Annotated in this window: 40 protein-coding genes; 23 read left to right on the top strand and 17 right to left on the bottom strand. The window is 39.5% G+C overall.

From position 1 onward, the window contains the following. Positions 1–84: 84 nt before the first annotated feature. Positions 85–432, bottom strand: a complete 348-nt coding sequence (locus DS2_RS15140; RefSeq protein WP_035015676.1) for a hypothetical protein — start codon at positions 430–432, stop codon at positions 85–87. A gap of 212 nt (positions 433–644) precedes the next feature. Between DS2_RS15140 and dsbC the strand changes: the two genes are divergently transcribed. The 4 genes from dsbC to tadA all read left to right on the top strand — a co-directional run bounded on the left by dsbC (position 645) and on the right by tadA (position 4,728). Then, positions 645–1,367, top strand: coding sequence for a bifunctional protein-disulfide isomerase/oxidoreductase DsbC (gene dsbC, locus DS2_RS15145; protein WP_051479923.1), 723 nt, complete (start codon positions 645–647; stop codon positions 1,365–1,367). Next, the gene (recJ, locus tag DS2_RS15150; protein ID WP_035015677.1) at positions 1,368–3,077 is read left to right on the top strand and encodes a single-stranded-DNA-specific exonuclease RecJ; all 1,710 of its coding nucleotides are present in this window, start codon (positions 1,368–1,370) and stop codon (positions 3,075–3,077) included. It abuts the gene before it with no gap. A gap of 117 nt (positions 3,078–3,194) precedes the next feature. Continuing rightward, positions 3,195–4,220, top strand: coding sequence for a LacI family DNA-binding transcriptional regulator (locus tag DS2_RS15155; protein WP_035015678.1), 1,026 nt, complete (start codon positions 3,195–3,197; stop codon positions 4,218–4,220). A 16-nt stretch (positions 4,221–4,236) separates the two neighbouring features. Continuing rightward, positions 4,237–4,728 (top strand): tRNA adenosine(34) deaminase TadA, encoded by a 492-nt coding sequence (gene tadA / locus DS2_RS15160; protein WP_035015716.1) that lies wholly within the window; start codon positions 4,237–4,239, stop codon positions 4,726–4,728. A 272-nt stretch (positions 4,729–5,000) separates the two neighbouring features. Here the strand turns inward: tadA and DS2_RS15165 are convergent, their stop codons facing one another. After that, positions 5,001–5,438 carry an RrF2 family transcriptional regulator gene (locus tag DS2_RS15165; RefSeq protein ID WP_035015679.1) on the bottom strand — a complete coding sequence of 146 codons (438 nt, stop codon included), beginning with the start codon at positions 5,436–5,438 and terminating at the stop codon, positions 5,001–5,003. Positions 5,439–5,489: 51 nt separating this feature from the next. Next, on the bottom strand, positions 5,490–6,212 hold the full coding sequence (gene cysZ, locus DS2_RS15170) for a sulfate transporter CysZ (protein WP_035015680.1): 723 nt from the start codon (positions 6,210–6,212) through the stop codon (positions 5,490–5,492). A gap of 96 nt (positions 6,213–6,308) precedes the next feature. Between cysZ and smc the strand changes: the two genes are divergently transcribed. From smc to DS2_RS15185, 3 genes are all read left to right on the top strand, one after another. Further along, positions 6,309–9,779 carry a chromosome segregation protein SMC gene (gene smc, locus DS2_RS15175; protein ID WP_035015682.1) on the top strand — a complete coding sequence of 1,157 codons (3,471 nt, stop codon included), beginning with the start codon at positions 6,309–6,311 and terminating at the stop codon, positions 9,777–9,779. Positions 9,780–9,794: 15 nt separating this feature from the next. After that, positions 9,795–10,772 (top strand): cell division protein ZipA, encoded by a 978-nt coding sequence (zipA, locus tag DS2_RS15180; RefSeq protein ID WP_035015683.1) that lies wholly within the window; start codon positions 9,795–9,797, stop codon positions 10,770–10,772. Between the two features lie 82 nt (positions 10,773–10,854). Next, complete coding sequence (locus DS2_RS15185; protein ID WP_035015684.1) at positions 10,855–11,451, top strand: Uma2 family endonuclease; 597 nt, start codon at positions 10,855–10,857, stop codon at positions 11,449–11,451. Positions 11,452–11,477: 26 nt separating this feature from the next. Here DS2_RS15185 and DS2_RS15190 read toward each other — a convergent pair whose 3' ends face one another. The 3 genes from DS2_RS15190 to DS2_RS15200 are packed head-to-tail and all read right to left on the bottom strand — an operon-like array spanning position 11,478 to position 13,427. Next, positions 11,478–11,750: a YfcL family protein gene (locus DS2_RS15190; protein ID WP_081754298.1), complete on the bottom strand. Its 273-nt coding sequence runs from the start codon at positions 11,748–11,750 to the stop codon at positions 11,478–11,480. Positions 11,751–11,752: 2 nt separating this feature from the next. After that, positions 11,753–12,904, bottom strand: coding sequence for an ATP-NAD kinase family protein (locus tag DS2_RS15195; RefSeq protein WP_035015686.1), 1,152 nt, complete (start codon positions 12,902–12,904; stop codon positions 11,753–11,755). After that, a complete protein-coding gene (locus DS2_RS15200) occupies positions 12,897–13,427 on the bottom strand; it encodes an elongation factor P hydroxylase (protein WP_035015687.1) in 531 nt (176 codons plus the stop codon). Before DS2_RS15200 ends, DS2_RS15195 begins: the two co-directional genes overlap by 8 nt. 180 nt (positions 13,428–13,607) lie before the next feature. Between DS2_RS15200 and DS2_RS15205 the strand changes: the two genes are divergently transcribed. Together DS2_RS15205 and DS2_RS15210 are read left to right on the top strand one after the other, a co-directional pair. Beyond that, entirely contained in the window at positions 13,608–14,531 is a 924-nt protein-coding gene (locus DS2_RS15205) for a rhodanese-related sulfurtransferase (protein ID WP_035015688.1), read from the top strand. 308 nt (positions 14,532–14,839) lie between these two features. Next, complete coding sequence (locus DS2_RS15210) at positions 14,840–15,685, top strand: HDOD domain-containing protein (RefSeq protein ID WP_035015689.1); 846 nt, start codon at positions 14,840–14,842, stop codon at positions 15,683–15,685. Positions 15,686–15,745: 60 nt separating this feature from the next. Here the strand turns inward: DS2_RS15210 and rdgC are convergent, their stop codons facing one another. The 6 genes from rdgC to ubiG form a co-directional block, all read right to left on the bottom strand. Then, positions 15,746–16,651 (bottom strand): recombination-associated protein RdgC, encoded by a 906-nt coding sequence (rdgC, locus tag DS2_RS15215; RefSeq protein WP_035015690.1) that lies wholly within the window; start codon positions 16,649–16,651, stop codon positions 15,746–15,748. A gap of 13 nt (positions 16,652–16,664) precedes the next feature. Continuing rightward, complete coding sequence (gene yfaE / locus DS2_RS15220; protein WP_035015691.1) at positions 16,665–16,928, bottom strand: class I ribonucleotide reductase maintenance protein YfaE; 264 nt, start codon at positions 16,926–16,928, stop codon at positions 16,665–16,667. Positions 16,929–16,949: 21 nt separating this feature from the next. Beyond that, the gene (nrdB, locus tag DS2_RS15225) at positions 16,950–18,080 is read right to left on the bottom strand and encodes a class Ia ribonucleoside-diphosphate reductase subunit beta (RefSeq protein WP_035015692.1); all 1,131 of its coding nucleotides are present in this window, start codon (positions 18,078–18,080) and stop codon (positions 16,950–16,952) included. An 80-nt stretch (positions 18,081–18,160) separates the two neighbouring features. Further along, positions 18,161–20,440: a class 1a ribonucleoside-diphosphate reductase subunit alpha gene (gene nrdA / locus DS2_RS15230; protein WP_035015693.1), complete on the bottom strand. Its 2,280-nt coding sequence runs from the start codon at positions 20,438–20,440 to the stop codon at positions 18,161–18,163. 412 nt (positions 20,441–20,852) lie between these two features. Further along, positions 20,853–21,524: an HAD family hydrolase gene (locus DS2_RS15235; protein ID WP_035015695.1), complete on the bottom strand. Its 672-nt coding sequence runs from the start codon at positions 21,522–21,524 to the stop codon at positions 20,853–20,855. Beyond that, entirely contained in the window at positions 21,506–22,204 is a 699-nt protein-coding gene (ubiG, locus tag DS2_RS15240; RefSeq protein ID WP_035015697.1) for a bifunctional 2-polyprenyl-6-hydroxyphenol methylase/3-demethylubiquinol 3-O-methyltransferase UbiG, read from the bottom strand. The genes DS2_RS15235 and ubiG overlap by 19 nt, the downstream gene beginning before the upstream one ends. A 184-nt stretch (positions 22,205–22,388) precedes the next feature. Between ubiG and gyrA the strand changes: the two genes are divergently transcribed. The 8 genes from gyrA to pyrF all read left to right on the top strand — a co-directional run bounded on the left by gyrA (position 22,389) and on the right by pyrF (position 31,163). Next, on the top strand, positions 22,389–25,019 hold the full coding sequence (gene gyrA, locus DS2_RS15245; RefSeq protein WP_035015698.1) for a DNA topoisomerase (ATP-hydrolyzing) subunit A: 2,631 nt from the start codon (positions 22,389–22,391) through the stop codon (positions 25,017–25,019). A gap of 20 nt (positions 25,020–25,039) precedes the next feature. Beyond that, a complete protein-coding gene (serC, locus tag DS2_RS15250; protein WP_035015699.1) occupies positions 25,040–26,128 on the top strand; it encodes a 3-phosphoserine/phosphohydroxythreonine transaminase in 1,089 nt (362 codons plus the stop codon). A gap of 19 nt (positions 26,129–26,147) precedes the next feature. Beyond that, entirely contained in the window at positions 26,148–26,834 is a 687-nt protein-coding gene (cmk, locus tag DS2_RS15255) for a (d)CMP kinase (RefSeq protein ID WP_035015700.1), read from the top strand. A gap of 106 nt (positions 26,835–26,940) precedes the next feature. Continuing rightward, positions 26,941–28,617 carry a 30S ribosomal protein S1 gene (rpsA, locus tag DS2_RS15260; RefSeq protein WP_035015701.1) on the top strand — a complete coding sequence of 559 codons (1,677 nt, stop codon included), beginning with the start codon at positions 26,941–26,943 and terminating at the stop codon, positions 28,615–28,617. A gap of 92 nt (positions 28,618–28,709) precedes the next feature. Further along, entirely contained in the window at positions 28,710–29,000 is a 291-nt protein-coding gene (gene ihfB / locus DS2_RS15265; protein WP_035015702.1) for an integration host factor subunit beta, read from the top strand. 16 nt (positions 29,001–29,016) lie between these two features. Further along, the gene (locus DS2_RS15270) at positions 29,017–29,304 is read left to right on the top strand and encodes a lipopolysaccharide assembly protein LapA domain-containing protein (RefSeq protein ID WP_035015703.1); all 288 of its coding nucleotides are present in this window, start codon (positions 29,017–29,019) and stop codon (positions 29,302–29,304) included. After that, a complete protein-coding gene (locus DS2_RS15275; RefSeq protein WP_035015704.1) occupies positions 29,305–30,453 on the top strand; it encodes a hypothetical protein in 1,149 nt (382 codons plus the stop codon). A 5-nt stretch (positions 30,454–30,458) separates the two neighbouring features. Beyond that, positions 30,459–31,163, top strand: a complete 705-nt coding sequence (gene pyrF / locus DS2_RS15280) for an orotidine-5'-phosphate decarboxylase (protein ID WP_035015705.1) — start codon at positions 30,459–30,461, stop codon at positions 31,161–31,163. A 16-nt stretch (positions 31,164–31,179) separates the two neighbouring features. On the opposite strand, the gene DS2_RS15285 is transcribed toward pyrF, so the two are convergent. The 4 genes from DS2_RS15285 to sbcB form a co-directional block, all read right to left on the bottom strand. Next, positions 31,180–32,190, bottom strand: a complete 1,011-nt coding sequence (locus DS2_RS15285; protein ID WP_235188626.1) for a 2-hydroxyacid dehydrogenase — start codon at positions 32,188–32,190, stop codon at positions 31,180–31,182. Beyond that, the gene (locus DS2_RS15290) at positions 32,150–32,644 is read right to left on the bottom strand and encodes a glutathione peroxidase (RefSeq protein WP_035015707.1); all 495 of its coding nucleotides are present in this window, start codon (positions 32,642–32,644) and stop codon (positions 32,150–32,152) included. Before DS2_RS15290 ends, DS2_RS15285 begins: the two co-directional genes overlap by 41 nt. Before the next feature lie 76 nt (positions 32,645–32,720). Further along, the gene (locus DS2_RS15295; protein WP_051479924.1) at positions 32,721–33,212 is read right to left on the bottom strand and encodes a hypothetical protein; all 492 of its coding nucleotides are present in this window, start codon (positions 33,210–33,212) and stop codon (positions 32,721–32,723) included. 267 nt (positions 33,213–33,479) lie between these two features. Further along, complete coding sequence (sbcB, locus tag DS2_RS15300) at positions 33,480–34,916, bottom strand: exodeoxyribonuclease I (protein ID WP_035015708.1); 1,437 nt, start codon at positions 34,914–34,916, stop codon at positions 33,480–33,482. A gap of 302 nt (positions 34,917–35,218) precedes the next feature. On the opposite strand from sbcB, the gene DS2_RS15305 reads away from it, so the two are divergent. The 6 genes from DS2_RS15305 (at position 35,219) to DS2_RS20010 (ending at position 47,666) form a co-directional block, all read left to right on the top strand. After that, on the top strand, positions 35,219–36,751 hold the full coding sequence (locus tag DS2_RS15305) for a DUF262 domain-containing protein (RefSeq protein WP_081754299.1): 1,533 nt from the start codon (positions 35,219–35,221) through the stop codon (positions 36,749–36,751). Beyond that, the gene (locus tag DS2_RS15310; protein ID WP_035015709.1) at positions 36,748–38,778 is read left to right on the top strand and encodes a DUF262 domain-containing protein; all 2,031 of its coding nucleotides are present in this window, start codon (positions 36,748–36,750) and stop codon (positions 38,776–38,778) included. Before DS2_RS15305 ends, DS2_RS15310 begins: the two co-directional genes overlap by 4 nt. Before the next feature lie 132 nt (positions 38,779–38,910). Next, positions 38,911–39,618, top strand: coding sequence for a hypothetical protein (locus tag DS2_RS15315; RefSeq protein ID WP_035015710.1), 708 nt, complete (start codon positions 38,911–38,913; stop codon positions 39,616–39,618). 16 nt (positions 39,619–39,634) lie between these two features. Beyond that, complete coding sequence (locus DS2_RS15320) at positions 39,635–41,068, top strand: Y-family DNA polymerase (protein ID WP_035015711.1); 1,434 nt, start codon at positions 39,635–39,637, stop codon at positions 41,066–41,068. Continuing rightward, positions 41,068–44,139, top strand: a complete 3,072-nt coding sequence (locus DS2_RS15325) for an error-prone DNA polymerase (RefSeq protein WP_035015712.1) — start codon at positions 41,068–41,070, stop codon at positions 44,137–44,139. The genes DS2_RS15320 and DS2_RS15325 overlap by 1 nt, the downstream gene beginning before the upstream one ends. An 89-nt stretch (positions 44,140–44,228) precedes the next feature. Continuing rightward, positions 44,229–47,666, top strand: coding sequence for a response regulator (locus DS2_RS20010; protein WP_051479926.1), 3,438 nt, complete (start codon positions 44,229–44,231; stop codon positions 47,664–47,666). Between the two features lie 73 nt (positions 47,667–47,739). On the opposite strand, the gene DS2_RS20895 is transcribed toward DS2_RS20010, so the two are convergent. Then, positions 47,740–47,933 (bottom strand): hypothetical protein (locus tag DS2_RS20895; protein WP_235188627.1); only part of this gene is annotated, 194 nt, incomplete at its 5' end.

Here is a 47,933-nt window from a genome sequence, read left to right on the forward strand (position 1 = left end):
CTAGGCTGACACAGATTTTCGAACGCCCTCGCTAAAAAGACTTACTTCTATACCGCATACCCTCAAAGTTTCGAATAACAGGCCCTAGTCTTCTTGTAATTCATCAACTTTTTCTTTGGTTTTTTCCCAGAGGTTACTGCCAGTTTTTTTACTCTTTTCCCAAAGCTCAGCACCAGCTTCTTTGCCATCTTCGTAGACTTTTTTGCTTGCATCTACAGTTTTATCAGCAACGTCTTCACCGATCTCAGCGGCTTTGTCGGCGATATCTGCAGACTTGTCAGCAACTTTTTCACGTTCGTCTTCAGTATCATTCCACCAATCACTTACATAAGATGTTACATCATCCCACCAACTATGACCTTCTTCGTGAGCGTGCGCGGGGGCAATGCCTATACTTAATAATACTAAAGCAGCTAAAGGTGTTTTTTTCATAACTGTTCTCCAATTTAAACTGCTTTTAGTATAAGGGCTAAGCATGCAATGTCATTAACAAAAAGCGAGAAATTGGTGAGTAAAGCGATATGTTTAGCGCTAGCGGTTAATTAACCATTGCAAAAAGTTGCGAAGATATGTAACTTTTTACCTTAAACTTCGGTCTTATCGACAAATGCTTTAGATCGAACTCGTGGTAAAAAGAGAGCTTTATGTTTAATACAAAAATATCGAAATTCCTTACAGCAATAGCTGTGGTTGCATGCACTTCAAATATCGCTCATGCGGTCGAAAAAACTTATCCAGAAATAGATACCGCTGTTGCAAAACTTGGTCTGCAGGTTCAAGACATTGTTGATGTGCCTTTAGAAGGTATGAAAGGGGTGTTAACTGACAAAGGCTTATTTTATGTTAGTGAAGACGGTACTATGTTATTGCACGGTACCTTATTCAATTTAAAAGAAGGTATGCGCAACGAAAGTGAAGCTATTTTATCGAAAGTTCGCATTAGCCAGCTAGGTAAATTTAAAGGCGATTTGATTGAATATAAAGCGAAAAATGAAAAATACGCGATTAATGTATTTACGGATATCACCTGTGGTTACTGCCGCAAGTTACATCAACAAATCGAAGAGTACAACGACTTAGGGATTACGGTTCGCTACTTAGCTTTCCCTCGCGGTGGTGTTGCTAGTCAATCGTATCGTGATATGGTCAGTGTTTGGTGTGCCAAAGATCCAGCACAAGCAATGAACGATGCAAAACTTAAAGGCCAAGTAGCAGCAAAATCCTGTTCAAATCCAGTAGTTGACCATTACAATTTTGGTGCACAAATTGGCGTATCAGGTACACCAGCCATCATTCTAGAAGATGGCACGCTTGTACCTGGTTATCGTCCGCCTCAAGACATGTTACAGGTACTTCAAGGCTCATAAATGAAAATTGTCAGACGCCCAGCGCCTGACACCTCAAGTTTACCCGCTAGTTTAAACCCAGTTTTACAGCGCATTTTAGCCAATAGAGATATTTCAGCCAGTGAGTTGGAACTCTCTTTGTCGCGCTTGCATAAACCCGAGTTAAAAGGTGTAGAACAAGCTGTAGAGGTGTTGTATCAGGCCATTGTAAATGATCTTTCTATTTTTATTATCGGTGACTTTGACGCTGATGGCGCGACCAGTACAGCTCTAAGCGTGAGTGCATTAAAACAACTAGGTGCAAACAAAGTAGACTTTTTAGTCCCAAACCGTTTTGATTTCGGCTATGGCTTGTCCGAACCAATTGTTGAAATTGCCCACCAAATGGGTGCCCAGGTTTTAATGACTGTTGATAATGGCATCTCGTGCATTGCAGGTGTAAGCAAAGCAAAAACTTTGGGCATGCAAGTTGTTGTTACCGATCACCATTTGCCTGGCCATCAATTGCCAAACGCTGATGCGATAGTAAACCCAAACCAACCAGACTGCCCATTTCCGTCTAAAAACATTGCGGGTGTTGGTGTTGCGTTTTATTTGATGTTGGCGCTGCGAGCCCATTTACGCAAACAGAACTATTTTACTGCAAACCAACTAAAGGAACCCAATTTAGCAACACTATTAGACCTCGTCGCGCTCGGCACAGTTGCCGATGTTGTACCGTTGGACGATGTGAATAGAATTTTGGTTCAACAGGGGATTAATCGAATTAAAAAAGGTCATGCTCGACCAGGAATCAAAGCGTTACTTGATATCGCCAAGCGAGATTATAGACAATTGGTTTCTAGCGATTTTGGATTTGCTGTCGGCCCAAGGTTGAATGCTGCAGGGCGTTTGGATGATATGACTTTGGGTATAAGCTGCTTATTAGCACCTGACTATACACAAGCAATGCATATTGCAAGTCGACTCGACGAATTAAATCAAGAGCGCCGAGCAATTGAGTCGAGCATGCAAATAGAGGCCATCAATACCTTAAGTAAAATTCAACTAGATGATTTACCGTACGGCATTTGTTTATATCAAAATGATTGGCACCAAGGTGTTATTGGTATTCTAGCGGGTCGAATTAAAGAACGTTATCACAGGCCGGTCATCATCTTTGCAGAAGACAATGATGAGGTATTAAAAGGCTCGTGCCGTTCAATCCCAGGATTGCACATTCGCGACGTTTTAGAGCGCATACATACATTGCACCCAAATTTAATAATTAAGTTTGGTGGCCATGCTATGGCGGCAGGGTTGAGTATAAATAAAGCAAATTTTGACCAATTTAAACAGGTATTTAATCAAACCGTACAAGAATTGGTTAACCCAGATATCTTAACGAATATCTGTTTAACTGACGGTGCGTTAGCTGATCATGAGTTAACCATAGAGGTTGCTCAATTATTAAGAGAAGCTTTGCCTTGGGGGCAATGTTTTGAGCCACCTGTATTTGATGATGAATTTACCATAGTGCAAGAGCGACTATTGCAAGATAAGCACATTAAGTTTGTTTTACAACATCAAAGCGGCATAGCGCTTGATGCAATTTGGTTTAATTACAACCCAGCACTCTGGTCCGTTAACACTCAACAAAAAGTGCGCTTGGCTTTTAGTTTAGATATCAATGAATTTAGGGGGCAAAAAAACATTCAATTGATGGTTAAAACGGCCTGTTTAGTCGGGTAATTCGACGTTATTGCATAAAATTTAGAAATTATGCAAAGAAAATAACGCATTTTTTCAATCTTAGGATAAACTCTTGAATATATGCAAAATGTTGCTTGCCCATAACAAAGAGGTTGTATGAAGCACAAAGCTACATCTTTTGATATTGCTTACAAAGCCGGAGTGTCACAATCAACTGTGTCGAGGGCTTTGCGCAATAGTCCGTTAGTCAATGAAGAAACTCGCAAAAAAGTTCAAGCTATTGCTAAAGAGTTAAATTATAAAGTTGATAAAAACGCCAGTAACCTGCGCTCTCAGCATACAGGGACACTAGCACTGTTATTGTTTGAAGATCCAACGATGGATGATTCACTGATAAACCCGTTCTTCTTGTCTATGCTTGGTAGTATTACCCGAGCAGCTGCGAGAAAGGGCTATGATTTGTTGGTTTCCTTTCAGCAGTTAAGTGAAGATTGGCATGCAGACTATGAAGATGCGTCTAAAGCCGATGGGATTATTTTGTTAGGTTATGGTGATTACACCGACTATGAAGAAAAACTTATAAAACTGCATGAGCAAGGTACGCACTTTGTTCGTTATGGTGCCGTTGCTGAAGGTCAACCAGGCGTATCATTCGGCTGCGATAACTTTCATGGTGGTTATTTAGCGACTAAACATTTAATTGAACTTGGGCGGACAAAATTTGCATTCTTGGGAGGCGCAGATGATTCATGTCCTGAGTTTTGGTCCCGTTATCAAGGTCATTGCAAAGCACTTGAAGAAGCAGGGCTCGAAATTAGAAAAGATTGCCAGGTCAACGCAATTTCAACCGAAGAGTCTGGTTTTAATGCTGCTAAACAACTGATGGAGTTAGATTGTGAATTTGATGCTGTCATGGGCGCATCAGATATGATTGCGATAGGTGGCATGCGTGCCTTTCAAGAACACGGCTTAAAAATACCTGAGCAAGTTGCTGTGGTTGGTTTTGATGATATTCCGATTTCTCATTTTACCAATCCGCCACTGACTACCATTCAACAAAATACCAAACTTGCTGGTGAAATGTTAGTTGAAGCACTAGTCAACTTAATTCACGACATTGAAGTTAAAGCAAGTTTAACACCCGCTAAACTCGTTGTAAGAAAGTCTTGTGGTTGTGCCTGATTACGATGAATATTGGATGATGCGAGCTTTAGAGCTCGCTGACCAAGCCAAAAGTATTAATGAAATTCCTGTAGGTGCAGTGATCGTAAAAGATAACCAACTGATAGCCTCTGGGTTCAATCAGTCTATCCTGACCAATGACCCATCTGCACATGCTGAGATGTTAGCTGTACGCGAAGCTGGCAAGGTACTCAACAATTATCGCTTAGTTGGATGTAAGCTGTATGTAACGCTTGAACCCTGTCCTATGTGTGCAGGTTTGTTGGTGCATAGTCGCTTAGATGAAGTTATATTCGGAGCGGCAGACCTAAAAACTGGAGCCTGTGGTTCAGTAATGAATTTAGTTCAACATGAGCAACTAAACCACAAATTAAATGTCCGAGGTGGTGTTCTGGCAGATTTATGTGGTAAAAAACTGTCAGATTTCTTTAAAAAGCGCAGAGCAGAAATAAAAAAGCAAAAACAACAAAAGCGTCTTCAGTTAGACTTGGCTGGTAAAGCTAACTAAGCAATTAAATTAAAGGATGAGAAGCGAATAAACAGTCAGGTTGGCTGGGCGGGGGAAGAGACTAAACTAAAAGTTAGTTTCTTCCATATGCATCGATGCGAAACTCTTACGGCGAGATACGACTTTTGTATGTATTTTCTTTAACATGGTTTTACGTCTTGTTGACGGTGATAATTTTCTTTTCTTCATCATTTTTCCTATTTGTTTATAATTAAATTCATTCCATTGAAGCAAAACAAGATGACAGAAATATTAAAGGTAAAAAGCTTTGATTAAATAGGCTCCATTAATAATAAATCGTCAAACTTGCCAGGTCCTTTATAAGCTACATCTGCAAGCGTTTTTGCTTCTAACTCAGCCATAAACGCATTCATTGCTGAACCAAAAACACCGCGTAGGTTGCAAGATGTTCTAATTGGACACTCAGTGCCTTCACAATCAACCGCAAATAACTCAGGTTCAATATTTCGCACTACCTCAGCTATGGTTATTTGGTGGCTATCAATAGCTAAAGAAATGCCACCTTGTTTACCACGTGATGATTCTATATAACCTAGTTGAACCAATTTTTGACTCACTTTTTGTAAGTGATTTAAATTCATATCGAAAAAGTTGGCCAATTGTCCTAATGACATTTTGAAGCCTGCTGGCTTTTCCGCTAAAAAAATCAATGTACGCAGTGCGTAATCAGTAAAACGAGTTAATTGCATTTTTTTATGTACAACTATTAATTTTTAATGACAGACTACCACAGGTCGGACCTAATCTAAATCATTAAAATATCTTTCTACCCAAAGCTTTGTTGCACCACAAACAGCTGCTGGCATGATAATTAAGTTAACAAGTGGCAACATTGACAATAAGCTAACAAATCCACCAAAACTAAAGGTTACAAATTTACTTTTACTTAAGGTTGTGCGCATTCGGTGAAAGTCAATTTGATGATTATCAAAACAAAAATCACAGTATTGAATGGCCATCATCCAGGCAATAAACAGAAACCAAACTAATTGTCCAACTATGGGAATAAGCATAAACAAGATAAAAAAGCCGATTGCTCGTGGAATAAAATATAATTGCTTGGTCCACTCACGTTTTAGTGTTCGTGAAATTTCACTTGAAAGTTTAAACTCACTAGGCGCTTGGTTGGCAATTTGGGGGTTCAACTTATGTTCTACTTTTGCAGCTAATAACCCATGAAAGGGAGCGGCAATGAAATTAGATATTGCAGTAAATAAAAAGATAAACAGTGCAAAAAAACAAACCAGCATAAATGGAATAACTAAAAAGTTAAGCCAGGCTAACCAATCTGGAACCCAGCCGACAATAAACTGACTTATTTTGTCGATTTGTTGCCACATCCAATAAAATGCACCACCAAACAAAAATAAGTTTAAAAGAATAGGTAAATAGACGAAGCGTCGAATGCCTTTTTGATTAATTAATCTAAACCCATCTATCAGTGCATTAAATCCTAAATTCATATGTAACCTTAAAGATAAAAATTTGTTTCTGCTTGCAGCTTTTGATATGTTGCTGCCCTTATTATTTTCAACCTGTTTTGTCTGAAATAGCCGTAAATGAGACTGAAACAAATAAAACTTGCGGGTTTTAAGTCATTTGTTGACCCCACAACTGTGCCATTTCCAGCGCAGATGTCGGCTATTGTAGGTCCAAACGGTTGTGGTAAGTCAAATATTATCGATGCCGTCCGTTGGGTTTTAGGTGAAAGCTCAGCAAAAAACTTACGCGGCGACAATATGACAGATGTTATATTCAATGGTTCCAGTGCACGTAAGCCAGTTTCTCAGGCGAGCATTGAGCTTGTATTCGACAATAGTGAAGGTCGATTGCAAGGCGAGTATGCCAAATATAATGAAATATCGGTTAAGCGTTCAGTTAATCGAGATCCAACCTCAAGTTACTTCCTAAATGGCACCAAGTGTCGAAAAAAAGATATTACCGATTTATTTTTAGGAACAGGATTAGGCCCAAGATCGTATGCCATTATTGAGCAGGGCATGATTTCACGACTGATTGAGTCGAAGCCGCAAGATCTCAGACTATTTATTGAAGAGGCTGCTGGTATTTCTAAATATAAAGAACGCCGGCGTGAAACAGAAACGCGTATTCGTCATACTCGCGATAATTTGGAACGTTTAGAAGATGTGCTGTCAGAACTGCAAGCACAATTAGAAAAACTACAAAGACAAGCAAGCGCCGCCAAGCGCTATAAAGAATTGAAAGCCAAAGAGCGAAAGCTTAAAGCTGAACTTGCTGTATTGAAATGGATGCGATTAAATGGCCAAGCAGATGTATTGCAGCAAGACATTCAACAAAAGCAATTAGAGCTCGATTCGTTAACTACAGAGCAGCGTGGTGATGAAGCGCAACTGGTTGAGTTAAAGCAAGCGCAGTTTTTAATGAGGCAAAAACTAGAGCATATTACCAATGATATGTTTAAGATCGCGCAAAACATTAGCAAGAATGAACAGAGCATTGTTCATTTAAAAGAAAAGAAACAGCACTTCGAATTAGAAAAGCGCCAATTGCAAGATGATGTTATTCGTATTGAAGAACGGATAGAGTCAGAGCAAGAACATGTCGCCAACAGTTCATTTACCATTAGTGAACTAGAACCCGAGCTAGAAATACTGAGTGAGCAAGTATACGAAGCGGAAATCGAACTAGAAGAAAAAAGTACCGAATATGAAAGATTTTCGAACGAATGGGCAGAAAAATCTAAAGCTTATTTTAAATTAGAAAGCGAAATTGCTGCGAAAAAATCGCAGTGCGACACAATAAGACATATAATTAACACGTCATCGCAGCGCTTGCAGCAATTGTCGCAAGCTCTGTCCGAACTAACTCAACCGCAAGATATTAACCTTGAACAAATTACCGAAGAAGCGCATATCACGGAAGCTCGCCTCGAAACGTTACAGGAACAGAATTCACAGACGCAAGATCAACTTCAGGCTGATCGTCAGCAATGTAAAGACACCCAGCGAAGAATCACTCAATACCACACAGATATCAACCAAATTAGAGGAAGAATTGCCTCTTTAGAAACGTTAATTAATCATCAAAAGAAGATTAATAACAAAACGGTTGAACATTGGTTAAAACAGCATGGCCTAGATGGACAAGCCACAGAACTAAGCTCGCACATTAAAGTAGCCTCTGGATGGGAAAAGGCGGTTGAGTTAGTGTTAAGCCAATGGCAAAAAGCTTTACTGATTGAACAAGCTTTGCCAGAAATGTCAGCAGACTATCCCGCTGGGTTTATGCTTGCCACAACCGACACACCACATACAATTGATAAAAATTCACTTACCAATTCATTAGCAAGCCAAGTGACAGCACCTGACTTTGTGTTGAATATTCTAGCGAACGTTAAAATTGACCTAAGTGAACCAACGACCAATTATTCTGTGATAAATCAGCAAGGCGATTGGCGTGGTTTGTGCTGGCAATTTCGGTTTGACGACAGCAAACAAAGTGTTTTTGAGTTAGATAATCAACTAGAGCAAAGCAATCAACAATTGGCATCCAAGCAACTTGAAATTGAACAAGCACAAGCTAGGCTCGAACAGCAAGAAACTGAGGTTTATCAGTTACAAGAAAAGTCTCAAAACCAATTAAATACCATAGCTGAAACAAAGCAGCAATTACATCAATATTCAGTAGATATCAAGCAAGCTCAGTCGCAATTAGCTTTTTACAAACAGCAGCAAAGTAAACTGGAAAACGAACAAAGTGCACTGACCGAGCAAATTGAACTTGAGCAAATGCGCCTTGAAGAAGTATTGATGGGTATAGAAGAACTTTCAGAAAATTTACAAGACAATGAAAGTGCCAATGAAGGTGCAGAGCAACAAAAGCACCAATTACAGCAAAGTGTGGTTGATGCACGCAGTAAAAAAGATAATTTAAATAATCAAAAACACCAGTTACAGTTGAAGTTAGAACAAGCAAAAAGTGCGGAGAAAAATGGCCAACAAATGTTGGCCAGTAGCCAAACGGCACTAGAGCAGGTCAAACAAAAATTGGCACTGATTCAAGAGCAAGCAATAGAAAGTGCTGAGCCAATTGAAGAAATGGCAGCAGAGCTGCAAATGCTGCTGGAAGAAAAAGCTCAACAAACTGAACTAAAACAGCAAACACAACTAGAGCTGGATGAAGTGGATAGTAAACTTGCTGAGTTAGAAAAAGGCCAGCACGGCATAATGGACAAAGCCAATAAGCTCAAAGAAGATATTAGCCAATTAAAAATTGAACAAGAAGGTTATCGAGTCCGAGCAAGATCAGTTATTGAGGTACTGGCAGAATTAGAGGTCTCTTTTAAACAAATTTCGCAAGAAATGCCAACAGATGCTGAAGAAAACGAGTGGGAACGAGAACTAGAAAAAACCACTGGTTCAATCAACCGCTTGGGGGCGATTAACCTAGCGGCAATTGAAGAATATGAACACCAAGCTGAGCGCAAAACTTATTTAGATGCACAACATCATGATTTAATATCTGCGTTAGAAACTTTAGAAGATGCCATTCGCAAAATTGATCGCGAAACAAAATCTCGTTTTAGAGACACGTTTGAAAACGTCAACGCTGATTTAAGAATGTTATTTCCTAAAGTTTTTGGTGGTGGTGCGGCATGGCTTGAACTTACAGATGATGATTTACTAGAAACGGGCGTTACCATAATGGCAAGACCTCCGGGTAAACGAAATAGTACAATTCATCTATTATCCGGTGGCGAAAAAGCTTTAACCGCTTTATCATTGGTATTTGCAATATTTAGGCTTAATCCAGCACCGTTTTGTATGCTGGATGAGGTAGATGCACCATTAGATGATGCAAACGTTGGCCGTTTTTGTCGTTTAGTTGAAGAAATGTCTTCGACAGTACAGTTTATCTATATTTCGCATAATAAAATCGCAATGGAGATGGCGTCTCACTTGGTTGGTGTTACCATGCAAGAACCTGGTGTATCCAGAATGGTCGCAGTCGACATTGAAAAAGCGATAGAATTGGCAGAATTACAATAATATTACGGGTTTATAATGGAATCAGAATTAAGAATCGTACTGATAGTTTTAGGTGTTTTAGCAATACTAGCTTTGGTTGTACATGGCTTATACACGACTCGAAAAAACAAACAAATCCGCAACGAGCAATATGCACCAGACCAACATGGCGGTGATGAGAATGACGATAATACGTTAGATGACGGTGTTGTATCGCCAGCTCGTGTTGTTTCGTCGAATAATCCAACACAAAATACACAGTCAAGCGCAAGCGTTAAACCACAACCTAAACAGCCTGCAGAAAAACCTGCTCCTAAGACTTTCAGTGAAAAGTTGCAAAGCATTCGTACTGTTGAAAAACCAAAAGAAAAAGCAGAGCGAATTGAACCAGATTTAGGTGGTGAACAGTTGCAGATGTCGCTTACACAAGATGTTGAAGATGATAACCACGACTTTGGCGACGATTTGTTTGACCAAATTAGTGCAAGAGAATCCGCTGATAGCAATGAAACGCTTCAGCCAGAGGAAAATGGTCAGCCAAACGCTTCAAAAGAACAAGCGGCTCAAGCTCAAAAACAAGCCGAACCAGAAGAAGTTCTAATTTTAAACGTGGTTGCACCAGAAGGACAAAGCATGTCTGGTGCAGTGCTTTTACCAAGTTTATTAACGCTAGGATTCAAATTTGGTGAATTTAATATCTTTCATCGCCATGAAGAAGCATCCGGTACTGGTGAGGTATTGTTTAGTTTGGCCAATATGTTTAACCCAGGCACATTCGATATCGACAATATCGAACAGTTTACCACTCAAGGTGTGAGCTTGTTTTTGAGCTTGCCAGTAAAAGGTGATGCCCAACAAGCCTTTAATATGATGCACAATGCGGCGAAAAAAATAGCCGCTGAATTCTCAGGCCAGGTGTTAGACGGGCAACGCAGTGTACTGACCCGTCAAACAGTGCAACATTATGTTGAACGTATTCGCGAGTTTGAAAGAAGGCAGTTGTTGAAGTCTTAATATTTCACTAGGGTATTGCAATTCGCTTGGGTGGCTGATCATGTTACACTCAGTACAAGAACCAAGTAGGGTGAGGTTATAAATGTCACTAGCAAAAAATGGTGAATTGTTAACTGCTGCTGAATACCTAGAAGGTGAATCAGCAGCAGATGTAAAACATGAACTGATTGAAGGGCATGTGTATGCAATGGCCGGAGCTAGTGCCAACCATGAAAGGATTAGTGGGAATTTTTACAGCGAATTGCGACAACATTTGAAGTCATCACCTTGTGAGCCTTTTGGCTCTGATATGAAAGTTCGCGTTCGGGATAATTTTTATTACCCTGACGTAATGGTTGATTGCAATTTTGATGAGTCTCAACCTTACTTTACACAAACACCAGTTATTATTGTCGAAGTAATTTCACGCTCTACGCGTAAAATGGATGAAAAAATAAAACTGGTGGATTATTTGAATATAGACACATTGCAAGAATATGTAGTGGTAGAGCAAGATGTTGCTGATGTGTGTGTATATCGTAAAAGTGATGATTGGCGTTCAACCCATTACTTTTTAGGTGAAAGCATCTATTTTGAGTCTATCGATTTTACCATTGAAGTTGCTGAGATTTATCGTCGTGTACAAAACGAAGATGTCACTGAATACCTAGAATCTTTAGCAGATAATGCTACCGAGTAGTAATTCTAGTTAAATCTAACGCAGCTTTATAGCTGCGTTAATTCTGCCCACAAATCCCAGACGTATTTCTGGTCTTGTTCTTCCAATTCACCCGCTTCAATTGCTTTGTTGAGAGATGCTTCTGTTGCTTGGTTAATCGCCTCAATTTCAAATTGACCATCCATTTCTAAATAACCAGCTGAGAGCATAATGTGGCCGCGCAAATAACCAATTACAAATAACATATCATCACTACATGTTTCATTTAGTTGGTCTAGTTTGCTTTCAATTTTGTCTAAATAAGCTTGAGCGTCAGCCATAATTATTCCATAAAGTTAGTTATTGGATACAACACAGTGTCTTTGTAACCTGTGGTAATTTTAATTAAACCAGACAACTGTTTGCCAAGTTCAATAGATAAATTGTCGATGATCAGTGGTCGGTGGTTAAGTGTATTGATCTTATTTTTAGTCGCAACCACTAAGATATTGTTTTTGCCTATCTTAGCTATAACTTCAGTGGTTAGTTGTTGATTGCCTCGGCCAAATAAATGCCCTTGGCCACCAATAGGGGTGATAACCAATTTGCACGCTTGGTATTCTTGTAACAGCTCTAGTATTTGTTTGGCGTTTAAATCAGCCGCAATTAGCTGATGGTTAACCACCGCGTCAACACCCAGTAGTGTGCCGTCTAAACCGAGTTCAGCCAATATCCCTTGAGTTGTGCTACCTGAACCAAATAAATACAGCACATCATCTTCCATATTGGCTTCAATGTCTGCAGCTATGTCAGTTATTACCAACTCATCTACCTCTTTACCACCTTGTTTAACCGCTTGAATATAACGTAAATCATGTGGGATTTTTAGCTCACCATAGCGTTTAGCTTTTACTTGGCCTTGTCTAAATAAACTTTCGTCTATGTCCATTACATCAGCTTCAACAAAGGTCATCATATTGCCGTTTACTAGGTCGGCAACCAATTTACCCGCAGCTGTAGGGGTAACAGAGTAAACGCCTGAATGAATTTTACAGCCCGCAGGTATACCGATAACAGGCACTCTGTTTTCATCGTCACCAATATTATCAATTAAAGCTTGGCAGATATTTCTAGCTGTACCGTCACCGCCTGCGAATAAAATTAAGTCAACGCCCGATTGGGCAATTTTTATTGCAGCATTTATTGTGTCATCTGCGGTTGATTCACCTTGATATTGATATTCAACCTGGTAGTTAAAATCGAGCAGGTTGCAAACTAACTCACCCATTAAATTGTTACAGGTAACAAGTTTAATCTGGTTTTTATATGGTTTAAGTGCTAGTAGTGCTTGTGTGGTTTTGTCTTGCGCAAATGATTGAAAGCCCATTTCAGCAGCTTTTTGCTGTATATCTTTGCCATCACTTCCTTTAAACCCAGCTGCGCCGCCAATTCCGGCAACAGGATTAATAATGAGTCCAATGGTTAGTTTATTCATGGGGATTAAATCTCTTTAAACTAAATGGCTGGTCAATTTGGTAAAATTTACTTAGCTGCTCGGCAAAATGCTTTGCTCGCTCTGGTATACCTTGATGCAGATAGATAGTCACTTGCTGATGAATCTTGTGTCTAAATTCATGTCTATTTGGTTCATAACTACCGTTTAAGTTATCGCAGCTCACTTTAAAGTTGAAACCTGCAGCAACCGACAAAATCCACTCAATAGCTTGTGGTTTTATTTCAACTTGTTCGAAAGCTTTCTGTTGTTGTTCATTGCGGCCATCTGGATTATACCAATAACCATAATCTACTTGTTTACGACGCTCAATTCCGGCTAAACACCAATGGGCGATTTCGTGCAGCGCACTGGCATAATAACCATGCGCAAATACCACTTGTGCAGGTTGCTTGTTGTTAGCTGGATAATATATGGGTTCATCTTCACCTTTTACCAAAACCGTATTGTGGGAGTGAACAAAGGTTGTATTAAATAGCTGTATTAAATCTTGAATGTCGTGCATTAAACAGTAAGCAAATGTGCTTTAAAAACCATGCATTTTACCAGCTAGCGTGTTATTTGTCTTGATTTGAACCAACACAAGGTTTGGAAATTTGGATCTTGCGCTAGGTTAGGTATATAATTCGCGCCCATTTTATTTTTGTACTCAATTTACGTTTGAGACCAAACAAAAGGTAACAATATGCAATACGTAGTAGCCGCTTTATATAAATTTGTTCGTTTAGAAAATTTTGAAGAATTACGTGAACCATTACATCAAGTGATGGTAGATAATCAAGTCAAAGGGACTTTGTTATTAGCTAATGAAGGTATTAATGGTACGGTTAGCGGCCCACGCGAAGGGATAGACGCAGTATTAGCTTGGTTAAAATCAGATCCTCGTTTAAAAGATATTGAACATAAAGAGTCTTTAGCTGACGAACAAGCTTTTTATCGCACCAAGGTTAAATTGAAAAAGGAAATTGTAACTATGGGCGTTGAAGGGATAGATCCGAATAAAGTCGTAGGCACCTACGTTGAGCCAAAAGATTGGAATGAGTTAATTTCAGATCCTGAAGTTGTATTGGTCGATACTCGCAACGATTATGAAGTAGCGATTGGCACTTTTGAAAATGCGCTTGACCCAAACACCAAAACTTTCCGCGAGTTTCCTGAGTATGTTGCGAAAAACCTAGATAAAAACAAACATAAAAAAGTCGCGATGTTCTGCACTGGTGGTATTCGCTGCGAAAAATCAACCGCATATTTAAAAGAGCAAGGGTTTGAAGAGGTTTATCACTTAAAAGGCGGTATTTTAAAATATTTGGAAGAAGTACCTAAAGAGCAAACCAAATGGAAAGGGGATTGTTTTGTATTTGACCAACGCGTAACCGTTAATCATGACTTAGAGCAGGGCGAGTACGACCAATGTTACGCCTGCCGTATGCCGATTACAGAAGAAGAAAAGCAATCAGAGCATTATCAAAAAGGTGTTAGTTGCCCGCATTGTTTTGATAAGACGTCAGACGAAGACAAAGCACGTTTTGCCGAGCGTGAAAAACAGTTACAGTTAGCTGAGCAACGTGGCACAGCGCACATTGGTGACAAAGAAACGGTTGGTTTATAACAACACGCTTAGCGATTCATATACTACTTTTCAAAATTGACCTGAACTTTAGCTCAATAGAGTTTAGGTTCAATTTTATCCTGCAAATGAAAATTTCATCTAATTATCTTTCGCGATAACCTTTATACGCGATATACTCTCAAACACTCACGGATTTAGCTCTATGTTTTGTTGTGATGGATCATAAATAGGATAAAAAATATCCAGTTAGCTGATTTTATTGTTAATTTACCTTGCCAAATTCTCAGAGCAGACTAAATTTGAAAGTAGATAGCCACCAAAAACTCGAAACGGATGTAAGGAAGATTATGTCTACAGAAAATGCATTACTCACCATACTTGCCGAAAAAATTAGAAACGACTCATTGGTTTTACCAACTTTGCCAGAAATAGCGATTAGAGTACGTGAAGCCGCCGATGATCCTGATGTGAACCTACATCAGATGGCCGATGTTATTTCTAACGATCCCGCTTTATCAGCGCGTATGCTTAAAATTGCCAATAGTGCTTATATGGGACGTTCGGTTAAGGTAACAACAATTAACCAAGCGGTTACTCGTATTGGCTTACGTCAAATTAAAAATATTGCGACCGCTTTAGCAATGGAGCAGTTGTTTGTTTCTAAAAATGATGTGGTAAAAGCCGCATTAGATAAAATTTGGTCATTAACAGTATCGGTATCTGCGGTCGCTATGGCGCTTTTAAAGCACTACATCAGTCGCAATAAACACACTTCGTTAAACTTAGATACCATTACGCTAGCAGCTATGGTGCACAATATCGGGGTATTACCGATATTAACTGAAGCTGAACGCCATCCAGATGTTTTTGCAAATCCAGAGTTTTTGGAAGGTGCAATTTCTCGCTTAGCCGGTCGAGTAGGTGGTTCGATTATGCGCGCTTGGGAATTCGGTCCTGAATTTGTCAATGTAGCAGAGCGTTGGAACGATAAACGCTACGAGCCTGAAGAAATTAGTTATATTGATTTTGTTCGTCTTGCTGCGGTTTATGCAGATGTATTGCCTGCTGATGGTGATAAAACTGCATGTTATCAAAAGTATGTTGAAAAGGGGCTTATGATAGATCTTCAGTATATTGAATCTGATGAGTTCAAAGAACAAGTTGCTATCGCCAAAGCAATTTTTGCTGATTAATCCTAATCTGCAGCCAATAAAAGTGATGCGACGTTAACAAACGTCGCATACTTAATGGAGTTATTCCTCTGAAGTAAATTCCAATACCTCTGCTAAACGAGCAACAAATTTATCCAGCTCTCCACACATTAGTGCAAAATCGGCATCTAGACGCGCCAACTTGTCTTCATCGGTCACATCTTCGTTTTGTTCCTTGACCACATCACTAAATTTAATGCGTTTAATCGCCATGTCATCACATAGAATGCAAGACAAGGTTTCTTGCCAATCCACTGCAATTTTAGTTACATGTTTGCCATTGTTTAAGTGATTGAGTAAGTCTTCTGAATCTAGTGCAAGGTTTTTACAGCGCAATACACCTTCATCTTCGGCAAAATCTTTTAGTTCAACTTCTGTGCCTAGGGTAAAATCGCTCGGGTGATTGCCTTTCATCCACTCATCAAACGTTAGCATAGTTGCGCCATCTGTCTCAGGTGGCACAACAGGTAATGTACCTAAGCACTTACGTAAATACGCTAAAAATTCTTCCGCTTTTCCTGCACTGCCAGCTTCAACTAAAATCCAGCCGGATTCTGCAAAAATTGCGGCTCTTACGCAACTAGACTTAGAAAACGCTTGAGGTAACAGTGTATGAATTAGCTCTTCTTTTAGGTTTTGTTTTTCTTTTCCTTTAACTTTACGTCCTTCTGCTTGTTCAATCTGTTCAAGCTTTTCTTCAAGCAACTCTTTTACCACAGAAGCTGGCAATACTTTTTCTTGCTTTTTTAAGCTCAACAAATGATAAGCACCCGCGCTGTGAACTAAAGTATGCGCTTTGGGGTGAAGAGCTTTAGTCCAACCAATTGAGCTCATCTCACTTTTTAAACAAGGCGTAAATTCAAATTCTTTTAGTTTCTCTTCTAATTGTTCTGCAGAAAATTCGAAAGGTGAGGTGAAACGATATAGTAGGGCATTTTTAAACCACATAATTAGTTCCTGATTAAATTTTTTCAGCTTCGATAAGCAAATCTGACTTAGGCTCACTACAGCAAGGTAAAAATTCACCTCGACGAACAAAGGCTAACGGTTCTTTTGGATAGTTTACTTGACCTTCAAGGAGCACTGTACGACATGCACCACAGTATCCGTCTCGACAATGGTAGTGAACTTCGATATCTTGATTTTCAATATATTCAAGTAGTGATTGGCAGCCGGATGATTTGTACTGCGTATAATCCACCCGGCATTGTATTTTTTCAGACATAATGTGAGAGTAGGCTTAATATTAAAGCTCAAACTCTCCAAAATCGTCAGTATTCAATTCGCTGTCAATTTGGCCGACTAAATAAGAGCTGATTTCAGCTTCCTGAGGGGCAACTTGAACATTATCACTGACTAACCAAGCATTAATCCATGGGATTGGATTTTGCGTTTGAGAGAAAATAGCTGGTAAACCAATCGCTGTCATACGAGTATTGGTAATGTACTCTACGTATTGGCACAAAATTTCTTTGTTTAGACCAATCATAGAGCCATCTTTAAATAGGTATTCAGCCCATTCTTTTTCTTGCTCTGCAGCTGCTCTAAAGATGCCAATGACCTCTTCACGGCATTCTAACGCTATTTCTGCCATGTCGCTGTCATCTTGGCCATCGGCCATAATGTTTAACATGTGCTGAGTGCCGGTTAAGTGCAAGGCTTCATCACGCGCAATTAGTTTGATTATTTTAGCGTTGCCTTCCATTAACTCACGTTCAGCAAATGCAAAGCTACACGCAAAACTTACATAAAATCGAATTGCCTCAAGTACATTAACTGCAGCAATACACAGGTAAGTTAGTTTTTTTAGTTCGCGGATAGATACATTAACAATCTGATCTTCGACTTCGTACTGGCCTTCACCACGAGTGTGGTACAGCTGGCAGCATAAAATAAGTTGATCGTAATAAACCGAAATATCTTTAGCGCGTTTCAAAATATGTTCATTCACAACAATGTCATCAAACACTAAGCTAGGCTCATTAACAATATTGCGGATGATATGTGTGTATGAACGGCTGTGAATAGTTTCACTAAACGCCCAAGTTTCAATCCAAGTTTCTAGCTCTGGCAATGAAACAATTGGCAACAAAGCTACGTTAGGAGAGCGACCTTGAATACTATCTAATAAGGTTTGGTATTTTAGATTGCTTAGAAAAACGTGCCTTTCATGCTCGGACAATTTTTGAAAATCTGAACGGTCACGGCTGACATCAACTTCTTCTGGACGCCAGAAAAAGCTAAGTTGTTTTTCAATTAAACGCTCGAAGATTGGGTGCTTCTGTTTGTCGTAGCGTGCAACATTCACTAAATTACCAAAAAACATTGGTTCATTTAGGTAATCAGTATTGTTTTTATTAAATGTTGTGTAACTCATAGGCCGATACAAATTCTCTTTTAAAGACAAAAAGGCCGTCGCTCATACGCACGGCCTTTGCGGTTAACTACAAAAGTGTTTTAAATCTTACAAGCGCCGCCTGCACAGTCATCATCTTGTGCTTTAGCTTCTTTTTGTGGATCTTCTGCACCATCACGGGTGTTGTGATAGTACAAAGTTTTCACACCTAATTTATATGCATATAGCAAGTCTTTCAACAATTGCTGCATAGGCACTTTGCCACTCGGGAACTTAGTTGGGTCATAGTTAGTGTTTGCAGAAATGGTTTGGTCGATAAACTTCTGCATGATCGCCACTAGACCCAAGTAACCTTGGTTGTTTGGTATAGACCATAACAACTCATATTGGTTTTTAAGTTTTTCATATTCAGGTACAACTTGGCGCAAAATACCGTCTTTACTAGCTTTTATACTGACAAAACCACGTGGTGGTTCAATACCATTTGTTGCATTTGAAATTTGCGACGAAGTTTCAGAAGGCATTAACGCTGATAACGTAGAATTGCGCAGACCATGTTCTTGTATACTAGCACGCAATGTTTCCCAATCTAAATGTAGTGGCTCGTCACAAATGCTATCTACGTCTTTTTTGTAGGTATCAATAGGTAAAATACCTTGAGCATAGGTCGTTTCGTTAAACTTAGGACACTTGCCTTTTTCTTTTGCTAATTCATTTGATGCTTTTAACAAGTAGTATTGAATCGCTTCAAAGGTTTTATGTGTTAAGCCGTTGGCACTGCCGTCTGAGTATTTAACCCCATTTTTTGCAAGATAATAGGCGTAGTTAATTACACCAATACCTAAAGTTCGGCGGTTGATACTTGAGTTGTGCGCAGCCGGTACTGGATAATCTTGATAATCTAATAAACAATCTAGTGCTCTTACCGCTAATTCAGCTAAACCATCAAGTTCATCTAAATTTTCAATTGCACCTAAATTGAACGCAGATAAAGTACACAGCGCAATTTCAGCTTCTTCGTCATTTATATCTTGTAATGGTTTAGTCGGTAACGCAATTTCTAAACACAAATTACTTTGTTTGATTGGCGCGACTTGCGGATCAAATGGGCTATGTGTATTGCAGTGGTCAACATTCTGTAAATAGATACGGCCTGTGCTCGCACGCTCTTGCGCAAACAAACCAAATAGCTCTGTTGCTTTAATTGATTTTTTACGGATAGAGGGGTCGTTTTCGTACTGAACATATAAAGCTTCAAATTTAGCTTGGTCAGCAAAAAATGCATCGTATAAACCAGGAACATCACTTGGACTAAATAAAGTAATGTTCTCGTTTTTAATTAAACGTTGATACATTAAACGGTTAAATTGAACACCATAATCCAAATGGCGAACACGGTTATCATCCACACCGCGGTTATTTTTTAATACCACGAGTGATTCAACTTCCAAGTGCCATAGTGGGAAGAATAGGGTTGCTGCGCCACCACGTACACCGCCTTGAGAACAGCTTTTTACCGCTGTTTGGAAGTGCTTGTAAAAAGGGATACAACCAGTATGGAACGCTTCACCACCACGTATTGGGCTACCTAATGCTCGGATATTACCCGCATTAACACCTATACCTGCACGTTGGCTAACATATTTTACAATAGCGCTTGATGTAGCATTAATTGAATCTAAACTGTCTCCACACTCAATTAACACGCATGAGCTAAACTGACGAGTTGGCGTACGTACACCTGACATAATAGGTGTTGGTAGTGAAATTTTAAATTGCGAGATTGCATCGTAGAAACGACGAACGTAATCCATACGTGTGTCTTTTGGATAGTTTGCAAATAGACACGCAGAAACCAACACGTATAAATATTGAGGGCTTTCGTAGATATCACCTGTTACTCGGTTTTGAACTAAGTATTTGCCTTCCAACTGTTTAACCGCAGCATACGAGAAATTTAAATCACGCATGTGCTCAACAAAGTTGTTCATTTGGTCAAATTCTTCACGCGAGTAATCAGCTAATAAATGCTGATCGTATTTGCCTGCTTCGCACAATTTAACCACGTGGTCATATAAATGAGGCGGTTCAAACTGACCGTACGCTTTTTTACGTAAATGAAAAATTGATAAACGAGCTGCAAGATATTGGTAATCAGGCGTTTCTTCGCTGATTAAATCTGCTGCTGATTTAATAATAGTTTCATGAATGTCTTCGGTTTTTATACCATCGTAGAACTGAATATGAGATTTCATTTCTACTTGAGACACTGAAACATTATTAAGTCCTTTAGAAGCCCAAGTTACAACTTTATGCAACTTTTCTAGGTCTAGAGGTTCTTTATTTCCGTCGCGCTTAGTTACGAAGAGCTGGTCAGTCATTTGAGTCGTTAATCCTGATCTTATAATTTTTTGTATAGCCTTTTTTCACATTGCAGTCTGAGTCTGGTTAAAACTCATCCACAAGATGTGGGGCTAGTTAGCGGAATCAACACAAGATAATGAGGTTTTGCTCTGAAAGCAAGATTTGATTTTAGATAAAATTCGCATTTTTTTTGGCGTGTATTTTGCGCGTTAGTAGTTGCTAACTTTTCATTAAAAGTAAACTAGCAGGTCAAGTATTTTCAAACAAAAAAAGCCGCTTTTTAATTGACCAATAAGTCGGTTATTTTACTTTGCGCTGGTTTATTAAGTTTTGTTATATGAAAGCTATTGCATTTAGCAGCTTGTTCAAAGCGTATACAAACGCGAAAAATATACCCAATATAATTGGGTATATTATCAACAGTGACCATCAACTAAAGTAGGAGATGAGTTCACAGGGGTGCTCAATTATATGGTTAGCTTGCCATTGAGAAACAGGTCTCTCATCTTGAGTGTAGCCCCAATTGGCAACAAAAGTTTGCATGCCTGCTCGATTACCAGCTTCAATGTCACGGTGCGCATCGCCGACATACCAACATTGTTCAGCATTAATTTGCATATGCTGACATGCGTGGAGTAGTGGCGCCGGGTCAGGTTTCCTAACTTTTAATGTATCGCCTGAAACATTAATTTGAGAGTGGCGAAACTCTGGATATTGAGTTAGCAGCACATCGGTCAAAAAGGCTGGTTTATTGGTGACCACGCCCCATGCAATATTGTAGTAGTTTAGTTGTGAGAGCGTTTCAGCCATTCCGTCAAAAAATTCGGTATGAACGCTGATGTTATTCAGATAATAATCCAAAAAGATCCGGCGTAACTTCTCAACATCGTAAGATTGCCAATTTTCGCCTAATCCGAGCTTTAATAAACCAGCCGCGCCGTGCGATGCAACAGGGCGATATTGTTGATAACTCACTGGTGGCTTGTTAAGCGTGGACAATACATAATTGAGCGTTTCACCCAAATCTTGTGCTGTATCTAATAAGGTGCCATCTAAATCGAACAAGATCCCTTGAGGTTTAGTTAAAGTTTTTTCGCGCATAAAATATAGTTCACAGCCAAATCATTATTAATCGAGAAGTTTTGCGTGATTGGATTAAAGTGGATTCCATTTGCTTTTTGCACTTTACAATCATTTTGTTCAATCATGCCGATAACTTCAGAAGGTTTCAAAAATTTATTATGTTCATGGGTGCCTTTTGGAACTATGTTGAGTAAATATTCGGCTGCTAAAATGCCCAATAAATACCCACGTAAACTCCGATTGAGCGTCGAAACAAATAAATAACCGCCTGGTTTGAGCGTACTGATTGCTGCGGTTAATATACTGGCGGGATCGGGTACATGTTCCAACATTTCTAAACAGGTGACAATATCAAAGGTTTCCGCTCTGTCTATTGCGAAGTCCTCAATTACACCTTGGTGGTAATCTATATCCAATTGCGACTGTTGTGCATGTTCAATCGCAACTTCAACAGATTGAGGAGCGGGTTCTAAGCCTGTTACTGTGGCACCTCGTTGTGCTAATGCCTCGGCAAGTATACCGCCGCCACTGCCAACATCTAAAACAGTTTTATCGAACAAGCCACCCACGTTGTCTTCGATATATTTTATTCGGTAAGGGTTCATTTTGTGCAGTGGGGAAAATTCACCTGATAGGTCCCACCATCGTGCGGCAATCGCATTGAATTTTTCAATTTCTGTTGGGTCTATGTTGCTCAATTTATTCGCTCTAGCTTGGGTTTAATGAGTCCATTATAAAAATTTACGCTGTATCGACAAGCTAAAGCTTATTTTTTCAATGGTATGCGCTGAGGTTTGTGGTAGAATTGCCCGCTAAAAAACGGTTACTCACAAAATCGTGTGCAAAAAAAGCAAGTATAACAACTAGGGAAATATCCTATATATGAATGATTTGGCCAAAGAAATACTTCCAGTCAACATTGAAGATGAGCTGAAAAACTCATACTTGGACTATGCAATGAGTGTAATTGTTGGGCGTGCATTGCCCGACGTTAGGGACGGTTTAAAACCTGTTCATCGCCGCGTACTTTTCGCGATGAACGAGTTAAAAAACGATTTCAATAAACCTTACAAAAAGTCAGCTCGTATTGTCGGTGACGTAATCGGTAAATATCACCCTCATGGTGATAGTGCAGTTTACGATACAATAGTTCGTATGGCTCAACCTTTTTCGTTGAGATACATGCTGGTAGATGGCCAAGGTAACTTCGGTTCAGTAGATGGCGATTCTCCTGCTGCAATGCGTTATACCGAAGTTAGAATGGCTAAAATTGCACACTCGCTTTTGGCCGACTTAGAAAAAGAAACTGTTGATTTTGTGCCTAACTACGATGGTACAGAACACATTCCAGATGTTTTACCAACGCGTATTCCAAACTTATTAGTGAATGGTTCGTCTGGTATTGCAGTTGGTATGGCAACCAACATTCCACCTCACAACTTAAATGAAGTTATTGGTGGTTGTTTAGCAATGATCGAAAATCCCGATATCACAATCGATGAATTGATTGAGATCATTCCAGGACCTGATTTTCCAACAGCAGCCATTATTAGCGGACGCTCTGGTATAGAGCAAGCTTATCGCACAGGGCGCGGTAAAATTTATATTCGTGCACGAGCGGAAATCGAAGTTGCAGAAAATGGTCGCGAAACCATAATCGTTCACGAAATTCCTTACCAAGTAAACAAAGCTCGTTTAATTGAAAAAATGGCTGACTTGGTAAAAGAAAAACGCATAGATTCTATATCAGCACTTCGTGATGAATCGGATAAAGAAGGGATGCGAATCGTTATTGAAGTTAAACGCGGCGAATCAGGTGAAGTGTTATTAAACCACCTATATGCGTTAACTCAAATGCAGGTTGTATTTGGTATTAATATGGTTGCGTTAGAAAACAACCAACCAAAAATCTTCAACCTAGTCGATATGATTAGAGCCTTCTTAAATCACAGAAGGGAAGTTGTTACTCGTCGCACGATTTTCGAATTACGTAAAGCACGCGAGCGTGCACACGTATTAGAAGGCTTAGCAATCGCACTTGCGAATATTGACCCAATCATCGAATTAATTAAGCGTTCACCATCACCGGCCGAAGCGAAAAAAGGCTTAGTGGAAACCCCATGGGCACTTGGTGATGTGGCCGAAATGTTAGAGCGTGCAGGTACACATGCAGCACGTCCAGAATGGTTAGAAGATCATTTTGGTATTCGTGACGGTATGTACCATTTAACCGAACAACAAGCACAGGCAATTCTTGATTTAAGATTACACAAGCTAACTGGCCTAGAGCACGAAAAAATCTTAGACGAATATAAAGCATTATTAGATGAAATTGCGGAATTATTGTACATCTTATCTAGCTCTGTTCGTTTAATGGAAGTGATCCGTGACGAGCTATTAGCAGTAAAAGAAGAGTTTGGTGACGAGCGTCGCACAGAAATTACTGCAGCAGCCCACGACATCAACATGGAAGATTTAATTGCCGAAGAAAATGTGGTTGTGACCTTATCACATGAGGGCTATTGTAAATATCAACCGTTGACAGAGTACGAAGCACAGCGTCGTGGCGGTAAAGGTAAAGCGGCAACTAAAATGAAAGATGAAGATTTCATCGAGAAGCTGTTAATTGCCAATACTCATGACACAATTTTATGTTTCTCTGACCGTGGCCGTCTATATTGGTTGAAAGTGTATCAATTACCATTAGCGACCCGAACTGCTCGTGGTAAACCAATTGTAAACTTGTTGCCTTTAGAAGAAGGCGAACGTATTAGTGCGATTTTACCTGTAAGAGAATACGAAGAAGACAAATTTATCATCATGGCTACAGCTAATGGTACGGTTAAGAAAACTCGCTTAACAGAATACTCTCGACCTCGTGCTAACGGCATTATTGCGCTTAACCTAAATGAAGGCGACCATGTGATTGGTGTTGATATTACTCATGGCGACAGCGACATATTATTGTTCTCAGATGCGGGTAAAGTGGTTCGATTTAATGAGCAACAAGTTCGTCCAATGGGGCGTACTGCTACAGGTGTTCGTGGTATCAAGCTAGATGAGACGCAAAATGTTGTCTCTATGATAGTGCCACATGGAGACGGCGCAGTATTGACGGTAACTGAAAATGGTTATGGTAAACGTACACCGTTAGAAGAATATCCTGCTAAGAGCCGTGCAACATTAGGTGTTGTTTCGATTAAAGTTAGCGAGCGAAATGGCTCGGTAGTTGGTGCGGTTCAAGTCAACGACGGTGATGAAATTATGATGATCACCAACAAAGGTACGCTTGTTCGTACTCGTGTCGGTGAAGTTTCTGTTATCGGCCGAAATACCCAAGGTGTTCGTTTAATTAGAACTGCTGATGGCGAATTAGTTGTTGGTTTGCAGCGTATTGAAGAAGTCGAAGAAGATGAGCAAGACTTGGCAGAAGATGCAACGGTTGTAGAAGGTGAAGCCACAAAACCTTCACCCGAAGGCGATGACCAACAAGATTCAGACAGTCAAGAATAGTTGTTAGAGATTTAATATAAATGACCAAAGAAGTTTTTAACTTTTGTGCAGGCCCGGCTATGTTGCCAAAGCCTGTTATGCAGTTAGCCCAACAAGAGTTGGTAAATTGGAATGATATGGGGGTCTCTGTAATGGAGATCAGCCATAGAAGCAAAGACTATATTGCGGTAGCAGAGCAAGCAGAAAAAGATTTGCGTGACTTAATGGGGATTTCAGATGACTACTCTGTGCTGTTTATGCACGGCGGCGGTCGAGGCCAATTTGCTGCGGTCCCGATGAATTTATTAACTGCTCAGCAGCAAGCTGACTATGTTTTAACTGGCTCTTGGTCTAAATCAGCATTCACTGAAGGGCAAAAATATGGCCAAATTAATCTAGCAGCTGATACCTACACAAATGAAAAAGGCGAAGGCTCTATATTACCTTTTGACCAGTGGAAACTCAGTGAAAGTGCAGAATATGTCCATTATTGCCCGAATGAAACGGTAGATGGTATCGAGTTTAACTATATTCCAGAGGTTGATAAACCTTTGGTTGCAGATATGTCATCTTGCATATTATCGCAAGAAATCGATGTTTCTAAATTTGGTGTTATATACGCAGGTGCTCAAAAAAACATTGGCCCATCGGGATTGGCAATTGCAATTGTGCGTAAAGATTTAATTGGCCGCGCAAACGGCTTTACGCCATCAATATACGATTATGCAGTGCAAAACAACAGCGACTCAATGTTTAATACGCCACCTACCTACGCATGGTATTTAGCTGGGTTAGTATTTAAGTGGCTGAAATCTCAAGGTGGAGTTGCGGCAGTACAAAAGGTTAATGAGCAAAAAGCGGCACTTTTGTATAATTTTATTGATGGCAACGAATTTTATTCAAATAAAGTGGAAAAGCAGTATCGTTCCAAAATGAACGTTCCATTTTTTCTCGAAAATGAAGCATTAAATGCTAAATTTTTGGCAGAGTCAGAGCAAGCTGGTTTGTTAGCTTTGAAAGGGCATAGATCAGTTGGTGGAATGAGAGCAAGCATCTATAATGCGATGCCTCTAGAAGGCGTAGAAGCGCTGGTTGCCTTTATGCAGGACTTTGCTCAAAAGAACGGCTAAACAATAGAAGAGGATAGGGATGACGGATCAAATACCAGTCATTACCATAGATGGCCCAAGTGGTGCGGGTAAAGGTACCATAAGTAAGTATGTTGCTGACAAATTAGGTTGGCACTTTCTTGACAGCGGTGCAATTTATCGTGTTTTGGCTTTAGCAACAATTCATCACGATATTGACCCGACAGATGAAGGATCTGTTGCGCCATTAGCATCTGTGTTAGACGTGCACTTTAAATCGTCTTTAGAAGATAACCAAACTCGCGTTATTTTAGAAGGTGAAGACGTAACGGGTGCCATTCGTAATGAAAAAGTTGGCGCGGTAGCCTCTAAAGTTGCCTCTTTGCCACGCGTTCGTGAAGCACTTTTGCGTCGCCAACGAGCATTTAAAGAAGCACCAGGCTTAGTGGCCGATGGTCGAGATATGGGCACAGTGGTGTTTCCAAGTGCCGAAGTTAAGATATTTTTGACTGCGAGTGCCGAAGAAAGAGCAAAAAGACGCTATCTACAGTTGAAAGATAGCGATCCTACAGTTAAAATTGAACATCTTTTAGCCGACATTCAAGCTAGAGACGAACGAGATTCAAATCGAAGCGTTTCTCCCTTAGTGGCAGCTGAAGATGCATTAGAAATTGATTCAACTGCAATGACGATTGATGAAGTTGTTGACAAGGTTTTTCGCTTTATGCAAGAAAAACTAGGTCAATAACTTTTTTGTATTTGAGTCTGGAAACTGGCTAAGGATTGCCGGTTATTATTAACAACCCTGAGTTATTTGGATTTAACTCGGATTACCATTCAAGAAAACTTTATATATGACTGAAAGTTTTGCACAGCTTTTTGAAGAAAGCTTAAACGAAATCGAAACCCGTCCTGGTGCCATTGTTAAAGGTACTATCGTAGCAATCCAAAAAGACGTTATCTTAGTTGATGCTGGTTTAAAATCAGAAGCAGCTATTCCTGTTGAGCAATTTTACAATGCTCAAGGCGAAGTAGAAGTTAACGTTGGTGATGAAATCGACGTAGCGTTAGACGCTGTTGAAGACGGTTTCGGTGAGACTATTCTTTCTCGCGAAAAAGCTAAGCGTCACGAAGCTTGGATCCGTTTGGAGAAAGCTTGTGAAGACAACGAGACTGTTGTAGGTCTAATCAGCGGTAAAGTTAAAGGTGGCTTTACAGTTGAAGTTGAAGGCATCCGTGCTTTCTTACCAGGTTCTTTAGTAGATGTACGTCCAGTACGCGACACTACTTACTTAGAGAATGCTGAATTAGAATTCAAAGTTATCAAGTTAGATCAAAAACGTAATAACGTAGTTGTTTCTCGTCGTGCTGTTATCGAGCAAGAAACAAGTGCTGAGCGTAGCGAATTATTAGCTAACTTAGAAGAAGGCCAAGAAGTAACTGGTATCGTTAAGAACTTAACTGACTACGGTGCGTTCGTAGATTTAGGCGGTTTAGACGGTCTATTGCACATCACTGATATGGCTTGGAAACGTGTTAAGCACCCAAGCGAAATCGTTAACGTTGGTGATGAAATCACAGTTAAAGTATTGAAATTCGACAAAGAGAAATCTCGCGTATCTCTAGGCTTGAAGCAATTAGGTAGCGATCCTTGGTCTGAATTGGCAGCACGTTTCCCTGAAGGTTCTAAACTTGAAGGCCGTGTAACTAACTTAACTGACTATGGTTGTTTCGTTGAAATCCAAGAAGGCGTTGAAGGTCTTGTTCACGTTTCTGAAATGGATTGGACTAACAAAAACATCCACCCATCTAAAGTTGTTAACTTGGGTGACAATGTTCAAGTTATGGTACTTGAAATCGATGAAGAACGTCGTCGTATTTCATTAGGTCTTAAGCAATGTAAAGCTAACCCTTGGGAAGAGTTCGCTAAGAACTTCGCTAAAGGCGACCAAGTGTCTGGTAAGATCAAGTCAATTACTGACTTCGGTATCTTCATTGGTTTAGACGGTGGCATCGATGGTCTTGTTCACTTATCTGACATTTCTTGGAATGTTGCTGGTGAAGAAGCAGTTCGTAGCTACAAGAAAGGTGAAGAGTTAACGGCTGTAGTATTACAAGTAGATGCAGAGCGTGAGCGTATCTCTCTTGGTATCAAGCAAATTGACGAAGACCCATTCACTAACTACTTAAACGCTAATAAGAAAGGTGCTGTTGTAACTGGTACTGTTACTGCAGTTGACGCTAAAGGCGCGACTATCGAATTAGCTGAAAGTGTTGAAGGTTATGTACGTGTAAGCGATATTTCTCGTGACCGCGTAGAAGACGCTTCTGCTGAATTGAACGTTGGTGATGCTGTTGAAGCTAAATTCATGGGCGTAGATCGCAAAAACCGTGTTGTAAGCTTATCAATCAAAGCTAAAGACGAAGCTGAAGAAAAAGCTGCTGTAGAATCTGTTAATAAGCAACAAGATTCAGGCAATTTCAGCAACGCTATGGCTGAAGCATTTAAAAACGCTCAAAAAGGCGAATAAAATCAAATAAGAGAGTAGATTTTCTACTCTCTTTTTCCCTTCCTTTGTTATACTTTGGTAGTACCCCCTTTAAATTAGACCGGAGTAACAACATGACTAAGTCTGAACTAATTGAATTAATGGCTTCTAAACAACCTACTTTGCAATTAAAAGAGGTTGAATCAGGTGTTAAAGAATTACTCGAATATATGGCGCAATCACTAGCAGAAGGTGACCGTATCGAAATTCGTGGTTTCGGTAGTTTCTCATTACACTTTAGAGCGCCGCGCACGGGTCGTAACCCAAAGACTGGCGAATCAGTTGAATTAGAGGGCAAGTATGTTCCGTATTTCAAACCAGGTAAAGAATTACGCGAACGTGTAAATGCGAGTTTAAACGCTTAATTCCCAAGGATTCATTTTGAAAACAGCGCTTTATTTATTAGTTGCGATAATCCTAGCTGGTATTTTACTTCTGTTATCAAGTTATAATACCAGTCAGGTCGAGCTTAATTATTTGTTGGCTGTAAAGTCCATGCCGCTAGCTGTTGCACTGGCGCTCTTTTTGTTTTTTGGTGTTGCTGTTTCTTCAATAGCTTGGGCTATTTATACGTTTAAACTGAAATATCAATTACAAAAGCGCAATTGGAAAATTAATAAGCTTAACCGAGAAATCGAAATGCTTAGATTGCAAATTAAAGATCAATAAATGCCTGAAATTCTCTTTTTACTCCTACCGGTAGTCGCTTGGTATGGCTACATAATGGGCCGCAATAGTTACCGTAAAGAACAATTAAAACAACACGAAAAAATTAACCAAGATTTTTTATCTGGCTTAAACCTCTTTCTGAACAACCAGCGTGATAAAGCAATCAATGTTTTAATTGAAAACCTCGAAGTTAATAACGAAACCTTTACTACTCATATCGCCTTAGGCAAATTATTTAGAGCCAAAGGGGAAAATGATAGGGCAATAAAAATTCACCAATTTTTAGCTAAACAAGACGTGTTAAGCCCAGAGCAAAGACGCACGTCGATCATGCAATTGGCTCGCGACTATATAGATTGTGCATTATACGACAGAGCTGAAGCTTTATTGCTGCCGTTATTAGATGACAAACAATGTTCACGCGAAGCAAGAGTGATGTTATCGCGTGTCTATCAAGTTTTTAAAGACTGGCAAAAAGCCTACGAAATGATTGAGCCAGTTGAAGTATTAGAAGGCGAAAATTTTTCTAATACTAAAGCCTATTTGTTGTGCGAATTAGCATCATCGCACACAGGTGAAACTAAAGCACAAATGTTAGTTAAAGCCATTGCTTTACAAACAAATTGTGCAAGAGCCTATCTTGAATTAATAGATCATTACGCTGCTAATAATGCCAAAAAACAAGCGCAACAATGTGCTATTGAGTTGGCAAAACAATGCCCCGAATTTGCTGTGTTATTGATGGAAAAAATTGACACCTTTATCACTGAGGAAGCACAAAAGCTCGAATTTTTAGAGCAGGTTGGGCAGATCACCAGCAGTACGGCGGTTGTTGCACAAATAGCAGATATTTATCAAAACCAAAGCAAAAACTCTGATGCGCGTAAAAAAGTACTTCAACTGTTGGAAAAACACGCAACTATCAATGGTTTTGCGCACTTATTGCACCTGAATGCGAAAAAAATTGACTCACCTGAAGCCCAACAAATGATGGTAAATTTAGAAGGCATGGTGAGAAACAAACTAAAACAACTTCCGAAATTTGAATGTGATCAATGTGGTTACCAAGGTAGTTTATTATTTTGGCAATGTCCGCGTTGTAAACATTGGGGAAGTGTGAAACCTATAATTGGACTGACTGGAGACTAGACTTGATGAGTATTACCGAATCACCTGTAGTAGTGGCGTTAGACTTTGATGATGCAAACAAAGCATTATCTTTTGTTGAACAGATTTCTCCAGAAGACTGTCGTTTAAAAGTGGGTAAAGAAATGTTTACCTATTTTGGTCCTGAATTTGTTAAAGCACTTTGCAACAAGGGTTTTGATGTGTTTTTGGATCTAAAGTTTCACGATATTCCAGCGACAACTGCAAAGGCTTGTTTAGCCGCGGCCCAGTTAGGTGTTTGGATGGTTAACGTGCATTGTAGCGGTGGTACCACAATGATGCGCACCGCACGAGAAATGCTCAACGATAATTGTGCTGTGCCACCTTTATTGATTGGTGTAACCGTATTAACCAGCATGGATGATACAGACATTCAACAAATTGGCATTCAGCGTCCAGCTGGCGAGCAAGTTATCGCATTGGCAGGGCTTGCGCAGCAAGCGGGCTTAGATGGTGTAGTTTGTTCAGCACAGGAAGCATCTTTATTAAAATCGACTTATGGCAAAGATTTTAAATTAATCACGCCTGGCATTCGTCCTATTGGCAGTGCGGTTGGCGATCAAAAACGAGTCATGACACCTGTTCAAGCAATGCAGGCAGGCTCTGATTACTTGGTCATTGGCCGACCCGTTACCCAAGCTAACAATCCCAAACAGGTATTAACTGAGATTAATCAATCTTTATTGGTATAAACCAATATTGCCTGAATCAACTCGGTTTAATTTGGTTCAGGCAATCTTGCTGATTATTTAAAAGTTGAATATTACCCAATGTGGTTTGGGCGATAGCCGTTAAGGCTTCTTGTGTAAAGAAGCCTTGATGGCCAGTAATTAATACATTTGGGAAAGTTAACAAACGTTGAAATACATCGTCATCGATAATTTCATTGCTTAAATCTTCAAAAAACAAGTTTGCTTCTTGTTCGTATACATCCAACCCTAAGTAGCCGATTTTCCGAGCTTTTAATCCTTTAATCATTGCATCGGTATCAATTAACCCACCTCGGCTTGTATTAACTATCATTACACCTTCGCGCATTAACGCTAAACTATCTTGGTTAATTAGATGATGAGTTTGTGGAGTCAAAGGGCAGTGTAAACTAATAATATCAGCCTGCTTGTATAAAGTTTCCAAGCTGACATACGCCACATCATCAATTGGCGTTTCAGTGGGATCAAATGCCAAAATGTTACAACCAAACCCTTTTAGGATATTAATGGTTGCATGGCCAATTTTACCAGTACCAATAATACCAACGGTCTTTTTAAATAAATTAAAACCCAATAAGCCATTTAGTGAAAAGTTATCTTCTTTAACTCTATTGTAAGCTTTATGGAACTTGCGGCTTAAAGTAAGCATTAAACCAACTGTATGCTCAGCGACCGCTTCGGGACTATAGCTAGGGACCCGGCAAACCCGTATATTTAAATTTTCAGCGGCTTGTAAATCGACATTGTTAAAACCCGCACACCTTAAAGCGACAATATTACAGCCGAATTCTGACAACTGGCTTAATACCGCTTGGTTGACTGTATCGTTTACAAAAACACAAACTGCGTCGTATCCGCCTTGGCATAACTGAACATTTTGTTCGGTTAATGGCACTTCAAAATAGTCGACTTGGCAGTCAAACTCATGTCTAAATTGTTCAAAATAGGTTTTGTCGTAAGGTTTAGCACTAAACAGGGCAATTTTGTTGGGCATAATGGGCAAACTCATTCGTTATTTTCTCAGGCGTCGTGGTAGAGCCATAGCGCCTAACAACTTCACCTTCAGGGGAAATTAAAAACTTAGTGAAATTCCATTTAATTGACTCACTACCTAATAAGCCTTTTTTCTGTTTTTTGAGATATTTGAATAGAGGGTGTGCGCTCTCGCCATTTACATCAATTTTTGCCAGTACTGGAAAGCTCACTTTATACATTAGGCTGCAAAAGCTTTGAATTTCTTCATTGCGGCCTGGCTCTTGTTCGCCAAATTGATTACACGGAAATGCTAATACCTGCAAGCAATTAGCATATTCCTGTTGGAGTTTTTCTAACCCCTCGTATTGGGGAGTGAAACCACAATGGCTAGCAGTATTGACAACAAGAAGCCATTTACCACGAAACTGGTTTAATGAGATTTGATGGCCGTTTGCTTTTTCTACGCAGAATTGATAGATATTTGACACTGTTCACTCCTTGAAGTCTTAATCTATCGGTATGTTACGCCAATAAGGGGCTAGAGATCAATTAAAGAAAACAGCATTACGCTGATTTCTTTAATGTACGTTTTCGCCTTGGCTTGCTGTATTCAAATGCAGGATAGCCAAAAACATATAGCCTTTGTTTTTTCCAGTTTTTGTATTTGCTTTCGTTCATGTCGTGGCCAAGTTCATCCCACTCAGCACGAAACTGCACGGCCGTCCGGTAGGCATGCAACTGGAGCTCAGAGGGGAAATCAGTGTAGCCTAACGAAAAAGTCTTAACCGCTGGTTTGCCATTTTTTCGATAACTAACCCAATAAAACCTTTCTATTTCGCCTCGTCTTTTGTCTAATTTTTCTCTATACCCAACCCCGTTATAACCACAACTGGTATTAGGGTTGGGTTTATGTTTGCGCTTTATCATATGAGTTGGATAAAGCGCTTTTAGTTGTTTGTTACGATTGATTGCAGCTTTTAACGCTTTTTCAATTCCACCCCATTGTTTATACGAATAAAAACCACCTAGGTCTTTTTTATTACGTATAAACCGCATTTGGCATCCTGAGTTACATGGGAAACTGATTCCGTGCGCGTCTTCATTCAGTATCACTTTCAGGTGATCTGGAATATAGTCAGGTACAGGCACAATGCATACTCATCTATTGTCAATTTTTGTTTACCGCTAAAAACATTAAAAAATGACAAGTCAATTTAAAAATGTTTCGTAAATAAAAAATGCAAACAGCCACTTAGTATATAGACTGTTACATTTATCTAAAATTTTAGACAACAGATCCCCATTGTGTCTAATATTTTATCCTTATAATTCGTTTAAATATTGAAAAAGTGACTTTAAAACCGACATTTTCGCCTGATCTTCAGAATATTGCTCAGCTAATTGTTGAATTTGGCTGGCAAAGCTATTCAGGCTCAACCCGTAAGTACCTGATTCATCAGTTAGCCTATGTTGGCAATGACTGCGCCATTTTGCTTGCTCCTCAACCGATAGTAGGTGAGGGTAGTTACGGCCTTTAAAACGAAACCATAAAGTTGAAAAGCGTTCATCTTCAAAGTGTGGCTGAAATTCGGCTAAAGTTTCTACACGTTTTTGTTGAATTTGTTCCATAACAGCTTGGTCAGCATCTGATGCAAAGCCATCATATAATGCAAAATCGGCATCGACAGCACCTTCAAACTCCATTGATTCATATACTTGGGTTAGCTTTTCACGAATGATTGGATTTTGTTTAATAAAAGCTAAATTATTCAAACATTGCTGTCTGTCTATTTTCAAACGCTCAGCATTTTCTGGCAATAATGTTTTAGCTGTTGCTAGCACTGGGCACTTATTTAAGTGGATTAGCTTAATCGGTAATCGAGATTCACCTTCTGCGAATTCACTTGATGGTTTAAACATATTTTGTTTAATTTCTTCCACCGATAAATTAACCAAAGGTTTTGGATCTAACGCGAGATTTAAAACAATAACCGCATTATTGTTAGTTGGGTGCCAAGCAATTGGACAAATCCAAGTGCAACAGCCATGTTCAGCCTTAATTTTGGAGGACACATGCATAAGTGGCGTTAAGTTATTGATGTCAATCAGCTCTGCCAACTTACGCTTATTGCGCATATCAAACAGGTATTGATACAACTTAGGCTGCTTTTGTTTAATTAAACGAGCCATCGCAATTGTTGCACGCACGTCAGAAACAGCATCATGCGCATTTTCGTGTGCTAAACCATTCGCAACGGTTAAATTTTCTAATTTAAAACTCGGTGAACCATCTTCTTTTTTCGGCCAGTTAATACCTTCAGGCCTAAGTGCATAACAAGTTCTAACTAAATCAATAATATCCCAACGGCTATTGCCATTTTTCCATTCGCGCTCATATGGGTTAAAAAAGTTTCGGTACGCACTATATCGAGTAACCTCGTCGTCAAATCGAATGGTATTGTAGCCAACACTACAAGTATTAGGTTTAGACATCTCTGCTAATACTTTTTGCATAAACTGATGTTCACAAATACCTTTGCGCTCGACGATCTTTGGCGTAAGCTTAGTAATTAAGCAAGCCTCTGGGTTGGGTAAATAATCCATTGGCAGTTTACAAAAAAACTCTTTTGGCTCATCAATTTCATTTAAATCTAAATCCGTGCGAATTGCTGCAAATTGCGCAGGGTGATCTAGCTTAGGTGACGCCCCCCAAGTCTCATAATCATGCCAAAGTATGGATGGTTGGTTTTTGTTGTTCATATTTGTTCTCCATCCTAACTTATGTAGTTGAAATGCTTGTATAAGTTGAGTTTTTTGGTTTTCTCTTGTCTTTGTGCATCACTAGGTGCATCATAAATATACCTTTTGTGACCAGCTGGTTTTTATGCCTTTAACTGATACTACATTAAGAAAAATAAATCGACATACTATACTAAACCAGAACTCGCCGATCCAGATGGCTTATCTGTTAATGGCTCTATAAAATTCAAAGAATACAAAACTATAGTTATCAACAGCGTTGTGAAAGGCAAAATCAAAGTGTCTGGAGTGGGTTGACAGAGATGATGTTAAAGGACTTAGTAAAGAATTCAAATGACATCGCCGTTAATAGTGTAACGGCTGCTCAGTTATTTTCTGGTGATGTAATTAATATTGCTCACGAGCCGCATAATGGCTTTAAGGCTCGATTAAACCTTCCAGTATATCAGCGCCCTTACAAATGGGCTCCTAGCGATGTAGAAGCTTTACTTGATGACCTAAAGGCTTATTTTACAGCGAATACTGAAAGCATTGATTCACAAACAAAACCGTTACTCTATTTAGGCAGCGTGGTGTTGCATCAGGTTACTAATGGTTCTGAAACTATTTTAAATATTATTGATGGTCAACAGCGTATTACGACTTTGCAGTTAATTTGCATGGCAATAGCAACTAAAAGTGGTAACAGTTACTCTCTGCCAAATATGCTGTATGGTTCGCCAAGTAGCCATGAGCGTATTGCCAAAAACTATCAGTGGCTAATATCACAATCGCTCCCTGAAGAATTGTTATCGCTAGAATTAGAGCGTATTAACTTCACCGTTGTGATCACACAATCTGAAGATGAAGCCTATCGTTTTTTTGAAACGCAAAATACGGGGGGCGTGAGACTATCTGGCCCACAAGTCATTAAAGCCCACCACTTACGGGCAATACCCAGTGAAATACAAAACAATTTTGCGCGTAAGTGGGAGTCATTTAACTATTTAGATGGTGTGGTTAACAGGCTGCTTAAAGCAAGGCGCTGGCAGGCATTTGGTTTTAAACATGTGCCTTCTCACCGAGCACCTGAAGGTGTTAAAAAAGCCATTGTAAAAGAGTTTGCCGAGAATATGGGCTGCAAAAATGAAGACGTAGCCTTTAGCCGTGGCGCTCAAATAAAAAGCTTATCGGGAGCAATATCTCAGCAACTTGTTGATGGCTATTTAGCTAAGCAGCCACTGAATGCAGGTATAAATACGGTTAATTATTTAGCCTATTTTAATCAGCTATATCACACCTTGATGGTTGAGCAGTCTCAACCTTACCTAGAGCCATTCTATTCGTTTTACAACGAGGTGGTGTTAACGGCGAATAACAGCGATTTTTTAACAGAGTTGTTTGATATTGCTATTTTGCTATATGTCAGTGAATTTGGAACAGAGCATCTTAATGAAGCCAGCTTTTGGTTAGCTCGATGTGTCTTTTCTATTCGACTTTTCAATGAAAAAACAGTCAGAGAAGACTCTATTTCCTCATTTGTGAAAAATTATCCATTACTTGACTGGATAACCACGGCTTATGAGCACAAGCAGTTAGTTGCAATGTTGCAAAATTTTGAGCGAGATATAACGCCCGATAACATTGGAATATCAGATAGAGACGGCAAGCCTGCTAATGGAGTAAAGCAAAAATTCTTAAAAGGTTATGCTGAGTTTTTTAACATACTTATAGCAGAGCGCACTGGTAATCAAATAGCTCAGTCTTTTGATGCCGAATTGAAACAAGGCATAAAGAGCAAATTAGCAGAGATTAAAGAGAAAAATGTTCAAGCATTACGGGAGTGTTTTGCATGAGTTTAGCTGTATCAAGCAATACTTCTAGTGTTAGTCAGGTCGAAACAAAAGTACAAACACCACAGGATTTATTAATAAACAAAATCGCGTTTGAAATCCCATCTTATCAGCGGCCCTATGTGTGGGGCGGTGAAAGCGTATTAAAGTTATTACAGGACATAGAGCAAGCATTTATTGCCAAAGAGCACCAATATTATATTGGCACGGTACTTTCTTCTCAATTGTCGAAAAAAGCGAACAAAGATGCATCGGTGAGCTTTGAATTGATTGATGGGCAACAGCGCATGACTACCTTAATGCTGATTGCCATTGCATTTAAAAAAGCCAATGTTGATTGTGAGCTTTCAAACGTTGCGACATTGGCGCATTTTCCTCGTGTTACGTTTTCAATTAGAGAAATGGTACAAGGTTTATTGTGTTCATGGACGGATTTAGAGTTTACACATAAGCCTTCTGATGAAGATATTCATAAAAATGAATATACCAAGTATTTAGCCGAAGCGTTAAATACAGCAACGAGCTTTATTAAAGAAATACGCAAGGACAGGAAAAAAGGTGAAGCGCATTTAGTTAATTTTGCTAAGTACTTTTATCAGCAAGTACGCTGGGTTAATAACATTATTCCAGCTGGAACCGATTTGAATAAACTGTTCGCGACTATGAATACCAGTGGTGTGCAGCTAGAACAATCGGATATTTTAAAATCGAAGCTTTTAGGTAAGTTGAGCAAAAACCGTCATGAGTATGATGGCTTGTGGCAAGTGTGTGAGAATCTAAAGAATTACTTTGAGCGCAATGTGAGGCGTGTTTTTGCTGCCTCTAACTGGAATGAGCTCCAAGATGTAGAGCTTGCAAGTTTTGATAAGACAAAGTTTAAGCTTGTTGAGACCAGCAAGCCTCTGGATGGTTTAGACAAAGGTTTCAATAATACTAGAGGACTAACGCTTGAAGAGATTGTTAAAGATGAATCTTTGTTAAGTAAGTCTGAGCCTAAAAATGCGACTGACAGCAATGCTAACGACTCTGATAATGAGGTGTACTGTCGCTCTATTATTAGTTTTCCGTTGCTTTTAATTCACACGTTTAGAATTTATAACGCTCAATCTGGTAATGGAGACATTGCAAGTCGTGTTAATGGTGAGCGACTTAATCAAGCATTTGAAAAGTTTGTGATAAATGCTTCTGAATTCGAGGTAATTAAGTTTTTAGATTGCTTATGGCAAGTACGCTACCAGTTTGATAAGTGGGTTGTGAAGTGGGTAGAAAAGGCCGAAGAATCCACGGCAGCTTTACGATTAAGTAATGTTAATTTCTCAAAGACACAAAGCAGATTAAACCGAGTCCCTACAGAAATTACAGAGCTAAGCCAACTTCAAAGCGTTCGATACTTCACTGGTGAACGAAGCGCCCAGTATTGGCTTACATCTTTTCTAGGCTGGTTAGTTAAAAACAATACTGACGATAAAGACTTAGTATTAGCTAAGTTAGAAGATATTGATAACAAACTGTCATTAGCTTTGTTCTATGAACAGTTAAGTCAAAAGCAGGCAAGTTATAACTATCTCAAAAAGCCAGAGGTTAGTGTTGGTAATTCATATGAAATGAGTGCGTATCTAAAACAAATCAATGGTACTGGGTTTGAGCATTATTGGTTCCAGAAATTGGAATATGTGCTTTGGAAAAATGAGCAAAATAGAGCTGATGACAAATTCAGAAAATACCGCATTAGTTCAAAGAACTCTGTTGAGCATGTTCACCCACAACATGAAGAATACGATAAGCGGTTAGAAGATAGCTATTTGAATGCTTTTGGCAATCTTGTGTTACTGAGTCCGGGCGAAAATTCGTCCTACAGTAATCAAACGGTTGGTAAAAAACAGGAAGATTTCAAAGCCAAACCAGTATATGACTCACTCAAGTTAAAACAAATCTTTGAGCTGAAGCAAAACGGTGAGTGGGACAAAGATATGATTAAACAGCATCAAAAAGAGATGATCTGTTTATTAGAAAAGCATTATTTTGGATGAGTGGCATTTAACCACAGCCATGAGACGCAAACGCTGCATGCTTCGACAATATTTATCCGCACATTACCATCCTGCAAACCAACTTGATTTTTGCCACTGCTAAATTATACTGTATAAAAATACAGGTTATTTATGACAAGCATTATTGAATCTTTAGAAAATAAACATTGGCTATGGCGTGGCCGAGGTCAATCTCGGCAGGCTATTGGTGAGCGATTGCCAACTGGTTACTCTGAGCTTGATGAGAGCCTGCAAGGTGGTTTTGCCAAAACTGGCGTGCATGAAATGTTTGTTGCAACAGGCATTGGTGAGCTGCGCTTATGTTTGGCGGCTTGCCATGATTCAGTTTCTGTTTTTATTCAACCGCCTGGCGTATTGAATGGTCAGTTGTTAGCTTACGCGGGTATTTCTCCTCAACAAGTTATTGTCGTTAAAGTACAAGATCATAAAGAAATGTTATGGGCTGCTGAGCAGTGTTGTAAAAGTGGCGCTTGCCAAAATGTATTTATATGGCCGCAAATGCTTAATCTTGCAGGCCGTTTTGAAGTGCACCATATCAAGCGTTTACAGCTTGCCTGCCAGCAGGGGCATTGCCGATTGTTTATTTTACGTCAAGATAAACAACCGCATATCTCATTACCAGTCGAAGCCAGTTTAAGTTTAAAAGCTCATCCTAAAGGGTTGCAAGTCAAAATAAATAAACAAAAAGCAGGCTGGCCAAGCCCTTGGGTTGTGGTCAATATGTGCCAACAATGGCCAGAATTAACGACTGTTGCGGCTCAGCAGCAAGCGTTTGACAATAATATTATCCACTTTCCAGCCAAAGCTTCTGGCGGATAAGCAAAAGGAAGGCAAGATGTCAGCGGCTTTGTGGTTATATTTACATTTTCCAAACTTGCAGTTGGATAAGTTGCTGCTATCGGAACAAAGGCATGCAGATAACAATGCAATTGTTATTTCAAATAGTAAAGATGCCCGTATTGTGCAACTTAATACAATAGCGAAGCAGCATGGTATAAAAGCAGGCATGGGCATAGCCACTGCTTCGGCTTTATATCGACAATTACAAATATATCCTTACCAAGCGGATATAGAGCAACAAACCATTTTAGAAATCGCACAATGGCTTTATTTAGTCACGGCTGATATCTCTTTACATTATCAACAGGGTATTTTGATTAAAGTCAGTGATATGCTCATGCTTTACCAAAGTTTAGACAAGTACTGGTTAACACTCAAAAATCATTTAGATGAGCTGGGTTACCAGTATCAATATTGTTTAGCGTATTCGCCGATTGCTGCGCGTTTGTTGGCACAAGCGGGCACTAATTTATTAACAAGCTCGGCGGATAAAATTAATTATTTGCTTGGGCAGCTTTCTCTTGAGCAAACAGATTTAACCAAAAAACAAATTGAGCAGTTAAATAGAGTTGGCATTCAGTATTTAGCTGAATTAATTAAATTGCCGCTGGCCGATTTACATAAAAGGTTTGAACACAGTTTAGTGACTTACTTAGGCCAGTTAACTGGACAGTTACAACAAGTGGTTGGATTTTATCACCCACCTGAACAATTTAAGCAATCACTCGATTTGTTGTTTGAAATATCCGATAGTCAAAAACTATTACCTTCAATAAAAAAACTACTAGATAAGCTTGAACGCTTTTTATATTTGCGTGACAAACGCTGCCAGCAAATTCAGTTGCAATTGATTACTCGAGAAAAATCGCAGGTGCAATTAACCGTAGCTAGCAGTCAAGGTGAGTTTAAAGCAGATAAGTGGGCGAGCTTAGTTGCTTTAAAGCTTGAAAGTTGCCAACTGCCAGAGCCAGTTATTGAAATCAACTTGCAGGTTGAACGGTTATTGTCTAGCCAAGAAAATAAAGCCGATATGTTCAACCAAGCACCTGTCGGCAGTTTATCTTTACCTGAGTTAATTTCACGTTTGCAGGCTAGGTTAGGGGACAACAACGTATTATGCGTACAGCTAAAGGACGATCATAGGCCAGAGCAAGCCAACCAATTAACCGCCATTAAAGCAGATTTTTTTAGACACAAAACCAACGATAAACTCACAGGGTTATTAAGACCAAGTTTTTTGTTTGAGTTTCCGAAAAAGCTCACTGAGCAAGTTACGATTCAACAAGGGCCAGAGCGAATTGTCTGCGGGTGGTGGGATAATCAAGCGGTTATTCGCGATTATTTTATAGCTCGGAGTCAGCAAGGTGTCTGGTTATGGATTTATCGTACACCCGCACAACAATGGTATTTGCATGGAATTTTTAGCTAATGGAATATGCAGAGCTTTTTTGCCAAAGCAACTTTTCTTTTTTACAAGGTGCATCTCACCCAGAGGAGCTGGTCAGTCGCGCCAATTTTTTAAACTACTCAGCCATCGCAATAACAGATGAGTGCTCTGTCGCTGGGGTTGTACGTGCGTACACAGCAATTAAAGCGCAAAAACTAGCTATAAAATTGATTATAGGCAGTTTATTTAAACTAGATGCAGGTTTGTCGATAGTTGCCTTGTGTCCAAATCATCAAGCCTATAGCGAACTTTGTCGTATTATCAGTAACGCGAGGAGGCGTAGCGACAAAGGCCAATACCAGTTAGAGCAGTGGGATTTAATGTCGCTCAAACATTGTTTAATTCTGTGGTTACCACAAGGAAGTCACCAAGATAATACCTGGGGGCGTTGGCTACAAAAATACCATAATGGTCGATTATATATTGGCATACAAAGGCATTTAACCCACCAAGAAAATAGCTATATTAGCCGTTGCCAGCAGTTAGCGGATGAACTTGAGTTAAGCATAGCAGCAGTAGGGGGCGTATTAATGCATTGCCCAACGCGTTTATCACTGCAACACACTGTGACGGCAATTCGTTTAGGTACAAGTATAGATAAGTTAGGTTATCAAGCATTGAGTAATGCTGAGTGTAGTTTGCGTTCGATTGATAAACTAAACAAATTGTTTAAACCCCAGTGGTTACAAACCAGCCATCATATTGCAGAACAATGCCAATTTAATTTAGCTGAATTAAGTTACCAATACCCAGCCGAATTAGTTCCCGAAGGTAAAAGTGCTATGGGGTATTTACGCGAATTAGTTGAGCAGGGCAAAGCTCAACGTTTTCCAGATGGTGTGCCAGAGAATGTGCAACAAACGATAGATAAAGAACTTCAATTAATTGATGAGCTCAATTATCCATATTATTTTTTAACCATTCATGACATTGTTAGTTTTGCGCAGCAGCAGGGCATTTTGTATCAAGGGCGCGGTTCAGCGGCCAATTCTGTTGTGTGTTATTGCTTGCAAATCACCTCGGTTGATCCAAGGCAAATAGCTGTATTATTTGAGCGTTTTATCAGAAAAGAACGCAACGAACCGCCAGATATTGATGTAGATTTTGAACACGAACGCCGTGAAGAAATCATTCAATATATCTATCAAAAATATGGTCGACGCCGCACAGCTATTGCAGCAACAGTGATCACCTATAGGTTAAAAAGCGCCATTCGAGAAGTGGGCAAAGCTTTAGGTATTCATGTTACTCAATTAGAGTATTTTATCAAAAACATGAATCGACGAGACAAAGGATTGAACTGGCAAAGCCAACTGGTTGAGTTAGGTTTAACGCCGGAGTCAGTTAAAGGTCAGCAGTTTATCAATTTGGTGAATGAAATTTTGCGTTTTCCGCGGCATTTATCCCAGCATGTTGGCGGCTTTGTTATATCCGCTGGGCCTTTATATGAACTTGTGCCAGTTGAAAATGCATCTATGCCTGACAGAACCGTTATTCAATGGGATAAAGATGATTTAGAAAGTTTAGGTTTATTAAAAGTTGATGTATTAGCACTAGGAATGTTGAGTGCCATTCGCAAATGTTTTTCTATGATAGCAGCCTCAGAACAACGGCAATTAAGCATAGCCGATATCACCAGTATGCAAGATGATGCAAATGTTTATCGCATGATCCAACAAGCTGACACTGTTGGCGTATTTCAAATAGAATCACGAGCACAAATGAGCATGCTACCTAGGCTTAGACCTGCCAATTATTATGATCTAGTGATTCAAATTGCCATTGTTAGACCTGGGCCGATTCAAGGCGATATGGTGCACCCGTTTTTAAAACGGCGCAAAGGTGAAGAGAAAATTGAATACCCATCCAAAGAGGTTGAACAAGTTTTAGCGCGTACTTTAGGTGTGCCGATTTTCCAAGAGCAAGTGATTAAACTAGCTATGGTTGCGGCTGGTTTTTCTGGCGGCGAAGCCGACCAACTACGCCGCGCTATGGCCAGTTGGAAAAAGTCTGGCGAGCTGATGAAATTTAAAAGCAAACTGATAGATGGCATGCGCAGCCGTGGTTATCAAGCAGAATTTGCCAACAGGTTATTTGAGCAAATTTGTGGGTTTGGTGAATATGGTTTTCCGGAAAGCCATTCAGCATCTTTTGCTGTGCTTGCGTATGTATCTGCTTGGCTGAAATATTATTATCCAGCTGAATTTTATACCGCCATTTTAAACAGTTTACCTATGGGGTTTTATAGCGCCTCGCAGCTAGTGCAAGATGCTAAAAGACACAAAATTACAGTTTTGCCTGTCTGTATTAATCAATCTGATGCACAGCACAAAGTGGTTATTCAAGGTGCGCAAAAAAGCATGCGTTTAGGTTTTAACTTAGTAAAAGGCTTAACCCAAATAACTGCTGAAAAGCTAGTATTAAATCGACCGGTGCACGGCTATCAATCTATTGAACAAGTCAAACAAGTAATTGGCAACAAGCGCGATATGGAATTACTCGCCAGTGCCAATGCATTTGCTCAAATTGCGGATAATCGATACCAAAGCCGTTGGCAAATTATGAATAACCAAAGTGATTTGCCGTTATTTAGCCAATTACACGAACCCGAGCAAGGCTATTTATTTAAACCAAATGCATTAGATACCTTAACTGAAGATTACGCAGCTTTAGGCCTAAGCTTAGATTTACACCCAATTCAGCTATTAGAGCAACAAGATAAACTTGGTAAATTTACCCGTATGGCTGAGCTCACGGAAAAAACACATCAATCATTAGTGACAGTTGTTGGCGTCGTTACAGGAAAACAAGCACCAGGCACAGCATCTGGCGTAACGTTTATGACGCTTGAAGATGACACTGGTAATATCAATGTTGTGGTTTGGTCAGGAACAGCACGAGCGCAAAAACAAGCTTATCTAACCGCCAAAATTCTTAAAGTAAAAGGCATAGTTGAAAAAGCCGATAATGTTGTCCATGTTATTGCCGGTAAACTTGAAGACCTCACGCCTTTGTTAGGAGAGATAAAAACTCAGTCGCGGGAATTTCATTAATTTAGATTTTAAGCTATTGTTTATATATTCTAATATCAGTCACATTCGCTGATTGTAATGACCGAAGCCACTAAGGAAATACTGGCAATATGCTAAGTTCTGACTTTAAAAAATTAACCTCTATATTCGGCATCTTTACTTTATTACTCGGCTTTATCGTCATAATTGGTTGGTACACACATAACCAGCAACTGATACAAGTTTTACCGCACTTTGTGCCAATGCAGTACAACACTGCACTTGGTTTTTTACTGGCAGGCATAGCATTAACTTGGTTAGCACATAAAAAAATTGTTCAGCCACTCGCTATTTTTCTATGCTTGATCGGTGGTGCAACATTGCTGGAATATCTGCTCGGAAGCGACTTTGGAATTGACCAGTTATTAATGGAACATTACGTAACAACAGAGACCTCTCATCCAGGCCGAATGGCACCAAACACCGCATTGTGCTTCTTTTTAACAGGGCTTGCGATTAGCTTGCAGCGAACGGCTCATCGCTCGAAAATCATTACAATTTTGGCTAGCTTTATTATTAGCACCTTAATTGTCGCGTTAGGCCTAATTGCCTTGTCTGGCTACACAACAGGGTTAGAAACTACTTATGGTTGGGGTCATTACACCAGAATGGCAGTGCATACATCTATTGGTTTTATAGCTTTAGGTGTAGGTTTAATGTTGTCAATATTCAATCAATATAGGGCAGATGTTACAACTAAAGATTGGAGCTCTGCGGTTGCGACCGTTGGCTTGGTTGCGACTGTCATTATCTTATGGCAAACCTTGGTCGCGCTAGAGTCAAAAAATATTAAAGCTGCGATAGAAGACAATGCAATTAACGTTGCCAAAAGCATAGATACACAGCTTGAACTATACAAACTGCCACTTCACCGTTTGGCACAACGAATCAGGCTATTAGATAACATAGACAACAATATATTAAGTAAGGATATCTCCAACTATCTAAAAGATCATCCAAGCATAGTGGCAATTACTTTGCTTAAAGGCAATGACATCAAATACTTTGATTCTCTTGTTTACCAGAAGCCAAATCAAATTAGTGATATCACTAACCACATTGAAAACAAACAACACCATACAGATAAATACAATGGCTATTTTTCTCAAGTTACATTGAACAAACAACGCCAGCTCATCCATTATATGATTGAGATAAAATCTAACTCTTTTCCAGCAAATTTAATCGCGGTCACATTAGATGTTCAAAATTTATTTGCTCAAACCAAACAGCAGCAAAATGAGTTAGGGTACAAACTATTAATCAATAGCAAAGAAATATCACAAGCCGTGAACTTAGAAACCGGAAGTGACAACAGACTTTTTGTTAAACAATGGCGACAAGTTAGGCCACTCAACCAACTTGACTGGCAAATAGAAGTGATACCCAAAAGCACTTTAGTTGAACAATTACGCACAGGGTTGACGGAAATCGTTCTAGCATTTGGCATTGTTTTAAGTATTGCAATTGTTGTTGCTATTCGGTTATGGCAAATCGCAATTGAACGAGCTAAAGGACTAGAACAACAAAAAAGTAAGCTAGAGCTGGCCGCTGACATTGTCAATCTTGGCGTATGGCAATGGGATATACCGCAAAACACCCAAGAGTGGGATGAGCAGCTATGCAAAATTTACGCAGTACCTGAAGAAGTTAAGCAGAGTAACCAGTTTTATGAATTCTGGCAAAGTATGGTTCATCCAGATGATATTCAACAAGCTCAACAGCATTTAGATTCTGTTTTAGATTCAGACGAAACGCGCTGGAACTCTGAATTTAGATTACTATTTCCAAACAATACCGTTAAACACATCTCGGCAAATGGTGTCATTATCAGAGATAATTCTGGGCGTGCAATTAGCATGCTTGGTACCAATTTAGATGTTACCGCCGAAAAAGAAATGCAAGCGAATCTAATTGCGTTACGAGAAAAAGCAGACGCAGCAAGTCAAGCCAAGAGCGACTTTTTGGCGAATATGAGTCATGAAATTAGAACACCGATGAACGGTATTATTGGATTAACTCAACTCGTATTATCAATGCCATTAGACGAAAAAGTAAAACAGCATCTACAAAAAGTTGAAGACTCGTCTAAAGCATTACTGAATATCCTAAACGACATTTTGGATTACTCTAAAATCGAAGCTGGCAAGCTTAATGTTGTTGAAGAAGACTTTGATTTAGAAAGGCTGCTGACCACAACATCAGGCATATTAACGGTTAAAGCTGACGATAAACACAATGAATTAAACTTTAAAATAGAGCCTGGAATTTCTCAGTTTTACCGTGGTGATTCGCTCAGACTAAGCCAAATTTTGAATAATTTAGTCGGCAATGCAATTAAATTTACTGAAAACGGTTCGGTTACCATAACCGTTACCCAAAGCCATAAACAAGATTCAGTTTGGCTGACTTTTAGTGTTGAAGACACGGGTATTGGGATGTCTGAAGAACAAACAGCTAGGTTATTTCAGCCTTTTTCTCAAGCCGACCAATCAATCACACGGCGCTTTGGTGGCACGGGTTTAGGCTTAACAATAAGTAAACGCTTAATTGATTTAATGGGCGGCGAAATAACGGTAGAAAGTGAACCGAATAAGGGCAGTATCTTTACCTTTAGTGTGCCAGTTAAAAAAGCGCGAAAGCCCAAAAAACTGGCACATAAACTTTCAGAGGGACTTAAAACCCTAGTTGTAGACGACAACCACGACACACTCGATATCATTAACGGAATACTTGAATCATGGAAGTTTCATGTTGATGTTACGGATGATCCACAGGTTGCGATGGATATGGTGATTAGCGCAGCCCAACAAAAGTCGCCGTACGATTTAATTATTGTTGACTGGAAAATGCCCAAAATGGACGGCATTAAACTTACCAGCTATATCCAACAAAAACTCGGCCAACTGGAACTAGAACAAAGATGTACAATTGTGATGGTAACAGCCTATGGTAAAGACCATGTACTAGAACAGACGCAACGCTTAAAAGTAGAGTTAGATGCTATTATTGAAAAACCAGTTTTTGCTTCGCATTTACATGACGTTTTAGTTGATCTGCAAGCAGGTACTGGCTTTGGTGAGATTAAGCCGAATAACATCAGTGACAGTAATAATTGGAGCGGCATACCTCAACTAAATGGTAAACGGATCTTACTTGTCGAAGATAATGAGATTAACCAACTTGTCGCGATTGAGTTATTGAACAAGTTTGCTTTACAACCTGAGGTTGCAAACAATGGTAAGGAAGCGGTTGAACTGTTTGAACAATCAGAACAAAACTACGATTTAATTTTAATGGATTTACAAATGCCAGTCATGGACGGTTATGAAGCAACCAAAGCAATTAGAGAAAAAGAAAAAGGCAAACATGTGCCTATAATTGCGATGACAGCAGCAGCTATGGTTAAAGATGTAGAGGAAGTTATGGCCGCAGGCATGGATGGACACATTTCAAAACCGATAGATGTTAAGTTGTTTATTCAAACTTTAAGTAAATTTTTATCTTAACTTAAAGTTTGAATAGACACTGGTGAAACTTGCGCCGTTTCACCACTCACATCAAATAGCCGATAATGTATATTTAGTGGTCTGATTCTGAAGGACTTTTCTTGTTTATATCTACACCTGTAATCTTCTCTATGACTTTCACATGCCTATAATAAGTATCACGGCTACAAAGAAAATAAGGGTTCATTCCGCACCGCCATGTAATCCATGTACCACGGGCATTCACAGGTAATCTTGCTAGAGTTAGCTGATCTTTTTCGTTCAATA

Origin of the sequence: Catenovulum agarivorans DS-2, from assembly GCF_000568405.1 — a bacterium.
Taxonomy (GTDB): domain Bacteria; phylum Pseudomonadota; class Gammaproteobacteria; order Enterobacterales; family Alteromonadaceae; genus Catenovulum; species Catenovulum agarivorans_A.

Coding starts and splice junctions, on each gene's coding strand:
- DS2_RS15140 (WP_035015676.1), bottom strand. CDS start 432: ATGAAAAAAACACCTTTAGCTGCTTTAGTATTATTAAGTATAGGCATT.
- dsbC (WP_051479923.1), top strand. CDS start 645: ATGTTTAATACAAAAATATCGAAATTCCTTACAGCAATAGCTGTGGTT.
- recJ (WP_035015677.1), top strand. CDS start 1,368: ATGAAAATTGTCAGACGCCCAGCGCCTGACACCTCAAGTTTACCCGCT.
- DS2_RS15155 (WP_035015678.1), top strand. CDS start 3,195: ATGAAGCACAAAGCTACATCTTTTGATATTGCTTACAAAGCCGGAGTG.
- tadA (WP_035015716.1), top strand. CDS start 4,237: ATGATGCGAGCTTTAGAGCTCGCTGACCAAGCCAAAAGTATTAATGAA.
- DS2_RS15165 (WP_035015679.1), bottom strand. CDS start 5,438: ATGCAATTAACTCGTTTTACTGATTACGCACTGCGTACATTGATTTTT.
- cysZ (WP_035015680.1), bottom strand. CDS start 6,212: ATGAATTTAGGATTTAATGCACTGATAGATGGGTTTAGATTAATTAAT.
- smc (WP_035015682.1), top strand. CDS start 6,309: ATGAGACTGAAACAAATAAAACTTGCGGGTTTTAAGTCATTTGTTGAC.
- zipA (WP_035015683.1), top strand. CDS start 9,795: ATGGAATCAGAATTAAGAATCGTACTGATAGTTTTAGGTGTTTTAGCA.
- DS2_RS15185 (WP_035015684.1), top strand. CDS start 10,855: ATGTCACTAGCAAAAAATGGTGAATTGTTAACTGCTGCTGAATACCTA.
- DS2_RS15190 (WP_081754298.1), bottom strand. CDS start 11,750: ATGGCTGACGCTCAAGCTTATTTAGACAAAATTGAAAGCAAACTAGAC.
- DS2_RS15195 (WP_035015686.1), bottom strand. CDS start 12,904: ATGAATAAACTAACCATTGGACTCATTATTAATCCTGTTGCCGGAATT.
- DS2_RS15200 (WP_035015687.1), bottom strand. CDS start 13,427: ATGCACGACATTCAAGATTTAATACAGCTATTTAATACAACCTTTGTT.
- DS2_RS15205 (WP_035015688.1), top strand. CDS start 13,608: ATGCAATACGTAGTAGCCGCTTTATATAAATTTGTTCGTTTAGAAAAT.
- DS2_RS15210 (WP_035015689.1), top strand. CDS start 14,840: ATGTCTACAGAAAATGCATTACTCACCATACTTGCCGAAAAAATTAGA.
- rdgC (WP_035015690.1), bottom strand. CDS start 16,651: ATGTGGTTTAAAAATGCCCTACTATATCGTTTCACCTCACCTTTCGAA.
- yfaE (WP_035015691.1), bottom strand. CDS start 16,928: ATGTCTGAAAAAATACAATGCCGGGTGGATTATACGCAGTACAAATCA.
- nrdB (WP_035015692.1), bottom strand. CDS start 18,080: ATGAGTTACACAACATTTAATAAAAACAATACTGATTACCTAAATGAA.
- nrdA (WP_035015693.1), bottom strand. CDS start 20,440: ATGACTGACCAGCTCTTCGTAACTAAGCGCGACGGAAATAAAGAACCT.
- DS2_RS15235 (WP_035015695.1), bottom strand. CDS start 21,524: ATGCGCGAAAAAACTTTAACTAAACCTCAAGGGATCTTGTTCGATTTA.
- gyrA (WP_035015698.1), top strand. CDS start 22,389: ATGAATGATTTGGCCAAAGAAATACTTCCAGTCAACATTGAAGATGAG.
- serC (WP_035015699.1), top strand. CDS start 25,040: ATGACCAAAGAAGTTTTTAACTTTTGTGCAGGCCCGGCTATGTTGCCA.
- cmk (WP_035015700.1), top strand. CDS start 26,148: ATGACGGATCAAATACCAGTCATTACCATAGATGGCCCAAGTGGTGCG.
- rpsA (WP_035015701.1), top strand. CDS start 26,941: ATGACTGAAAGTTTTGCACAGCTTTTTGAAGAAAGCTTAAACGAAATC.
- ihfB (WP_035015702.1), top strand. CDS start 28,710: ATGACTAAGTCTGAACTAATTGAATTAATGGCTTCTAAACAACCTACT.
- DS2_RS15275 (WP_035015704.1), top strand. CDS start 29,305: ATGCCTGAAATTCTCTTTTTACTCCTACCGGTAGTCGCTTGGTATGGC.
- pyrF (WP_035015705.1), top strand. CDS start 30,459: ATGAGTATTACCGAATCACCTGTAGTAGTGGCGTTAGACTTTGATGAT.
- DS2_RS15285 (WP_235188626.1), bottom strand. CDS start 32,190: ATGAGTTTGCCCATTATGCCCAACAAAATTGCCCTGTTTAGTGCTAAA.
- DS2_RS15295 (WP_051479924.1), bottom strand. CDS start 33,212: ATGCGGTTTATACGTAATAAAAAAGACCTAGGTGGTTTTTATTCGTAT.
- sbcB (WP_035015708.1), bottom strand. CDS start 34,916: ATGAACAACAAAAACCAACCATCCATACTTTGGCATGATTATGAGACT.
- DS2_RS15305 (WP_081754299.1), top strand. CDS start 35,219: ATGATGTTAAAGGACTTAGTAAAGAATTCAAATGACATCGCCGTTAAT.
- DS2_RS15310 (WP_035015709.1), top strand. CDS start 36,748: ATGAGTTTAGCTGTATCAAGCAATACTTCTAGTGTTAGTCAGGTCGAA.
- DS2_RS15315 (WP_035015710.1), top strand. CDS start 38,911: ATGACAAGCATTATTGAATCTTTAGAAAATAAACATTGGCTATGGCGT.
- DS2_RS15320 (WP_035015711.1), top strand. CDS start 39,635: ATGTCAGCGGCTTTGTGGTTATATTTACATTTTCCAAACTTGCAGTTG.
- DS2_RS15325 (WP_035015712.1), top strand. CDS start 41,068: ATGGAATATGCAGAGCTTTTTTGCCAAAGCAACTTTTCTTTTTTACAA.
- DS2_RS20010 (WP_051479926.1), top strand. CDS start 44,229: ATGCTAAGTTCTGACTTTAAAAAATTAACCTCTATATTCGGCATCTTT.